Genomic DNA, 57,671 nt, shown 5'->3' on the forward strand with positions numbered 1-57,671 from the left:
CTAGATTTTTTCTGAATACTCATTTCTTCTGGTGTATTAGTATTTTCATTATTTGGTTTAGTCTCTTCTGTACTTGGCTGCTCAATACTTCCTGAATACTCTCTAGTTGGCTCTACTTTCTCTGGTTCTACTATCGCTCCAGCTTGTACTCCTCTATACTCCTCTGGGACTTCTACTTTCTCTGGTTCTACTATCGCTCCAGCTTGTACTCCTCTATACTCCTCTGGGAGTTCTACTTTCTCCGGCTCTACTATCGCTCCAGCTTGTACTCCTGTATATTCTCTTGGCAATTCCACTTTCTCTGGTTCTTCTATTGCTCCGGCTTGCACTCCTGTATATTCTCTTGGTGCTTCCACTTTCTCTGGTTCTACTACCGCTCCAGCTTGCACTCCTGTATATTCTCTTGGTGCTTCCACTTTCTCTGGTTCTTCTATTGCTCCAGCTTGCACTCCTGTATATTCTCTTGGTGCTTCCACTTTCTCTGGTTCTGCTATTGCTCCAGCTTGTACCCCTGTATATTCCTTTGGTGATTCTACTTTTTCTGGTTCTACTAAAGCTCCAGAAGTAACAATACCATATTCAGGTTCTATTTTTTCTGGCTCTACTATTGCTCCAGCTTGCACTCCTGTATATTCTCTTGGGGGTTCCACTTTCTCAGGTTCTACTAATGCTCCAGCCTGTACTCCTGTATATTCAGGTTTCTCCATTTTTGCCGCTTCTACTATTGCCCCGGCTTGCACTCCTGTATATTCGGGTTTCTCCTCCACTGCTGCTTTTACCAACTTAGCTCCAGTTGATTTAGGGTTATTGTTTACTTTTTTAGTACCCCTTTCAACTATTTCAGAAATAGGTTCTACTGTTTTAGATGATAGAATTTCTTTTGAAACTTCTTTCCCTTCAACAACAAATACTCTATATACATCAATCTTTTTCCCTAATCTTCCTTGTTGTTTTATTCTTGTAGTTCCTTCTGTTAATTCTGAATTATTTTCAATAACTCGATTATATGCTAAACTCGTTTCTACAGTTTTATCTTCATATAATAATTCAGGCTTAGTCAATTTTCCAGACATAACTTCATCTTCAGGATTAACAGTATTAACACCTTTAGGTTTAACCTGAACATCATTATTTTTTTTAACATTATCTAACTGCTTATCATTTTTAATATATTCTTCATTTTTCTTTTCTAAATCATTAAAATTTTTTAAAGAATCCAATTTTTTATCATTATTAACAATCTGCTGTTTATTTTGTTGTTTTTCTACTTTACTTATGCTATCTGCTTTTTCAGTTAAATTATTCTCTAATTCATTTTTTATAAATCCAACAAAATTATATCCTGGGATTGAAGAAATATTAGGAAGTTTATCTCCAACTTTCAAATTATAATCCATATTATATACAGATAATTCAAGATTTTCCATAGCACGAGCAGGTAATTCTATAGAAGTTACACCCATACTTGTCACTAATAATATTGAAAGTATCTTACTTTTTTTATTTCGACCCTTTGCGACTACCACTACAATAAGCCCCAAAAGTCCACCTAATAACATACTACCAACACCATAATTTAAACCAGTATTAGGTAATTTATTTAATTGTGCTGTTTTTTCTGGCTTAAATACTAAATAATATGTTTCTTCTGTACTACTAACCACATTAGGTACTTCTTTTTTTATTAATTCTTTTTCTTTGTCAGTTAAATTATTTTCACCAACATACTTGTAGTGAACTACTGCATTATCAGCGGCCTTTATTATATTACTGTCCACATTTACAGCAGGTAGCATGAAAAATGAACCTATTGTCATCGAACAAACACCAATAGTTAATTTTCTCAATGAAAATTTGTTATGTTTTTCCCCTAAAAATTTTCTCACCTTTTTTCGCCTTCTTTCATAAAAATACTTTCATAATCTTTTTCTTTTCAACATTGATATTCAATACATTAATTGTAACCTTTTTTAACTCGAAATTCAAGAAATATATACATTAACACTAACTAACAATACAATTACAGATTCACAATATCTCTAACATTAAAATAATAAAAGTTAACACCTTAATTTTACGTTAACCTTTATTGTATATAATTATATTTTTATAAAAATATAACGGAAGTGGCTCAAACATCGATATCTCAGAGAAATCGTTTTTTGAGTCACCTCCACTATTATTTATTTTTTATTTATTTATCATACCCGCTTGAAGCTGATACATTTTGTAATAATTACCTTTTCTATTTAATAATTCTTCATGCGTACCTGATTCAATTATTTCACCTTTATCCAATACATAGATACAATTTGAATCTTGAATAGTAGAAAGTCTGTGTGCTATTGCTATAGTAGTTCTACCTTCTCTCATTTTTTTTAGTGAATTTTGAATTATATCTTCAGTTTCAGAATCTATATTAGCCGTCGCTTCATCGAGAATAAGAATTTTCGGTTTGCTAGCTATTGTTCTAGCAAATGTAAGAAGTTGTCTCTCCCCACAAGAAAATGTCGAACCTCTTTCTGTTACTATACTATCATATTTATCTTCAAGTTTATCAATAAAATTATGTGCATCGACAAACTTCGCTGCTTCAATAACATCTTCTCTTGTCAAGTTTTCATTATACATTTTAATATTAGATTCTATCGTACCATGATATAAAAACGGATCTTGTAAAACTAGACCTGTACTGCTTCTTAATTGACTAGCACTATAGTCTTTTATATCAACTCCATCTATAAGAATTTGACCTCTATCAAAATCATAAAATCTTAAGAAAAGATTCATTATTGATGATTTTCCAGAACCAGTAGCACCGACAAACGCTATACTTTCACCATTTTTTACACTAAATGAAATATTCTTAAGAACATCACGTTTGCCATCATATGAAAAACTAACATTTTTAAACTCAATATCACCATTCGAAATAACAAAATCTTGATCTTTTTGCTCTGGCTCATATTCATCATTATCTATTAATGTAAACACTCGACCCGCAGAAATTATAGATGTTTGAAGAATTGAGAAGTTTTGCATTAACTCTATTAACGGATTGAAAAGCTGATTCGTATATTGAATAAATGCATAAATTATCCCAGCTGTAAATCCAGCACTTTCAAAACTTAGTCCAAAGTACATAACTATAACTCCATACGCTAATACTTTAAATAGCGCCATTGCAGGTCGCAGTAATAAACTATCAACTTTTAATGATTTAGTATAATAACGAAGATGCTCATTATTAACCTCACCGAATTCATCTATTAATCGCTGTTCCTGATTGAATGCTTGAATAATTTTCATACCTTCGATTGATTCAGATAACTTCGTATTCATCTCACTAATTTTCGCTCGTGAAATCTCTACAAGTTTACTAGATAACTTCTGATACATATATACCGAACCAACCATAACAGGAATGAATAAAATCATATAAATTGTCAGTTGCCAACTCAGAGCAATCATCGCAGAAAGTGTCACGATAAACATAAGAATAGTATTTAGGAAACTAGAGAAAATCGTCCCGAACATATCCGCAACTGCTTGAGTATCATTAGTTAATCTTGATACAACAGATCCTACAGGAGTTTTATCGAAATATGACATTCCTAATTTTTGCAAATTAATAAAGCTATCATTTCTCAAATCTCTAACTATACTATGAGCTACTCTTGCAAAGTAAAACTCTCCTAAAAATGTAAATACAACTCTCAGTATAAATAATCCAAAATAAATTATTAATATATATAAACCTGCTTTAGCTATATTTTTTGTAATAAAATTATCAATATAATATTGAGCTAATAGAGGAATCGCTGTCGCTACAATAGAAGTCAATAATATAAATATTAATGCTAATATCGATAAACCTTTATATCTAAACATATAGCGCATTAATCTAAAAAACGTCTTACTTTTCAACATCAACACTTCCCCCTTTCAAGCTTTCTTCCATTTGTTGGTTTTCATAAGTTTCCTTGTACCAACCATTATTAGCAATAAGTTCATCATGCGTACCTTTTTCAATAATCGTATCATCACCTAAAACAATTATTAAATCAGCTTCTACAACAGCAGAAAGTCTATGAGCTGTGATTATGTTAGTTTGGCCACTACGTTGCTCTTTTAAATTCTCTAAAATAATATGTTCTGTCTTAGCATCAACTGCAGATAATGAATCATCAAGAATTAAAATCTCTGGATCAATTATTAAAGCACGACTCATTGCTAGGCGTTGTTTTTGACCACCAGAAAGACTAACTCCTTTTTCTCCTACAATCGTATCGAATTTATCTGACATAGCCATAATATCATCGTACAGCCCACAGATTTTCGTAATTTCTTCTACCTTCTTATCATCGATAAATGGATTAGCAAAACGAATATTTTCTTTAATCGACATAGCGAATAGTACTTGATCTTGAGGAACATATCCTACAAGTTTTCTTAAATCACTCAAACTATATTCAGCAATATTTCTGTTATTAAGCATGATATTACCAGAATTAATGTTAAATTCCCTAAGCAACAATCTTAATAATGTAGTTTTACCTGCACCAGTAACACCTACAATACCAAGTGTTTGTCCTTTTTCAATAGCGAACTTAATATCTCTTAACACCGTCTTACCTTCTTCAAACTCGAAGTTTTCTATATTATATTCTAGTTTTCCATTTTCAGCTTTAACTTTACTGTCTAGGTTAGTATCTACTTCATTAACCTCAGCTAATAAACTCTCAATACGCTTATAAGATACTTCTCCACGTTGCGATATATTATATAACCAACCAATCGCCTGAAGTGGCCATACTAGCATATCTAAATACGTTACAAAAGTAACCAATTCACCAACTGATAAATCACCATTAGATATGAAAATCCCACCAAAAACAAGAGTCAGTGTATAAGATATTCCAACAAATATCAACACCATCGGGTCAAATAATGAATTATACTTGGCTGCAATAACATTCTTTTCAAATACTCTATTATTAACTTCTCTAAAATTTTTAATTTCATCATTACCATAACCAAATGATTTAGTAACCTTTATCCCAGAGGCGCTCTCTTGAACCTTATTATTTAAATCTGAAAAAGATTCTTGAGCCTCTTCAAAACTTTCATAGTTTTTATCTCCAATATAATTAGTAGCATAAGCTAAAAATGGCAATGGAATAATGGCTATTAGAGTTAACTTAAAATCAATTAAAAATATCATTGTAAACAATGTTACTAATGCTGTAATACTTGCATCAACCGCAGACATTACCCCTACACCAGCAACCATAGCAATCGAATTTATATCATTTGTCGCATGTGCCATTAAATCACCAGTACGATATTTTTGGAAAAATGATGGAGACATCTTAGTAAAATGTTCAAATAGTCTTGACCTTAAAATTCTTCCTAGGTTATATGCTGCACCAAAAATATAAACACGCCAAACATAACGAAGTGCGTACATTGCAAGTGCTGCTAATACAAGATAGCTAACATTTAAAAACAACTGAGCATTTGTTAAATTTCCAGCTTCGATTTTATCGATAACAGTTCCGATAACTTTTGGTGGAATCAAGTTAAAAATACTTACTAAGATAAGAGCAATTATCCCAATAGAATAACGTCTTTTTTCTAACTTCATAAACCAACCCAGTTTTCTAAATAAATACATCTACACATCACCTTCTCTTTCTTCTAATTTTGAGAAAACTTCTCCAATCTTACCATTAATAACCAGATTAGCCATATTGTCCTGAGATGTTGAAGTTTTATTAATTACTACTAGATGTTTCCCTCTAAAATAGTGTAAAAGATTTGCTGCAGGATACACACTTAAAGAAGTACCGCCTATAATTAATACATCAGCCTTTTCAATAAAATTAATCGCAGCATTAAATACCGTCATATCCAATTCTTCTTCATACAAAGTAACGTACGGTTTAATTACTCCACCACATTTATCACAGCTTGGTATTTCTTCATTTTTAGCCAAAAAATCTTCTAAATTATAAAACGACTTGCATTTCGTACAATAATTCGCATCAACACTCCCATGTAGTTTCAAAACATTTTTACTTCCTGCTTGTTCATGAAGTGTATCTATATTTTGTGTTATTACTGCTCTTAATTTTCCTTGTTCTTCTAATTTTGCTAAATAAAAGTGTGCTCTATTAGGTCTAGCTTCCGGGTACACTAAGTGTTTTTTATAAAAATCAAAGAAATCTACAGGATACTTCACAAACATTGTTCTAGAAACGAGTTGCTCAGGTGTAAAATGACGATTTAATTGCACATTAAATACACCGTTAGCACTTCTAAAATCAGGTATATTCGATTCAGTAGAAACACCAGCACCACCAAAAAAGACAATATTGTCATTAGACTTTATTATCTCTCTTAGATTTTCTATATACTTCATAATACTACCTCCTAAAATATATATTATAAGCCATTAAAAGAAGGAAACCTATTTTCAAGTCTCCTTCTTTTCCTAACTATTAATTAGTCTCTTTATCTTTTTGAGCTTTCAACTCTTTAATACGTTGTTTACGTTCTTCTATACGAGCTTTTTTCTCTTCACGAGTTGCACTCTTAATTGGACCACGAGCAATATGTTCTTTATGATCATTAGTAATAAGGTTCGTTGGTTCTTGTTTCATCTCAATTTCTTCATGACGTTCTACTCTAATACGCATTAGATTAGTAACAACCTCTACTTGAATATCATCAATCATGTATTCAAACATTTCATGTCCTTCTGTTTTGTACTCACGAAGTGGATCAATTTGTCCATATGAACGTAGGAAAATCCCTTTTCTAAGTTGATCCATTTGGTCGATATGATCAGTCCATCTGTCATCGATAGCATTAAGTAAGATATATTTTTCGAATGAATTCATAGTTTCATCACCTAGTAATTCACGTTTCTCAGCAAGTTCTAGGTTAATTCTGTGAATTACAAGCTCACGAATTTCATCATCACTCATTACATCAGCATACTCACTATCAGTAATAGGTTTTAGACCTAAGAATTTTTCATTAAGTGATTTAATAATTTCTTCTGTTTCTTCTTTTTCACTATGAACTTCAAGGTTTTCAGTAATGTAAGCAATAGTTTTATCTACTGCATCTCCAATCATTTCTTGAATAATTTCAGTAACTACTTCATTTTCTAGTACTTCATTTCTTTCCGCATACATAATTTCACGTTGTTTACGTAATACGTCATCATATTGAAGTACTTGTTTACGAGAATCATAGTTGTTACCTTCAACACGTTTTTGAGCACTTTCAACAGATCTACTTACCATTCTACTTTCAAGCGGTGTATCATCATCTTTCCCCATGATTTTTTGTAATCTATCAGCTCCAAAACGAACCATAAGCTCATCTTCAAGAGAAAGATAGAATCTACTGTAACCTGGGTCTCCTTGACGTCCAGAACGACCACGTAGCTGATTATCAATACGACGTGATTCGTGACGCTCTGTACCAATAACAGCAAGTCCACCTAATTCACGAACACCTTCTCCAAGTTTAATATCCGTACCACGACCAGCCATGTTAGTCGCGATAGTTATTGAACCGCGTTGTCCTGCTTGTTTGATAATTTCTGCTTCACTTTCATTTTGCTTAGCATTAAGAACTTTATGAGGTACTCCATATCTATATAATAGTTTAGATACTAATTCACTCGTTTCGATAGAAACAGTACCTAAAAGAACTGGTTGTCCTCTATCATAACATTCTTTAACTTCTTGTGCTACGGCATTAAATTTAGCTTCCATGTTTGAATAAATAAAGTCTGGAGCGTCAATCCTTTGGATAGGTCTGTTTGTAGGAATTGTCGTAACAAACATGTTATAAATGTTTCTAAATTCTTCTTCCTCTGTTTTACCAGTCCCCGTCATACCACTAAGTTTTTTATACATTCTAAAGAAGTTTTGGAATGTAATAGTTGCCATTGTTTTACTTTCTTTTTGAATTGGCACACCTTCTTTAGCCTCTATAGCTTGGTGTAATCCTTCAGAAAAACGACGTCCAGGCATAGTACGTCCTGTAAATTGGTCAACGATTAAAATCTCTCCATCTTCAGCAACAACATAGTCTACATCTAATGACATAGTATAGTTTGCTTTTAATGCTTGGTTAATATGGTGAGTTAAATCAACATTTTTTAATTCATATAGATTTTTTAATCCGAAGTAACTTTCGGCTTTATCGATACCATTTTCAGAAAGTTGGATAGCTTTAGTTTTAATATCTAAAGTATAATCTCCATCACTTCCATCTTCTTCCTCTGCTTTTTTCAAAGTTTTAACAAATGCATTTGCAACTTGGTATAGTGAAGTTGATTCTTGTCCTTCACCTGAGATAATAAGCGGTGTACGTGCTTCATCGATAAGAACTGAGTCAACCTCATCGATAACAGCATAGTTTAATGGACGTTGAACACGAGCTTCAACCGTTTTTACCATGTTATCTCTTAAATAGTCAAATCCCAACTCATTGTTTGTTGAGTATGTAATATCAGCGTTATAAGCCGCTCTTTTCTCTTCTGAGTTTAGAGAGTTTAAGTTAAGTCCTACTGAAAGTCCCATATAATTGTAGAAAACTCCCATTTCTTGAGCGTCACGTTGAGATAAGTATTCGTTAACTGTAACAACGTGCACACCTTCTCCTGCTAATGCATTTAAATAAACAGGCATTGTCGCAGTAAGTGTTTTACCTTCCCCAGTTCTCATCTCTGCGATATCTCCACGGTGTAGTGCGATACCACCCATAATTTGAACTTTATAAGGTTTCATACCTAATGAACGGAATGCTCCTTCACGAGCTGCAGCAAAAGCATCTACTAAAATTTTATCTAGTATATCAGCTGTTGATTTTCCTTTTTCTCTTTGTTCTTCAATATAAGCTTTAAATTCTTCAGTTTTATCTTGTAATTGTTCATCGCTAAGATTTGAATACTCTTCATCTTTAGCTAATACTTTTTCCGCTAATTTCGCTAAGTTTTTTACTTCTCTTTTGTTAGCATCAAATATTTTTCCTAAAATAGCCATTAACATTTTCCTTCCGACATATTTTCTTATTAATGATTTTATAATCTTATTATAATTCATCATTTAATTATAACATTCATTTTCTATTAAAGCAACCACATTACAACGATTTTAAGTTGATATTAAGTAGGCATCATATCTGACTAAGAAAGCTAAATGAATTTATATATTTTTTGATTTTATCATCAAAATAACCTCTAAATTATTTTCACTTTAACAATTTTAAAATCTATTACACTTCCGAAACTCAATATTGTGACTGTTATTTTTATTTAAAATTAATTATTCTCTTTATTTTCAATATAACATTCAATTAAACCATTTAAATCTTCAATGTTCCTCTTTATTTCTTCGGTTGTATATTTCTCCAATAATTCTGCACTTGCATGAGATAGTGGATTAGCATTCCTTATATTATGAGCTTTTTCTAACACATCTTTAGAACAATCTATACAATTATAAAATTTACAAAGTTCTTGTTCCTTATAAAACTTTCTGAAATTTGGATTTTTTAGTTTTTCAGAAGAATATTTAAATTCTAGATGTGCTGTGACTCTATCAAAATAATTTTTAAAAAAATTGAATTCTGATAATGTATTATTTTTTTCTTTTTCTGCTTTATACATTAAATATAAAAAATAAGTTTTCTTTTTTTCTTTTCCTGTTATTATTGGAATTAATTTATTAATAACTTTATTTAATTTATTTTCAAATATTTTCATGAAACTATTTTTACAAAAATAATCATAGAAGTTCTTTAAATCACTCTCATTCTCCCCTAAAATATTTATTAAATCAGAATGTTCAAAACCACGTTGTATCAAATAATGTACAGCTATTGATGTATCGTAAGTATTCCAGTGATTATTTCTGCTACGTTTAAAAAGTGAATTCAAAAGACTTCTTATAGCTCTCCCATTTTTTGTTTTTAAAACTAAAGTTGTAAGTCTTTTAGGATCAAGAGAGATGAAAGAAATATCTTTCTCTATAAGTTGGCAAATAGAATCAGATAATTTTTTATTTTTACCAATAATATCACTACCATAAATGAAATAATTGAAGATTTCAATGGGTGTATACTCAATATTTTCATCATAAAAATACTCGTTTATTAATTCACTATATTCTTCAATAGTAATATAGTCATTATCTAAAATACTAGCTAATTTAGTAATAAACTGATAAAATGACTCATCGGGAAAATTTTTAAAACTATTATCTTTTATATCTATATTTTCTGAATATAATGACTTCTTTAATTCATTTTCTATATTTTCAATTTTAGTAAAAGTAAACTTTTTATTATTTAATGCTAATCCATATTTTTTTAAAATTGACGAATATTGATTTCTTAATTCGTTACAAAAGTCCTTAGTATTTTTATTAATTTTATTTGAATTAAATAAAATATATAAGTCATCTACATAACGAATCATTTTAAAACTATCTTCATTTTTATTTTTACTTATATAGTCATAAATATAGTTATCTATCTCATCTAGATATACATTAGTTGCTAAAAACGAAGTAGCAACGCTATTTTCTATTGTTGGAAATTTTCCAAATCCAGCATACTCTAAGATATCTTTTAATACTTTCAATTCAGAAGAGTTGATAGTAATTTTATTGCCTTTCTTATTACAATTTTTATCAATTTTCTCCACTAAAATATTTACGTTTATGTTCGAAAAAAAATTAGATAAATCAGTTTTTAAATAATAGTCAAAATCGTTTTTCTTAGAATTAATACTATTGTAAAATTCATCATAACTCTTTTTATACATTACGTCCAATTCATTATAATTACCTGCATAATATACTTCTATATTTTCATTTCTTTCTTGTTCATATAAATTATAAATCTTATATCCTAGTGTCTGTAAAACTAAAAATAGAATTGGAGAAACTAATGAAGAATCTCTAAAACTACCATCACCTTTTTGTAAAAAGTTATTTGTTCTAAAGAAACATTCTTCAACTATTGCAAAAGTTAAATCTTTAATATAATTATTAAAAAAACTCTCACTTTTTAAATGTTCCTCTTCTATTTTTGAAATCTTAGTTAATGGAAAAAATTGTAAATATGCTTTTTTTGTATTTTCATTTAATTTAAAGTAAGCACTACATACATTTTCCCATGCCTCATATTCAATATTAAACATTTTTTGTATACCTCAATTTTTTAAAAAAGAGCATTAACTATAATAATATTATAGAAAATACTCTTCTCTTTATTCTATTATTTATTTAAGATGCTAGCACAACGTGGACATAATCCTTCTTCGTTCACTTCATCAACGATGTTCCAACAACGTTCACAACGGTGTCCTTCTGCTTTAGTTACTTTTACAGTAGCAAGATCATAAGTTACACCATCATTTTCTTTAACAGCTACTTTACTTACGATGAAGAATTGGTTTAGATTTGCTACAGAGTTTAATAACTCAACAACTTCTGCATCGTTACTGTATACTTCAACAGCTGCTTCAAGAGATTTACCGATAACTTTTTCATTACGGCTTTCTTCTAATGCTTTGTTTACATCATCACGAACTTCTAAAAGTTTATCCCATTTAGCTTCTAATGCTGCATCATCGATTAAGTTCTTAACTGGGAAGTCAGTTAAGTGAACTGATTCAGCATCTTCATATGGCATATTATCATAAACTTCTTCAGCAGTGAATGAAAGAATAGGTGCAAATAATCTAACAGATTTACTTAATACTGTGTAAAGAACTGTTAACATACTTTGACGTTTGTGAGAATCTTCACCTTCGATGTAAAGAATATCTTTACCGTAGTCAAGGTAGAATGAAGATAATTCTACGTTAAAGAAGTTAATTAATTCAGTAGTAATACTGTTGAATTGATAGTTTTCATAGTAATCTAATACTTTCGCAACAACTTTTTCAAACTTAAGAACCATGTATTTATCTAATTCTTCAAGGTCCTCATATGCAAGAAGATCTGTTTGGTTATTAAAGCTTCCGTTATATAAGTTTCCTAGTAAGAAACGGAAAGTATTTCTGATTTTTCTATATGTTTCAGAAACTTGTTTTAAGATATCTTTAGAGATACGTACGTCTTGAGTATAGTCAACACTTGCAGACCATAGACGGATAATCTCAGCACCTAGTTCTTTACCAACATCGTTAGGTGAAATAACGTTACCTAATGATTTACTCATCTTGTTACCATTACCATCCATAACGAATCCAGCAGATACTAACTCTTTATATGGAGCTACTCCCGATACTGCAACAGAAGTGATAAGTGAAGAGTTGAACCATCCACGGTATTGGTCACTTCCTTCTAGGTATAAGTCAGCTGGGTAAGTTAACTCTTTACGAATTGCACAACATCCTTGGTGAGATGTTCCAGAGTCGAACCATACGTCCATGATATCCATTTCTTTAGTGAATTCACCATTAGGACTTCCTGGGTGAGTATATCCTTCTGGTAATAATTCTTTAGCTTCTTTATAGAACCAAACTGTTGATCCTTCTTCTTCGAAGATTTTCGCTACGTGTTCGATTAAGTCGATATCAAGGATAGCTTCACCATTTTCAGCATAGAATACAGGAATTGGCACACCCCAAACACGTTGACGACTGATTACCCAGTCACCACGGTCACGAATCATGTTATATAATCTTGGTTTACCCCATTCACTGTAGAATTTAGTGTTATCCACAGCTTCTAATAATTCTGTACGGAATGCATCTACAGAACAGAACCATTGAGGCGTAGCTCTGAAGATAATTGGTTTTTTACTTCTCCAGTCATGTGGATATGAGTGAGTAATATCTTCTTGTTTTAATAATGCTCCAGTTTCAGCTAAGTGAGCGATAATGTCTTTGTTCGCATCAAATACGAATTTACCAGCGAATTGCCCCGCTTCTTCTGTAAGAACACCTTGGTTATCAACTGGTGATAATACTCCAAGTTTATATTGTAATTGACCAACAAGATAGTCATCAACCCCGTGTCCAGGTGCTGTATGAACTAGCCCAGTCCCTGAATCAAGTGTTACATAATCTGCTAAGATTAATGTAGATGTTCTATCTAAGAATGGGTGTTGACATAGTAAGTATTCTAAATCTTTTCCTACTAATACTTCACCAGTTTCGTAGTTTTCCCAACCAAATTTTTCAGTTAAGAATGCAACTCTTTCTTTAGCTACTAAGTAATTTTCTCCATTGTACTTAACTACTTGGTATTCAAAATCAGGATGAACAGCGATACCTAAGTTCGCAGGTAATGTCCAAGGAGTAGTTGTCCAGATAACAAACTTAGTTCCTTTTTCTACTACACCATTTTCACTAACTAAGTCAAATGCAACATAGATAGATGGTGAAGTGTGATCATGATACTCGATTTCAGCTTCCGCTAATGCAGATTCTGAAGATGGTGACCAGTAGATAGGTTTTAATCCTTTGTAGATATATCCTTTGTCTACCATTTTACCGAATACACGGATTTGTTCAGCTTCAAATTTTGGATCAAGTGTAACATATGGATTTTCCCAGTCACCAAGAACCCCAAGTTTTTTGAAGTCAGCACGTTGTTTATCAACTTGTTTTAAAGCATAATCTTTACATTTATTTCTAAATTTATTAGCTGGCATAGATTTTCTATCAACACCATTGTTTACTAATACTTGTTCGATTGGAAGACCATGAGTATCCCAACCAGGAACAAAAGGTGAAACAAAACCGTTCATGTTTTTATATTTAACGATAAAGTCTTTTAAAATTTTGTTTAATGCGTGCCCAATATGGATGTTACCATTCGCATATGGAGGTCCATCGTGAAGTACGTATGATGGTTTCCCAGCATTTTTTTCTAAAATTTTATTGTATAAATCCATTTCTTCCCAACGTTTTAGGAATTCAGGTTCTTTATTTGGAAGATTTCCACGCATTGGAAACTTTGTATTCGGCATTAATAATGTATCTTTTAATTCTACCATTTTTTCTCCTTTCAAAATAAAAAGCTCTTAGTAAAAGTTATAGAGGGCGAAATGTATCCACGGTACCACCTCTTTTAACTCTTACTAAGAGCGCTTGTTTGTTCTATTAAAATAATTACACAATAAAGTGATAACTTCCATGCTTCTATAAAACTTTCCACCAACCAGTTTCTCTCTAAAAACTCCACATAGATGTCTTGTCTTTATTTACGATAGATTTATTATATTACATAAATCATAAACTTTCAAGTATTTTATGTGAATTTAGATTAAAATTATCTGAAAACATAAGTGAAATATAAAAAAAGACTTTGAAAACAATGCAAATACTAAGGATTTACAAACTATCATAATTTCCTTAAATTCAACTGATTTCAAAATCTTGATTTATACTATGATCTACGATACGATTTTAACGCTTCTGATGTATATTCCAAAATTTGTTTTTGCGTTAGTGATGCTGTAACATTAATGTTCCCACCAGAAACATCAACTCCATCAACATTTACTGGTAAAGATAATGCTTTTATAGAAATTATATTTCCTTTAACTCCAACACCTGTTCCTGTCAATGCTTCTTTAAGATATTTTTCCAAAGCAAAATCAGGAATAGGCACTTTACCAATTTTAGCATCTTCTAGTACTAAATCTACACTATTATTTGCACCAACAACTCTAATATTAGCATTAATAATACTATCCCAAAGACCAAGCTTAACTGGAAGTTTCGCCTCAATATGATTACCTACAAGCTTATAACTTCCTTGAAGCAACTCTGAGTCCTTTTCCACCGAGTTCTTTAAAATCGATAAAAAAGTATCATTATCAAGTTTTAGAGAAGTCGATAATTTCGAATTTGAAAAAGAAACATTCGAAATAAAATTTTTATTTAAATCCGCCACACTAGTCGTTGCTTGAACATTAGCCAATCTCTCTGTGTTTTTTATAGTTTCACTTGGTGTTAATGCATAAGTTATGCCACCACCAAAAAGCGCTAATACTATCAATAATGATAGTAAGCTTCTTAGTACTTTCATTTTATATCTCCTTTTTTATAGCTTTTCTTATATTATTATACACTATACTCGCTAAAGTTTAAACAAAGTTAAATCTTTTCTATAGATTCAGTAAAAATGATACTATAATTAGTTACAAAACAAATCTTTTAATATACAACCCTTTCATTTTACGCTATAATAATTAATAATCTAAAAAGATTAAGTTTTAGTAAAGGAGATAGAACATATGAAAGAAAATATCACAATAAAAAATTTCACCATGAATGTACTTAATGGTATAGCGTTAGGAACTGTTCTTTGTCTAGTTCCAGGTGCATTACTAGGAGAACTATTAAAATATATAGGAAAACTTTACCCAGCACTTGCGTTTTTATCATTATCAATAACTATTTCTAATGCAATGATTGGACTAGCTTCAGGTATTATTATTGGATTATTATTTAAATTTACACCTGTTCAAAGTGTTTCTATTGGACTAGCTACATTATTCGCCGGTGGTTCAATCGTACCAACACCCGATAAAACAGGTTTAATGCTGAAAGGTTCAGGAGACATTGTAACGATGATATTCACAGCCGCTTTAGCAACAGCCTTTATTCTATTAATCGGAGATAAAGCTAAAAACTATGCGGTAATCATATTACCTCCATTAACACTCGTTATTATTGGAGGTATCGGTAGATATACACTACCATTCTTTTCAGGAGTAACTAAAATTCTAGGAGATGGAATTAAGCACCTACTTACACTTCAACCTATTATCCTAACAATACTTATAGCTGTGATTTTTGCTTGCCTAGTAGTTTCACCAGTTACATCAGTAGGAGTTGCTCTTGCTATTAATATCGATGGGATTGCTTCAGGAGCTGCAAATCTTGGAATCTGCGCTTGTGGATTTACCCTAGCAATTGCAGGATGGGCAGTAAACTCAAAAGGTGTTTGTTTCGCTCACTTTATTGGATCTCCAAAGATTTCAATGGCAAACATTTTTGCTAAACCAAAAATTATGCTTCCAGTTCTATGTAGCGCAGCTGTTTCGGGAGTATTCGCCGCAATACTAAACATTAAAGGTACATCGATGAGCGCAGGATTTGGATTCAGTGGTTTAGTTGGACCACTAGCACATCTTGCTACTACAGATGGTAGTGCTTTTGAACTACTAAAAGCTGCTCTAGTCTTCGCTTTAATACCTATAGTTTCAGGTTTCTTCTTCGTAAAACTATTTACAAAAATAATACCAATTATTAAACCAGAAGATTACAAACTTAACTTATAATATAATATACACAGATGTGACTCGACAAAATTTTTTTCTAAAATCACGATGTTCGAGTCACTTTTTTTATAATATGTAATTCATAAATACCTTGCATAAATTAGTCGCATAACTTATAATTATAAAGTATTAATTTTTAAGATTATAAAATATTATCGACATGTTAAAGGAGTAGCTATGCTAGATCTTATTCGAAATAAAAAATTCAATATTTATAAAACACTAAATATTGTTAATCCCCTAATACCTATCGCTACTGACGAAATGTTTTTACGCTCAGTCTCTGATAATAATGAATGCATATTACACATGTACACATTACCCAACTCTGCGATAATCGGAGCACCAGATACTCGTGTACCATTCTTTGATGAAGCTCTATTCGCATTTTATAGAAATAATATTATTCCAGCTGTTAGAAATATCGGAGGACTTGGAATAATATCAGACAAAGGAATATTAAACCTATCAATCATAATGAATAAACCGAAGGAAAACTTCTCAATCAATGAAGGATACGAGCTTATGACTGACTTTATAAAAGCTATTTTCCCTGAAGGTGCTAATAAAATAGATGCCATAGAAATTAGCAATTCATACTGTCCAGGTGATTATGATCTTAGTATTAATGGGAAAAAATTCGCAGGTATTGCTCAAAGAAAAATAAAAGACGCGGTGGTAGTATCTATTTATATTAGTGTCTTCGGTGATCAACAAAAACGTGCTAATATAATGAGAGAATTCTATGACATAGGAATTAAAGACCAACCTATAAACTACAAATATCCAAAAATCGATCCAAACTGCATGGAAACATTAGAAAAACTTCTACATAAGAACTTTACACTAGAAGATGTTTATGACAGAGTTGAAAAAGTACTATATTCACTAGATTGCGAACAAGTTGAAGGTGAATACACAGAAGAAATGATAGAAGAATACAACAGTATCTTCAAACAAGCAAAAGAAAGAAATGAGTACTTCTTAGAAGGAAGATAACTCAATAAAAAGAGTGAAAATAACTTTACAACGATTTTAAAATCTTGTTTTAAAGTATTCTCACTCTTATTTTTTCACTATAATATAGTTACTACCCCTTACTCTTTAAACTCTCTATCATAAATACACCAACATCGATAATGTGTAAATCGGTAATCTTTTCAAGTTCTTTTTTAATATAAGGAAAATGAGTACATCCAAGTACAACAGCTTCTACATTAGTCAATTCAAAATAATTGAATAACGTCTTGAAGTTAAAATCTTCAACTATTTGTTCAGGTTTATTCCCCTCTTCAATCGATTTAACAAGCTCCAACATAGATAAACCTAATACACGAAGACGCGGATTCGATACATATAAATTATTCTCAACACCTGTAAGACCGTGAGAGTTCGCCGCCATTACAGCAAGATACTTATACTCGAGACCTAAATTTCTATACATCTGCATAGGAGTAATAATAGAAATGTTCATTTTTTCTGCCAATCTATCAAAATCAACAACTGAACTAAGTGAGTTACAGTATACAAAAATCGCATCACAATCTTTTTCTTTTAGTTCTTCAATAATATTTATAATAATCTTTTCACATTCCTCATCTTCTAAAGCTTGAAACGTCGTTTGTTCTACTGGATTATTAGAAATCGGCACTAAAACTACTTCATCATAACCATATGAACCCAGTAGCTCCGCACCTAATTTCGAATCAATCGGTGTTCCAGCCATAACCGCTATTTTCATTAAAATTCCTCCTATAAACATATCTTGTCTGTCTATTTATTTTATCATTATACTACAAATTTCATTTATACAAAAGATACTAAATTTCCACACTTTAATCTTTTAAAATAATATAACCTTATACAAAAAAGACCTCAGGATTTCTCCTAAGATCTATAGTTATTTGGGAGTGACAAAAAAATCGTGATTTCTTAAGAATCAAGATTTTGTAAAGTTAACTCCGCACAGTTTATTAGATATATAAAAAGTTTTTATAAAACGACTTTAGATATCAATAAACCACTGCATCTATGAGTTATCATATACACTTATTAAAAATTTATGACTTTTGGGTCAACCACCATAGTAATCGAGAATAATTATCATATTGTATACTATAAGAGAAATCAACTAATTTTCAACTTACAATACTCTATAACCTTATACGCTAGAAGTAAACAGAAACTTTACAAAAATTCTCATAAACTAGAAGAAAACAATTGTTTCATTTTTGAACCTTGAATTCAAATAAAAATACGTAAGATTATAAAATTAAAATAATTAATTTTTCAGTATTTATTTACATATGTTAAAACATATGTTAAAATTAATATTGTTAGGAGGTAAACTCATGAGTTCGAAAGAATTAATAAAACAGCTTAATAAATTGGGTTGGCAAGAAGTCCGAATAAAAGGCAGTCATCATCAATTTAAGCACCCTAACAAAGATTATCTTATAACTGTACCGCACCCAAAAAGAGATTTACCAAAAGGGACGGCGCAAAAGATATTGAAACAAGCGGGCTTGAAATAAAGCCCCTTGATTTTAGGAGGTTAACCATATGAAATATATGTATTATGCAGTATTTACACAAGAAAAAGATTATATAGATATAACATTTCCAGATTTAAAAGGTTGTATTACTTTTGGTGATAATTTAGAAGAAGCGTTATACATGAGTAAAGATGCTCTAGAAGGGTATTTATTATCATTAGAAGACGAAAAAATGAGTATACCAAAACCAAGTACATATCAAGAGTTACAAGCTAAATTAAATAATAACCAGCAATTACAATTGATTAATGTTGACACTGATTTTATTAGACGCAGAGAAGAAAACAAAGCAGTAAATAAAATGGTTACTTTACCAAAATGGTTAGTAGATTTAGGTAAAGAGAAAAAAATTAACTTTTCACAAGTATTACAGCAAGCGTTAAAAAACGAATTAGGGGTATAACAAAGTTAAAGGTGGATAAAATAATCAATTTGCTTTTTTATCCACCTTTAATGTACGAGAAAAAGGAAGTGATTCTACTAATCGTGATTTCTTAAGAAACAAGATTTGTAGAGTCACTTCCTCAGTGGTTTATAGATATCTAAAAAGCTGTTATAAAGCGAATATAGATATCAATAAACCACTGCGTCTATGAGTTATCATATACACTTTTTCAAAATTTGTGACTTTTGAGTTAGCACCTTTAGTTATTTGGGAGTGACTCAAAAGTTTCGATTTCAGAAAATCGAATTTATTAAGTCAAACTTCTTTATGGGGCTAAATCAATATATTATTTAATATTAATTTTCAATTCATCATCAACATAGTCTAGGTGGATTTCCATTCCATCTTCGATACCATGACGGATTAATTCAACTGAAAGTTTGTTTTCAATTTGACTTTGGATGAATCGTTTAAGTGGACGAGCACCGAATTTCATATCGAATCCAGCAGTCGCAACCCAACTAGAAATATTATCAGTATAAGTTAGAGTAATATTTCTATTAGCGATACGCGCAACTAGTTCATTAAGAAGTTTATTAGCGATTCCTTTAATATTATCTTGTGTTAATGGTTTAAAGATAATTATATCATCCATACGGTTAAGGATTTCTGGTTTGAAGTATCCGTAAAGTTGGTTAGTAACATTTTTACGAGTTTCTTCAGAAATCACACCATCTTTCACTTCTTCTAATAGTTCTAATGAACCAATGTTAGAAGTCATGATAATTATTGTGTTTTTGAAATCTACTACTACACCTTTAGAATCAGTAAGTGTACCTTCATCAAGAAGTTGAAGTAAGATATTGAACACATCTGGATGAGCTTTTTCAATTTCGTCCATTAAGATAATGCTATATGGATTACGTCTTACACTTTCAGTAAGTTGACCACCTTCTTCATATCCAATGTATCCTGGAGGTGCTCCGATTAGACGGCTAACTGAGTGTTTTTCCATATATTCACTCATATCGATACGCAAGATGTTACGTTCATCATCGAATAAGTTAAGAGCTAATGCTTTAGCAAGCTCAGTTTTACCTACCCCAGTAGGACCTAAGAATAAGAAGCTACCGATTGGTCTATTAGGATCAGCGATACCAGCACGAGAACGCAAGATTGCATTAGTTACACTCTCTACAGCTTCATCTTGACCTATTACTTTCTCATGAATTGTATCAGCTAGATGTAATAATTTTTCTTTTTCAGTTTCCACTAGACGAGTTACTGGAATACCAGTCATTTGACTTACGATAAATCCAATCTCATCTTCAGTAACTTCTTGTTTTAGAAGTTTATACTCTTCGTGTTTAGATTTTTCTTCTAATTCTTCAAGCTCTTGAGTTAATTTTGGTAAAGTAGAATATTGTAACTCAGATGCTTTTTCTAAATCATAACTATTTTGAGCTTGTTCTAATTCAACTTTAACTCTGTCGATTTTTTCACGTAGATTTTTAACAGCTGATAATTTTTCTTTTTCACTATCAACTTGAAGTTGAAGTTTATTTTGTTCTTCTTTTAGATTAGCCAACTCTTCTTTTAAGTTTTCTAAACGTCTTTTAGACACATCATCATCTTCTCCACTTAGGGCTTTTTCTTCTATTTCAAGTTGCATAACTTTTCGATTAATCGTATCTAATTCAGCTGGATTAGAAGAGTTTTCAGTTTTAATAGTTGCACAAGCTTGGTCGATTAAATCGATAGCTTTATCAGGTAAAAATCTATCAGTAATATATCTATTAGACAATTCTGCAGCTTCTACAATCGCACGGTCAGAGATTTTCACACCGTGATAAACTTCGAATCTTTCTTTAAGACCACGTAGTATTGAGATTGTATCTTCTACTGTTGGTTCTTTAACAAGAACTTTTTGGAAACGACGTTCTAATGCAGAGTCTTTTTCAATATATTGACGATATTCATTAAGAGTTGTAGCACCGATACAGTGAAGTTCACCACGAGCAAGCATTGGTTTTAAGATATTACCAGCATCCATTGCTCCATCAGTTTTACCAGCACCAACAAGCATGTGAATTTCATCGATGAATAGAATAATTTTTCCATCTTGTTCTTTAACTTCTTTTAATACAGCTTTTAGTCGTTCTTCGAATTCCCCACGATATTTAGCTCCTGCAACTAAACTAGTAAGGTCAAGTTCGAATACAGTTTTGTCTTTAAGACTTTCAGGTACATCACCGCGTACAATACGTTGAGCCAGTGCTTCAACAATCGCAGTTTTACCTACTCCAGGTTCCCCTATCAACACTGGATTATTTTTTGTTTTTCTTGATAAAATTCTAATTACATTTCTTATTTCTTCATCACGTCCTATCACAGGATCAATTTTACCACTACGTGCAGCTTCTACAAGATCACGACCATATTTCTCTAAAACTTCATAGTTGTTTTCTGGATTTTCGTTCATAACTTTTTTACCTCCTCTGATATTATCAATAACAGCCACTAACTCTTTTAACGTAGTCACCTTATCGATATATTTTTTTACTATACTATTTTTCAAATAACTCGCAAGAACGATATGTTCACACGAAATAAATTTATCTTCATATTTCTCTTTATATTTATTAGCCTCTATTAATAAAGCATTTAAATCATTACTTAGATAACTAGCGTAGTTAATATTATCTCCTTCTACACTATTTACCTTCGCAATCTCGTTATCTAACTCATAAGTTAAATTCACCTTATCAACATTTACTCTTCCTAATATATCACTATATAAATTACTACCAGTAAGAGCCGCTTTTAAGAACATCTCACTCGTAATACTTTGACTTTTTTTCTCAGTTGCAAATTCGGAAGATTTCGCTAAGATTTCTTTCACACTGTTAGTAAAACTATTAATATCCATTGTAAATCTCCTTTGATTAAATTATTAGATCAAAAGGTACATTCATTGAACAGTATCTCTAATATAATTAAGATACTACCCTCAAAAGATACAACTAAATATTTAACAAACAAAAAGGGTTTATGGAATATATTTAAGTTGTAATTTTTTGACCTTCTTTGACCTTAAATAAATTATAGCATGTTTGACCTTTTTTGACAATAGTTTTTTTTGAAAAAATTTTATAAAATAAAAATAGCTCGCAAACCTTATGTTGACAAGCTTTATACTATATATTATACTTAATATTATCTTAGAGATATAAAAATATATGCTCTACTGGTAACTTTCTCAGAGAGATTAATTTCTGCTCTGCAAGACACTTATGAGATTTCATAGGTGTTTTTTTTTTTGAAAAATAAAAAAAGCGTGAAGTAAATCACGCAGAGATTATATATATAATTATAAAGTAAACAATCAATAATTTTACTATTTACTAGAACATAACTACAATTTTGCATTAGGATTCTCATTATTAAATATTTCTATTAAATTTTGCATATCCTCTTTCGTTGCATAATGTCTTACGAATGTTCTAGCCGCAGTTCTCCTATTATTCATTAAAGCACGTTCTTTATTTTTCTCATAATAAGCTTTACTCGCTTTCTTTTGTGCTTCAGACGTTTTTGATTCTGTCATTTTATTCTCCTCCATTATTATATACTTTTACTATTTATTAAAGAAAAAATAATAAATAGATACTCCTATAATACAAGTTCCCAAGATACTTTGTAAAAATTCTTTTTTTGTACTTCTGCGAATTTCTATTTCTAATTTTCTTTTACCTAATTTATATTCTTTTTTCATAAATAATTAGCTCAACGGTAGAATAAGAATGGTGCTCTCTTTATTATATATTCAAAATTATAATTATACTCAGTAAACATAAACAATTGATTAATACATACCATTATTTTACCACTTTGCGTTCTCCTTTCTTATCCTTTTCTTAAATATAATACATGTATCGAGTTTTGTCAATCAGATTTATAAAAAAAGAGTGGCTCAATAGTCGTAATTCTAAAAAATCAAATTTATCGAGCCATACTCAATGATAATTCATGCGTCTATTCAGCTAAACGCTATTTTCAAACTGAATTATTTTTATCCCATACCATCAGCAAACGGCACTATTTTCGAACTGAATTACTTCTATCCCGCTCCATCAGCAAGCGGCACTATTTTCAAATTAGTAGGCTAATGTTTTACATACAATTAAACATTTTTTTTGCATATGATTCTATATCATTAGGATTTATCATATTGTATTTTTCTTTAACATCTTTGAAATATTTTCCAATATACTCTTTTTTTATTATCTCAGTAGATAATTCTAATTCTGGAATTTCCCCTCTAGTTTCTAACCAAGGATATTCAGAATGTGTAAATTTTTCTAATACTTTTCCGCTATAGCAACAAAAATGTTTAACTACATTTTCCATAATTATCAATTCTGATGATGTAAATATAGTATCTGAAACTCCTTTTTTTGGTTTAATAGGATCAAATTTATAATATTTATATTTAAAATAAACATCGGGATATACCGGACCATGTGCCCACGCTTGGCAATCTTCTTCAAATAAGAATTCATTATTAAACGCATAATAAAATCCTTGTACATAATACAATGATTTTTGTAACGCTAATGGCGTAATATCTTCGCAACGATTTAAGATATAATTAATAACCCTATTTATTTTTGACTCTTCATTTAAATTCCCTTCAAGAATTTTATCAACTGCTTCTTTACTTTTTTTATACGCAATTTCTGAAGGTAATTTTTCTTTATTATTTTCTAAAAGTTCACTATAAAATACTGGACTTTCATAAATTTTATTTAGTATATCTGAATACTGTTTACTAGGAATATCACCATTACAATAACGAGAATAAGTTTGTTCACCCCATCCTAATAGCAATGACAACGGACGCTTAGATATATTGTACTTTTCACATATTTCTAATATTTTCTCTAAAGAGATGATACCATTCTTTTCTCTATATACATCATATAAAGCCTTTAGATTATAATCATTAATACTATTAACAAAGATATCAGATTTACATTCTTTACATTTAGCAACTTTACCTGTGTATGTATAAGTCTCACCTTTTATAGTTCCTATCATTTGTTCTTCAATTACATTATACTCAACATCATTTCTACAATTTTCACAAAAAACTTTATCCATATCAAAATTTCCTCACTAACTATTCATTCATTTCAAAATATACATCATCTTTATAATTAGATTACCTAAATGCATAATCTATTTCTTTATTGCATTTATGAAAGGAAATCACTATAGTTCGATTTGTCTCTCCATAATCAATTATATTAAACTTTGTATAAATATCTACGACTTCTTCTACATCATCTATATTAAATAAACTTACTTGTGGTACAAAAACATACAACACTTCATGTTCATATCCAGCATTCATATTTTGTAGAGAGTGACAAAAATCATCAACTTTAATATTTAATAAAATTCTTTTTTGCTTATCACTCCTAATATTATAATCGTTAACAAATACGATATTTTCTCGCCTATTTTGATTAAATGAAATCGTGTATTTATTGGATTTTATACACTCTTTTATTACATATAGAATATTTTCTATATCTTCTTTTATATAATTTTGATTATAATTAGGGTTCATAAAATCACCTATTTATACTATCATCATAACTAAAACTATGACTTTTGTCAATTGAAAATGTATCAATTAGTGCACTTTTTTCAGGAAAAATCATCCTTATTAGTTTCTCATTATAAAAAACCGCTTATCTAGCATAAAACTATATAAGCGATTCTCTAATTTAATCTTATTCTTTATTCCTTCTCACTCACAAAACCATTTTTTCTAATAGTTCTTTAGTTACTTTTTCTATTCCTGAAGGATGTGCATAAAAATCAGCGAATTTCTTAGTCCATGTTTTTGTCTCACGTCCTTCAGCGAAGTCTACCATAGTTTGACGGTATTCTTTTAATACTTCTACGTTTGATTTAGGGAATTCATTGTATCCTACATTAGCCGCGTCTGGTAATCTAGGTTTAACTTTTTCCGTAGATAACTCTTCATCTTTAACACCAATACTTAGTCCACATAAGAACAAAGCAGTCTTAGGAATATTCAGTAATTCAGAAATCTTGTCGCCAAAACCTCTTACTCCACCACAATAAACAATTCCGTATCCTAAAGACTCAGCTGCTAAAGTAGCATTTTGCATTGCAATACCAACATCTAAAGTACCGATAATTAATGGTTCATATTGATTAGAAATATCAAACACTCCACCCTCAATATCAAACGCTAGTTTGATATTAGTATAATCTAAACAATATAGTAAGAATGCAGTAGAATTCTCAATATGAGCCGCATTACCAGGTGATATATCACGGATTAAATCAGCAATTTGTTGTTTAGTTTCACCTGTAGTTACGATAATACTATAGTGTTGACCATTCATCCAACTAGATCCTTGTTTAGAACCAGCGATGATTTGCTCAAGATGTTCTTTAGGAAGTTCTTTCCCTTTTACAAAACTACGAGTCGTACGATGTTCTAGCATCGTTTTAATTACTTCATTCATATGTTACCTCCGAAAATTTCTAGTAATAGTAACTTAATTATAACGCGAAAAAGAATAGAATGAAAGAAAATAGGCTGATAAGATTCAACATTTTTAATCTTTATGAAAATACACTATATCCATTCCATCTTTTATATTTTCTATCTCACCTGTCCTCTTATAACCTAACTTCTCATATAGATATATATTACCTTGTTCTTGTAATATTGTATCCAGTTGCCAATGATGTGAACCATATAGCTTTTCAACTTCTCTCATAGCAAGTTGAGCAAGTCCTTGATTCCTAAATGCAGGCATAATCCAGATAGGGGCTATACGTTTTCTACTGCCATCTTTTTTATCTATGACTCTAACCACTCCAACTTTTTCATTATTTCTTATAATAAAAAAGTAGCTAGTCCAAGGTTGTTTATATTTATTCAAAACATTCTCATAACTTTCTGTCGCTGGACTCATATCATAATCCTGATACTTCTCTAATAGACTCTTAAACGCTTCTACCTGCATTTCCCATATTTCTTTAATATCAGATTCTGTTGCTTTTACTAATGTAATACTCATTTATTATTCCCTCGATTTCCTTATTATTAACTAAAGTAATTTTTACACAAATTTTTAAGACGCCACGTGAAAACTATTAATAATATGCACCAATCTCATACTTCACTTCGATTTTACTTCAATTCATTTTTTCAAAAATTGTTATTTTATTTTTCCTCTTTATCTTTTATTTTTTCGTTGTAGTAATTTATACTACAATGATAATATTTATGCGTTGTAGTGTCAATAGCTGCAACGTATCCTTTAAAAAATAATGCGAAAAGCCTTTAGAATCACTATTCCAAAGACTTTCGATTATTATTTTGTATAAAAACTGCTAATAATACATACTATTTTTTTCTTATATATACACGTCATGTCATAATTTTTATATTGAGATACTTGTATGTATTATTAAACTAATTTTTCGTAACCTTCTTTAATCTTATTTAATAAGGTTGTATCTGTTAATTCTGTTACTTCACTTAAAGCTTCGATAACACCTTTTTCTTTAATTAGTTGTTCAAGTTTTACTGATTGTTCATCTTCTTCAGATTTAAAAGTAAGAATATATGAACAAGTTTTTAGTAAAGCACTATTTGATAATCCTAGTTCTTCTGTTTCTCTAATAGGTTTAATAAATCTCTCATTATAACCTAATTTTCTTATAGGAGTACGACAAATTCTAGAGACATTATCTACTATACGTGGATTTTCGAAACGTTTGATAGTTTTATTTCTATAAGCTTCCATCTCAGCTTTATTGAATCCCCATTTTTTCTCAAGTAATGTACTAGTTTCTTCTAATACAGCGATGAAATCTTTTCTTACATCAGCATGTTTAGCACCATCTGAAACTAACTCAATACCTAAGTAATTCGCAATATAGCTTAGTGCTGCATGCCCTGTATTTACCGTAAATAGTTTTCTTTCAATAAACGGGTTAAGATCTTCTACGTAGTGTACTTGTTCAATATTTCTATTACTTTCTACTTTGATTTTATCCGCTTCTATTACCCATTCACAGAATTTCTCCACTTCAACTAGAAGAACATCATCATGTTTTTGAGCTGGTACGATTCTATCTACTGCCGAATTTGGGAATCCTACATATTTATTAACAAACTCTTGTTCTTGTTCTGAAAGATGTTTAAATACTTCTGTTTTTAAAAAATCAGATCCAGAAATCATATTTTCACAAGCGATAACATCTAATAATTTAGTATTATTATTCTCTACTTTTAATTTTAATCCTTCTGCGATGTCTTTAGCTATGATAGGCAGAACATTCGGACCTATAGAAGTAGTAATTAATTCTACCTCACCGATCGCTGTATAAAGTTGTTCTTTTTCTTCTGCGATGTTTAAAGCATCAAAGTTATTAAGTTCAACTTCTTCGATATTTTCATCTAATATTCTAATAGTGTATGTATCTCGGCGTTTTAAATCATTAACCACATCTTTATTAATATCTACAAAAGTAATATGATATCCAGATTTATTTAATAATTCTCCTATGAATCCACGTCCGATATTTCCTGCACCAAAGTGTAAATTTTTCATTGTAATACCTTCTTATTAATTTTATTTTTAATTATTCAACTTCTGATAATAAAGTAATAACTTCCTCTTCAGTAGCTGCATTTACTAATTTTATAACATTTTCTTGTTCTGAACAGAAGATTGCTATTTTTGATAATAATTCTAAATGCTCACCGTCTTTACTAGCTATACCAAATACTATGAATACCATCTTATCTTCAGTATCTTCAGGATTCGCAAAAGAAACTCCTCCAGGTATTTGAATAATAGAAATTCCTGTACTTTTAATTGATTTTTTAGCTTCATCTGTTCCGTGAGGAATCGCAATAAAGTTCCCCATGTAAGTTGATACGATTTCTTCCCTTTCTAACATCGCAGGGATGTAATCACTATCTACATATCCATTTTCTACTAAGATTTCTCCTGCTTTTCTAATCGCTTCTTCTTTATTATTAATTTCTTGTCCTAATCTAATATCATTTTTTGTTAAATTCATCTTCATTTCTCCTTCTAGTTTTCTTGTTCTATCTCTTATAAGTTAATTATACCTTTAGTTATCCTTCTAAACAATATCAAAGTCGGCGAAACACTTTTTGCCAAAATAGAGTTATAAATACTGACAAAAAATAATTTTTCAGTAAATCACTTTAGAATATAGCTATATATCTACTCTCTTAACAACAAAATAACGACCTGAAATTAACTTTCAAGTCGCTACAATAACTATAACTGTAAAATATAATTTTTCAAGATTAGTTCAATTTTTGTTAGGATAAACTCTTTATTCCTACTAACCAATGCTTTAGTAAATACCTCATCATCTAATATTGCAATACTAATCTGACTAAGTAAATCTGTGCATTCTTGTTGATTTTGACTAACCATCACTATAAAATTATCAACATTCTGATCATTCCCCATTGAATCCTTCATAATAATACTATCATTTAACAAACTAATAATAACAAACGGTTCTTTGATATCATTATTCAACGTATGGAAAAGAGCTATGTTAGTATTAGGAATAACTACAGAACTCTTAGTATGTCTTTCTAACAAGCTATTAAAGACTTCATCTTTGTTAGTAATATTTAGTGTTGAATCCTTTAAAATAACATTTAATATTTCTTTATAATTAGCTACGCTAGCTGTTTCAACATACTCCGTATTTCTCAAAATAATTCGACACGCACGACTAAATCTATCAATATTGACAATATTTTCTCTTTTAACAGTATTATTTCTTTTGAAACTTCTACTAGATAATATTTTTTCGCGAATTAAGTTTATATCTTTTTCTTTTAGTATAGTTGGGATTAATAAGTAATCGACATCTTGTTCCAATTCGATTGAAGATATTACTACGTCATAATTATTTACTAAAGATTTAGTTACCTTACTAGGAATTGTATACTCTAGATTTTTTATTTCAGGAATATTCTTTCTAATCTGACTACCTAAAATTTTTGAACTTCCTATACCGCTAGCACATATTACTAGAGCACGAATAAAATTCTTTCTATAAATTTGTTCATAACTAGAAGCAAAATGTATAACAATATAACTTAACTCCGTAGAATTAAACATTATTTCATCAAACACAACTAACAGTTCTGATTTAATTACAAGATATAGCTCGTTGTAATTTTTCAATACAAAATCTTGTAATTCATCATTTTCCTCTATTAAATTCATCTGATGTCTTTTTATAGCTGATTCAACATGTGCAATAAGACCACTAGAAAGATTCGTATCTTGTGTAAAATCTACATTCATTTTTTCAGAAACATATTTTATCAATAGGCTTATTTTATATACTAATGTATATGAATACTTATCATTTAAATATGAAAGTTGTTCGATTAGACGACAAGTTTTTAATATTTTGATAAGGAATTGAATTATATCATCTGTAATATCAAATTCAATAATATCTTTAGAAGCAATTAGTAATGATTTTATACTATCATATTCTTGGTTCGTAATATTTTCTTTAATATCAGTTGGATATGACATTCTAAGAAACACCACATTTAAACTTATAAGAATTTTCTTAATACTAGAATCAGTATATATTTTAAACACATCAAGATGTTTATTTTGATAAAATACCTTTTTTATAAAGTCAAAATTCAAGAATTTTGTAAATGGATTGCTTGATAAAATACTACGGTCATTTAGTCTAGTGAAAAATTCCTCATCACTAATCTCATTACACAGCAATGAAATAAGAAGTACTCTTCGATCTATTTCACTACCTTCTATTTCAATACCATGCCCTTTTTTTCTAATCAATGTCAACTTGTAATCAGATAAAATCTTTTCGATAGTGCCTATTGCAGTCGCAACAGTATTATAACTCAACATCAGTTTCTCAGAGATATCTTTAATCGAAGTATCTTCACTTAAAATTAAAAAGCATAATATTAAATTCAATCTAGTTTCAGTTGAATATGCATAATCTTGAAAACTAGCTTCAAATAATGAAGAATCCAACTCGGATAAATCACCTTTTAGTACATACTTAGACTTTTCTTTCGTTAAATCTATTCCAAGTTGATTTAATGAACTCTCTAAGTTTTTAATTTCTCTATAGAGTGTTCGTTCTTTAATTTTTGTAGCCTTAGCAATCTCTTTTATACTAAGTGCTTCATCAGTATTTTTTAACAAAACTTGTAATATTAATTTTTCACGTTCGTTAAACATATAACCTCCATTCAAAAAATATCCAAAACTTCCTTTTATAATAAAATATGACTTCCTCTTAGTAATACATATCGCCTTATCTAAGAAGAAGTCATAAACACTACCGTATCTATTCACAAAATATTATATAGTTATTTATCTATTTTTGCAAATTCTCAACGATTTCATCGTATTTTGGACTGTTTAGGAAATTATCTACAGATACGTGTAGAGCTTTTCCATTCATTTGTTTCGCTCTTGGCGTTAATTCGTTTTGAGTTACGATTAATAATCCACTTTCTTCATTTAGATTTCTAATCGCTACATTTGTTACTTCATAATCAAGTCCAGCTTTTTTCACTTTGTTTCGTAGGATAGAAGCACCCATTGCTGAGCTTCCCATTCCTGCATCACAAGCGAAGATAATTCTTTTAACATCAGCATAAGAAGTTTCACTTGCAGTATCAGCTGCTACGTCTTGACCTTTTGATTCAGCTTTCATATTGCTTACTTTGCTTTGAGCTGACTCTAAATCTCCATCCCCTTTATCACGTTTTAAGATGATACTTGCGATTACGAATGTTACTAAAGTAGATACTACTACCCCAGCTACTACAGCAAAGTAACTTCCAGTTGCTGTTTGAGCAAGTACTGCTAAAATACTACCTGGTGATGCTGGAGCACGAAGACCTGCACCTAATAGTTGGAATGTTGCTGTACCACTTACTCCTCCTGCCATAGCTGCGAAGATTAATGCAGGTTTCATTAAGATATATGGGAAGTAGATTTCATGGATACCACCGATGAAGTGGATGATTGCTGCACCTGGAGCAGAAGCTTTAGCAGAACCTTTTCCAAAGAACATGTATGCTAGTAAGATACCAAATCCAACACCTGGGTTAGCTTCTAGTAAGTATAGAACTGATTTACCAGCATTTAATGATTGTTCAGTTGCGATTGGTGTTAAGATACCATGGTTAATCGCATTGTTTAAGAATAAGATTTTTGCTGGTTCGATAAACACGTTAGCAAGTGGTAATAAATGTGCATTAATAATCACATCTACTCCAGCACTAAGTGCATTAGTAATAACTTTAACAATAGGTCCAATTCCAAAGAATCCTAAAATAGCTAAGATAAATCCAAGAATACCAGCTGAGAAGTTGTTTACTAACATCTCTAATCCAGTTTTAATTTTTGGTTGAACTGCTTTGTCAAATTTTTTCATTAGGTGAGCTGCGATAGGTCCCATAACCATAGCTCCTAGGAACATTGGTGTTCCATTTAAACCTTTTTCAGTGATTGTCACCGTTCCAACAATAACACCCATAGTAGCAATCGCTGCTACAACTCCTCCACGTTCATCATGAACGTTTTTACCAGCTGAATAAGAAATTAATAGTGGTAATAGGAAGAATATCATTGGTGCAACTAATGCCGCAAGTTTTGCGTTTGGCATCCATCCTGTTGGTATAAATAATGCAGTAATTAATCCCCAAGCTATGAATGCTCCAATGTTAGGCATTACCATACTTGAAAGAGCAGTACCGACTTTTTGAACTAAGACTTTTAAACTACTTTTATTTTCGCTCATAAGTATAAATCTCCTTTTGTGTTTTACTTTTATCTTATGAACTCATTATACATTCTGCCTAGTCAACTAACAATATCAAAGTAGGCAAAATGAATTTCGCCAAATTGAAAACGCACCACAAATACTTTAATACCGGTATTTTAGGAAATAATTTCAGATTGGCAAAAAATTAAAAATAATTATTATTGAGTGTTAACAGTGTTATAAAAAATTAAAATTTCATCAAAAAATTCGGACTGATATAATATCAATCCGAATAAAATTTATTCTATTTCACAGCAAATTCTTGGCTACCTAATTCAATTCCACCTACACCTTTATATGCTGTAAGTTTTACAGGTGTAGTTAAGTCTGTAAGTTCATAAGCTACAGCTCCAGAAACTGTTCCATCTTTTTTAATTGTAACTAACTGATCATTAAGTAAAGACTTATCAGGATGTGATGCTGGCTGAAGCTTATTAACTTTGTTTTTATCATTATCTTGAATGGCTCCATTTGGAAAAGCTGCAAACCATGCACTCATTGGATTAATTATGTCTTTTCAACTTTTATTTGTTTTATCCATACTGTAACTAAATATCACCAAATTTATTAAGCATATAATAAAGATCCGACTGACAAAGCCTTTGCTGGTGAACATAAGGTAGAAATTTTTTTGTACGAAAAAGCCCTTGTCAACCTTAAAAAATCGTACTCTAAAATACCTAATTTCAAGCAGTTTTTTAACGTTCTTAAAAACTGAACGAAAAAAGAATACCCTTATGAAAGAGTATTCTTCATCAAAATCTGAGATGACCGAATTGCATCAAATCAGGAAAAACTATGAGAAATATATGGGGAAAGAGATGGAGAGGTGATTAAAAGTACCTCTCTTTTCTACAATAGATGTGTATCAACAGTAGTATTTCTCAATCGTTTTGGGAGCATAATTCGTTGACCATCTTTGTCTTTGCGTGGTCTAACATAACCTAATTTTATTAACACTTGCCCGACTCTCTCTTTATAAGCATTATCTAATAGCGGTTGTCTCCTATCCCAAACACTTGATAAATCGGAAATTTCCAAAACTGAAGATATATACTGTTTCAAAGTATTAATATCAGAATGATTATTTATCTTTGTTTCAATCAATGATACCTTCGTGTCTGTTTTTATGTTTGATAATTTTAAGATATACTTCATAAAATCTTCATTAAGATTTTCGTCTTCCAATTCCTCCAATTTATCTTCATTATCTAATGACTCTATAAACTCATCTTTTAACTCAAATATCTTAAAGGACTTGCATATATAGTTAATATTTACCGAAGATAAATATTCCTTTATAATGGCTTCTATGATAGATTTTTTAGTCGAATTTATCCTTTCTACTAAAACGCTGTCCTTTATTGAATTTATTAAATTCAAAGAATTTTCATCTGAAAGTCCACTATTAACTAAACTATATATTAAATCGTCGGAAAGTTCATGTTTTAATAGCGTATCAATAACAATGTCTTCTACCTCTTCATCACAATTTGCCAACAAAGTCAATTCGTCATTATATGAGTTATTCCATAACACCTCTATATTCTTTTCCGTAACTTCAATCAATCTCCGACGAATTAAAATATTAGCTCTATCTTGTGGAAGTTTAGGATTAATATCACTTATTACCTCATCTGCGTAATTTATGACAAATGCAAAAATTTTATCACTTATTAATGGACTATTTATAAAGGTATTACAAATCGATACATTATTTCTTAGTATATCTTCATAATTGGTTTCATCCAAGTTGTTATCGAGGTATTCAATGAAATCATTACTGTATTCTTCAACCATATTCCAATATGCAGCTATGTTATCTGAGCAAAACTTAATCTTATTTTTATGCAATAAGCAATCCAGTATTTTTGTTGTTACAGAGCTGTTCTGTAGATCAGCTAACTTTGAAATTACTGTTTCGTTCTTCTCTACATACTTAAATTTATGTTCATCTGAAATATCTGAATTAAGAATTTTAAGCAGTATCTCTCCGGTGTTGGTATAGTTTTTTTCACTCTTGTTTTCATCTATATAATTAGATACAATGCTCGAAAAATTATTCTCTATATACTCTTTACTTGACGATAATTGCAAAGATTTATAGATCTCATTCAAGAAACTTCCATAGTTTATCGTCTTTTCCAATATTGCTTCAGTTATAAATATCAGATTTCCAACATTCAGCTTATATGCCTGAATTTTCTCAACAGCCATCAATCTTGCTTTATCACAATTTGCTTCTGACACATCTTCAAACCTGATACCCGCAGAACGAATGTTATCAATGAAAACATCAAATTGTCCCTCGGGTATTAAAGAAATTATGTTCTCGTTTTGTTCTATATATTCCTTAAATACAACTAAGTTATCTAAAGCTATAGTTTTATTTGTTGCAACTGAAATCAGTATGTTTTTAAATGTTTCAACACTTTCACCTTCACAATATTCCAAAGTGTTAACAAGTCTGTCTGACTTATCATTAATCAGTATATTAGAATATGTTCTTATTAACTCTAAATCAAACTCATCTAAAATCTTAACTAAATCCTCATACTTATCATTGACATCAACTGCGTCTGCTATAGCTATTATGCATTTAATATTATTTTTTTCTATGCATGTTTTTAACACTTTCTTATTGAGTATATTATCACGGCTAAAATCAGTTAATTTCAAACGATTTATAATCTGCTCAGGTGTTTCTACATCTAAAAAGATATCAAGTTCTTTTCCTTCTTTTAAACCCTTTACATAGATTGTGTCATTACGCTTTAATGTATTTGATCTATCTACATTAAAGTTCCCTTTATAATACCAGTATGTTTCATCCAATAAACCATCTAAAATTAAAACTCTGATTAAAGGGAAGTAATGGCTTTCTACAATATCATAACCATCAATTGAAAACAACTCATCTTTTTGCTCAGCACTCATACTAGATATCAACTCTTTATAGCTATATATCTCAATATCTCTGATTTGTTTTTTTATTTTTTCTCTATCCGAATTAAGTTTATTTACTTCCAGCGAATAATTTTCTGGTAATTTCTCAACTAACACCTTTTTTTCATCGGTGTTCAAAATAAAGCTATTGATAAATTCATTATATGAAAAATATGAATTGCTCCCAGAATACCTAATAAAAGCCTGCTCATCAGGCTTTTTACTCCATTCTTTTAGATACTCAGCCCAAGTTCTTGTTTCCTGATAATAATGTCCGACATCCGATTGAATCATCAATGCCATTGCTTTGAATTTATCATTCTCAACTCTATCCCTAATAAATGCAAGATTATCATCAACTTTTATCAATTCCTGATTAAGATTATCAACAACTTTTTTCTTATTAGTTTCTAATTTATCAAATACAGTTCTTATAAATCCTTTATCTTCCTGCAAAAGATCAAATTCATTGGGGAATATATTCTTTAAGGTGATTAGAGCAAATAGCTTGTTGCTCTCCAAATCAATCTGTCCTAATGGTATAATTTTAGAGTACACAATATATTCATTAACTATATTTTTAAGAAGCCTCATATCATCTACATATAAAGAAATATCCGCTAATACGCTCCTATCTGGTGCATTTTCGACAGCTTTGAAAAGTTCGATAAGCTCATTTTCTGATGTCTTTGAATCCACAATAGGAACAATAGGTAGAATAAAGTCAAAGAATTTAGTTCTGTTTTTAGAGAAAAACAGACTATCTTTGAGCATGTATATAAACCGCACAGGCTTATTATCTCCACTTATTTTTACAAAGTGATTTAAGAGAAAATTTAGTTCTCGCAACTTTGTATAAATAGATGTGTTATTATATCTATCTAAATCTTCAAAAACAACAATTTTTGTACCAGAGCTTCTTAGTAAATAAACTAACTCCTTTATATCTCTATCTAACACCGACTCATCGTTCTTATCATCATTTACATTTGCTTCTGCACCTTTGAATGTTATTTTAGAAATTCTAAATTTATTCCCTCTATAGAATATATACAAATAATAAAACAATGGTACAAACAACAATAGAGAACATAAAAGTATTAAAGAGGTTCCATCGGAATTTTTATGCAACTCATTAACAAAAGGTAAAAAAGTATCTCTCGTTATCCAAAGAAGTATTGAACATATTATTGATATAAACGCCAATGACTGTATGCATATATTAGGAAAGCTTTTATTTGATTTAAACCCATATTTACTAAGTGGTATTTTCTTTGATGCTATCTGAGATAAAATCTGATTAATGAGCTGTCTTTCCACTCTGTTGTCATCATCTATATCCACTGTTTTTTGATTTTCATTTCTGAGCTTATCTTTAACACCATCAGTTTCTGAAGTGGCAAGCTTAGTCATCGATACTTCTTTTAGACTATCGTCATCACTAATATTATTTTTATATTTGCCCAAAGAAACAGTAATTACATTATTTAATCCCTTTTGACGGACATAAGTGTTCCATACGGTACTTTTCCCTGCACCATATATACCAGTAATAGCGATATTTTTTATATCGCTATTACCAAAAGCATAATCAAGTGCTTCTGTATATATTTGCTTGTTTTCAGTCAGCACTTCTGGAGTAAGAGCATTAAACTTATTTTTTTCTTTTCCCATAAATTACACCGTCTCCATCCATGTGTTAATTGCTTTCTCAAATTCTTCCATTCTATTATCATTATTAAAAAATGGAAATCCGATTATTTTATAATCATCCGCAAATAATCCTTTAACTGAATGCTCTTTTTCAATCTGCATTGCAAATACTTCTTTCCAAACATCATCATCCAAGAGTTGATTGCCTTTAGGTTCAACATATCCCTGATAAATGAGACTGCCTTCACTTCTTTTCTTTCTTATAAACAGCAAAAAGTCAGGTTCAAATCGCTCTCCAGCTTCAAAAGAATATATAGCCAATTCAGGAATTCTTTCATTTCTAACAACATAGTATTCTAAATTCTTTTCCTTCAGTTTTGGCTCTATATTGGTTTTGAAATACTTTACAAAAAGCTTTTCTTCGCTCGTTCCGTAGTTGTCATTAAATACATACCAACTCTCATTTGTTAAATCTAATCTGTATTGTTCATTTGAGCAGTTATTTTGAGAATTTCCTTTTCCACCGTTCCCCTCAATCGATCCTAAACTGATTTTCTTGTCTTTCAAAATCATCTTAAGCTGCTTAGGTTCAAATTCTTTAGAACCTACATATTCAGGTTTGATAGCCATAACATGCGATACAACTTTTACTAAGGCGTGCTTCACAGCTGAAAATAAAATCTTTCCATTAACTTCATCTTGAGAATATGTTATTTCCACATTAGAGTTTCCGAGAAACTCATCTGAAGTTAAAAACTCCCTCATTGATTTTAAAGATGGATATTTCTCTTTAAGTATGTCAAAACGAAGTTCTTCAAAACATTCTATAGCCCCAAGCAAGATATTATAATCTATATCCTTGAATTTAATCCTCTTCAGATTTTTCTTAATGCTACTTGCGTTTGCAGTGTTATCGCCTATAAGATTTACAATATTACCTTTGCCGGAAAGAGCTGTGTAGTAATATGTTTTCATTCTCATACTCGGCTCAATGGAACGCACTTCTTCTCGTCCTTTAATCAATCTCTTATTAGAAAATACATAACTTTTCTTATAGAAATCACTGTCTTTAAACTCACCTTTAAGTCTGTATTCCAAAATGATTGGATTCGGTGCCTGCAATCCTGTTTCTATAAGGGCATTCTTCAATTCTGATATATATTTTGAATCGTTTTTACTGTGAAAATACATTGTTTCCAAAATGCGATTAGGATTCGATATATCGCCATCAAATTTTCTTTTAAATTTAAATTCCTCATCATCCACAATAAATGGACAATATCTCGCACCTCTTCCAATAAGCTGTGCTTCTTTAATTGTATAGGAACCAACTTTACCAGCCTTACCGCTTGCCTGTCTTGTATCATATAGACGGACTATATCAAATAGGTTGAGCACATCCCAGCCTTCACTAAGCATATCTACCGCAAAGATAAGTCTAATCGGATTATCAAGATCTTCCAGAGAATTGACTAACAACTGATTTTTCTTGTTATTATCCGAAGAACCATTCATTATTAGCGAAGTATTTTCAGTAAATGCGGTCTTAATTGACTGCTCCAAAAGCTCCAGAGTGTCATCCTTTTCTTTGAAATAATTTATCGCTTCCGTCAATTTTTCAATTCCAACTAATTCTAAGTTCTGAATTTCATAACTTGTCAACTCCTTTACTTTCTTAAAAAATTTATCATAAAAACTTTTTGACTCATCTATTTTTTGTGATTTAAGCATAACCACAGGCTTAATATTGAGTTTTAAGTCAGCAAACAAAAACCTCCTGTACTCACTCATTACGAGAGCCATAAGCGTTCTTTCCCACAAGTTAGTATCTGTTGCAAAATTCTGAAAGTCTTTTGTGTATCCGCTCTCTCTAAAAGAAATAAGAGGATAGTTAAAGATGATTTTGTCTTTATACTTTTGTAAGACATTTGGATCTTTTAAGTCACAAGTAGCCGTAAATTCAAGCATAATACTATCCCTATTTCGTGACAAAGCATTAGTAACAGAATATTCCCAGCTTTTAGCAGCCTCTTCTTCGTCTTTAGTAGGTTTCTTAGTTAGTGAATTGATATGATGGCTTTCATCAGAAATAAAAACCACTTTATTATTCTCAAAGTCATCATAAGTCAGCGAATTTTCTTTCGCTTCAAATAAATCCATGTGAAGCTTTTGCGTAGTAGTAAACAATATTTTGATGTCATCATCTAAAACAGTACCACTAAAATTTTCAACCCTTTTTATCTTGACCTTTTTCCCTAAGTACTCTACAACATCATTGAATAGATACTTATTTGAAAGCGGATTAATAAAATTATCAATCGTCTTTTCAAGAACATTGGTCTGATTTACGAAGAATAAAAACTTTCTATACCCCTTTGTATACAAGTACAATATCAGACCTGCCATAATGACAGTTTTACCGCTGCCTGTCGCCATATGAAAAAGAGTATGGACTTGCTTATTTTTTCTTAATCCATCATTGTCAAAGTACAAGGCAAAATTTGTAAAAGCATCAATTTGATACTCTCTTAGAGAGATTTTCTTTGAAAGTCCACTTTTAATAATTTCAGGGAAGTCTACATTCATACCAACTTCTTTTGCGACATCTAATTTTTCATATAAAAACTGTTTCGACATATTAGACCTCCGCATAGAAAGATTTTGTGAACGCCTTATCCGACTCACTTATATCATAACTTTCATCATCCATATCCGAGTAATTGACATATAGCTTATTTTTATCAACTAAGCTAATAAGAGCCTTTTTCTTCTCTTCCAATTCCAATGAAGCAAATTCTTCATCAGCTTTCTCTAACTCTTCCCTTGTGATATATGGAATAATACGCTCATCAACATATATTTCATTTTTTATTTCAGAGATTGTTTCTTCTGAAGCTGCCTGAATCTTTTTAATGAGTGTACTTGCATTTTCAAGAAGCTCGCAATAGACAAATGAGCCTCCACCTTGCCAATTGACAGATTTTGATATACCTCCTTGTTCTCCATCTATCACTTTTTTCATTCTTTCAACAGTAATATCTTCGATATAATCCATTTGCTCAACACCTATATATCTACGACCCATTTTATGAGCAACTGCACAAGTTGTTCCAGAACCAGAAAAATAATCCAAAATTAAATCGTTTTCTTTTGTAGTTGCCTGCAATAGAAATGAAATAACACTCTCTGGTTTTGAATACGGAAACTTTAACGACATACTCTTTAAATGAGAAGTTGCATCTTCATTTGTTCCTACGCCTATTGCTTTCGATAAATATTGTTCGTCAATATATTTTTCTGGAGCCATTAAAGTTCCTTCCACACGTTGAAATCTAATCGAAAATTTAGAAGATTTAACCAAAAAGTATGTTCCTTTGGCAATTTCTTCATCCAACATTTGTTGTCCCCATTTAAATTCTCCTGCTAAAGTTACCTGCTCAACATTTGTGCCACTTTTTACTTTGCATTCTCCAATTATTTCAACTCTATCTGGTTTCCCACTATACACCCCATCCTCTAAATTAAATCTAATTGTATTTGCAGGAAAGGTTAATGGATGGTAAGAATTGCCTGTATTTAAAAGTGGTGCATCTCCATTCTCGGTTTTTTTGCCTAAATAGCTTATTGAGTTGTCTTTATTCTTCTCATAACAAACAACATATTCGACCGATGATCTTGATTTAGGGGAAAGTGAATCCGCATTATCTGTATTTTTCCATATGAAAGTTTCAACAAAGTCATTCTGTCCAAATACTTCTTCCATTAAAACCTTAATCCAATGCACACCATCTTCACCTATATGGCAGAAAAGTACTCCCTGATCCTCTAGCAATCTATATGAAACTTCCAAGCGGTTCTTCATAAATGCAAGCCAACTACTTAGTTTGAAATTAGAATTATATTTAAATGCATCCGCTGGTTTTGTTTTATAAAAGTAATAAGGTGGATCAATATAAATGCACTTAACTTTGCCCTCATATCGTTTTAGTAAGCTTGAAAGTGCAATCAAGTTATTTCCTTTGATAATCAAATTATCATTCTCATCAAAAGTAATATTTTCTTCAACTCCATCTTTCGTATATCTTTTTGCGTTCGTAAAAACTTTTGGAGCAAGCATTTTGCTAATCTCATCACTTGCAATAGTCTCGTTGTAGAAAATCTCTTTACGCTTCTGATCTTCCTTATCCTGACCTCCTTCAAGTACACAATCTTTATACGGAAAGTCTAATACCACATCATTCGACTTTGAGATGAAATCTCCGCCATTAGTTAATCCGATTTTATTTGTATATCTCGTATATGACTCCGGCAAGAATTCCTTAGACTCAATAAACCAAGCAAAACCTTGTTTATCGAAAATAAGTGTTCCATTTATATCCTTAAAAAATCTTTCTTTAATTTTTTCATTCGATAAAAGTAAACACAACAATTCTTTATCCATTGTCATTACATCGCTATAAACCATCGCCTTAAGCAATTTACCATCATCAGAAATATATTTTAAATTTGTCTTTAATACTTCCTCGACTATTTCAAAAATATTTTTATACATTTATTTATCCTCCAAGCTATTTTTTTCAATACAGATTAAATCTCCAATATCTGTTCCAAGTTCTTCGCAAATTTTTCCGATAATCGTAAGCGATACGGCATCTCCCCTAACCATTTTTGAGATTGTAGTAGGCGATACCCCCGTTTTATCAATTAGGTTTTTTTTCTTCATATTCTTTAGAGTCTTCCAAAGTCCATTGTAGTTGAATTTCATTTTTCTTTTTCCTCACTCCATATATGTGGATTTTTTATCCACTATATTATAGCATAAATCTATATTTTATTCCTCGTTCACAGCCTAAATCAATAGTAGTAAATCCATTAATATTAGTATAAACAGAATTTAAATTTTCTTTCTCAATTACAATAAATCTATCCATTTGATCTTTTGTTACATTAGATTTGAATATTACTTTATTTCTTATCCATTCTGCACATTCTTTTGCAATTGCTTTTTGAGTTAATTCATTTCTTAATTTAACCTCAAATTCTAAACCATATATAACATTCTCTCTATCTAATTTAGGTATATAAAACTCTCTTTTCTGTTTTTCAGGAGTATCCTTAACAAATGTAGGAGATGTAAATATAAATCTACATTCTTCCACATCTTGTAATTGTTCTTTCAACTCATTATACGCATACATTGAAAAGCAGGCAGCAGCAATTGATATTTTATTACTTTTTTCTATAGTTTTTACCAAATCATCTTTTAAAAAACTTGTCTTATTATCAATTAATACCACTCTTCATTCCCTCTCTTTTTAATGGATTTTCCTCTTGGATAATTTTTCTTTATTTCTTAGATATCATTTTTTTATAGAAGCATCTTTTTTTATTTCAAGTGGGAATGGAATGCCATTATGTATTATAATTTGTCTATAAAATAAATCTATCGCTGTTGCCCTCGTTAAACCTAATTTTTTTAGTATTGCTTCCGCTTCTACTTTAACATTTTCTTGTATCCTTACATTTACAGTTGCTGTCTTTATACTCGTCATAATCAACACCTCCGCGCGTCTCTTTTTATTATACACTTATGTATCTCTATTAGCAATACAAATGAGGTACAATTTAATTTTTATTAACCATTATATAAAAGTTGAACTGATACTTACAAAACAACTTTTTAATAGAATATAACTAATAATTTACTTAATATAAATAAAATACTTATTCATTATTTCCTTTATTTTTTAATATTTCTTTACTATATATTTCTGAACTATTTCCTAAATTTTTAATTAATTCATTAATATGATTAGTTGGAATATTTAATTTAGGTTTGGCATTTTTCAAAATCTCAGATATATCTCCTAAGTTAGCAATAATTTTGCTAATATTACTACTAAAATTATAATTACTTGTATAATCATTTATTATATTTTTTATAATTTGATTCTGTTGTTTAATTATTTCTTCTTGATATTTACGAAGACTTATTAATTCTTTTTGATTCTCTGATAATACTACTTCTCTTAATCCTAAATTAATATTATTTATGTTCTCAGATAATCTATTAAATATATCACTTGTTTCTATGGCATTTAATAGTGCATCTCTGAATGAAGTATAAACAGCTGTTACATTTGTATTTTCTTTATATTTCTCTTCGTTTATATTTATAATTTCTTTCTCTAATGCCTTAGTCAGTTTTTTTAATAGTATTTTGATTGAGTTAAACTCACTACTCGAAAAATCTTTATTATGCATTACTTTGTTTCTACTTAATCGAATTATTTCTAAATCCTCTTTCTCAAGTTTAATATTATAATTATAAAATAGCCTATCCCACAAAGATCTTTTAACAGATTTTTCTAAGATTTCTTTTATACGATTAATATTTGGATTTTGTTTTTTTATTTCAACTTTACATGCTTCTATTACTTCTTCATTACTCCATTCTTCACTTTCATTAAATAAATAATTAATATAATCAAAGAATGAGAATTCTTCTAATGCATTCTCTATATAATGTTTTTGATTAATACCTTTCTCTTTATGTGATTTTTCAATTTCTTTACTTATGGTTTTCTCAACCCACTTTCCTTCATACGCTTGAATAACTGTCAAATATATAAACTGACGAAGAACCCTTTCAAACTTAGAAATAATTATAGTTGCTTTATCACAAAAATATCTTGATGAATCATCATATATTGTTATAATTCGATAATTTTTTCTATGTTTTCCTTTTTTTACAGCATTTTTAATATCTTCAATTAGTATTGCGTTTTCTAGATTATTTCCACTTTTAGTAGTAGATATACTAATAATAATATTATTACTTTCTTGAGATTTTCCTACATTTAATTTATAATTTATATCCTTATAAAAAATTTCATCATTTTTCATTTCAAACACGCTACTAAAATCACTCTTTAATTCTTCAATATTTATACTTTTATTTTTATGTAAAAATAATAATTTTAAAATCATTTTATCCCTCTTTTAATATTTCTATTAACTATATCAACGATATAATTATTATATTTAAATTAATTCATTATAATAATAAAATATAAATTGTACAATTTTTTGTAATCAATATTTTCGAGTTTCCGTTATAAAATCGGAGCCCTCTTTTAAATGATTAAGTTATTGATTTCTAGTCTACAAGATAACTCAGCATCCCCATCATTTTCTCTACCTCATAAACTTCGTTATCTTTCCTTCTTTTTTGTATGTTTCTGCTGCTTTCGCTACTTTCTCAAAGTCACGTTTTAAGCTGTATGAATAGATGTCTCTAAATAATCTATAGCCTAGTTTTTCATTTACTTCGAATGCTAGTGTATATAGTTCATATGTTTCCATTGAATCGAAGTTCTCGTGTGCTTTTACTACATCTTGTAATATGTCATCACTATGCTCTATTAATGCTTTTTCTAGCCTATCATTTAAGAATTTCGACTTTTCTAGAGTATGTTTATATACTTCTTTTGATGTAGTTGAAAAGTCCGTTATTAAGTTTTCTTTATCTAGTTTATCATATAGTTCATATCCTAACTGTTGATTTACATCTTTTGCAATTTCTACCAATCTTTCTTCTGACACTGGCTCCAAGCTATATGCTGCATTATTAACTTCTGAAAATACATTTTTCTCTTCTTCTATCACTTTTTGTAATAATTCTAATTTCATAAAAATCCTCTCAATACTATTTATCAAGTTTGTTTACATGTATTATTATACCATACTTAATATGAATTCTTCTGATACTATATTCAATTCTGATTGAATTTTATTGTTGTTTCAATTTTCTTTATCATTTCCCTCTTGTAAAATAACTTATTCTACGATAAAATAAACTTAAAAATGAGGAGTGTTTATAAATGAGTGAATCAAAAATTGTTTTAACTATTGACAATAATATAAAAAAAGAGGCTGAAGCTGTATTCTCTAGCCTTGGATTAAATATGGAAACTGCAATTAATATATTTTTAGCAAAAGCTGTTAATGAAGGTGGTCTACCTTTTGATGTGAAACAAAAGAAATATTCTGAAGATCCTGCTTTCCTTTCTAGTCACTTTATTATGAAATCAGCTTTATATGAAGTGAATGAATATTTAAAAGATAGATTTAATGAAGAACCTTCATTTCATTTAGTATGTGATACAAAAGGTGTAGAACATGAGGAAATCGGTAAATTATTCGTTCTATTCTCACATAATACTGAGAATATTAACCAAGAAGACTTTACGGAAAAACATATTGATAATTTAGTAGAGCTAGCCACTATTGCTGTTCCATCTATAAAAAGACTATCATCAGATCAGCTTCGTGACATAGTGAATGCTTTTATCAATAATTACTATTTAATTAAATAATAATAAGTGATTAGTAAATTTTTTAAAAATATATCCAAAATAAAAACTCAAAATTCAGTTGTGGATTTTTGAGTTTTTATTTTTGGTTCTTTGTCAAATTCGGTTGATTTTGAAAATTAGGAGGAAGCTATGCTATATTAAGTGGTATAGCTTTTTTCCTATTTTTTCGTTTTAATCTTATTTCCTTCTTTTTAGCGAGAATATCCTGACGCTCTTCTATAGAATACCTAGGTTTCTTCTTAGTCTCTGAAGGTGTAAACAGGCTAAAAACAAGAAGTATTTTAGCTTTAAAATTACTAAAGGTTCTATAACCATACGAAATACGCTTGATAACTTTAATTTTGTTGTTAATTCCTTCTAAAGGACCGTTAGAAAGCCCATTGTAGTACATAGTATTCTTAATCTGTCTTTTATATTTTCTAAGTGTTTTAATAGCTGTAAACATATATCTAGGTAGAGTAGATTTATCATTGATTAAAGCTTTAAATCTATCGAAATTATCTTTTTCAAGAGCTTCTCTAAGGTCTTGGATAAGCCAATAACACTTATATAGTTGAGGATCTTGCTTAATTAGGTAGTCGACAATATTTTGTTCGGTAGTGATGTACTTAAAGTATTTAAATTTCTTGTGGGTACCATTATCTAATTCATCATAGCTTGTAAGGAGATTCTTCCAATAACATTTCAATTGTCTGTATAACTCTTTATTTTTATCTTTAATACTGTTCATAAATGAAACTCTATATTTATTAAAAGCTCTATTAACTAACTGAACAATATGGAATCTATCGATTACTATCTTCGCATTAGGGAAAAGTTCTCTAATGATACTTTTATAACCTGAATTCATATCAATAACTACTGCCTTAACCTTACAACGTTCTTGATAAGAATAGTATAAGAAGTAGTCTTTTATAATTTTATTAGTTCTTCCCTGAAGTATATTTTGTATTTTATGAGTTAATGCATCTGCATACACGAAGCTCATTTTGCTTATACTATCAGAAGTAGAAGAAAGTTCATCAAAACACATATAATAAGGTAAACTTTTAGGTCTTTCTAAAGTTTTAGATAGATCAGACTGTATTCTTAATACAGTGTTAGTAGAAACAGCACAAGATTCAGCTATTTCCTTTGAAGTATTCTCTTTAGATAACCTTTTAATAATTCCAGCTCGTAGATTTTTAGAAGTATTAGAATACTTCCTAACTTCAGTAGTTTCAGCTGTAAAGGATTTACGACAACCTTTGCATATGAAGCGATGTTTATTTAAGTATAAGATGACTGGTTTATCAGAAATAGTGGGCATTTTAACCTTTACTTTTCTATAACCATTATTTGTTATCTCACATTTTCCGCAATGAGGGCAAGAGCTAGATGAAGCTTCCAATACCCCGTAATAAACTAGATGTATACAACCATTTATTTCAATTTTCTCTGTTTTATCTAGAATTTTTATATTTTCGTCAGTTATTTGTAGCGTTATTTTAAGAGATTTGCTATAATTACACATATGAATGTAAATTTCCTTTCTTGATTTTTTGCTCATACTTAAATTATAAAGGAATTTTACATTCTTTTCTATTTTTTTATAAATTTAAATACGGCTGATATTTATTATCAACCGTATTTATTATAGACCCTTATTTTTTATTTACACTTTAATTAAAAAATTTTAGATATTATTCTTCCTCAATTAACCAATCGACAATATATTTGATTTCTATACCATCAATATAGTCTATTCCTTCATATCGACCTGTAATTACTATTTTTTTATAGTTATCTTTTATCATTAATAAATTATCAGTTTCATGTGAGTTATTTGGAATTTGATATGCTACTTGATAGTATTCAATTATCCCATCTCTTTTAGCAATAAAGTCTATTTCTTTGTCATCTAATCTAACTATATCTACTTTATATCCTCGTCTCAGAAGTTCTAAGTATACTATATTTTCTAATCGATTTCCTAAATTACCATCTTTATGACTAACAGCGTGGTTTCTAAGTCCATTATCCGCTATAAAATATTTTGAGTTTTGTTTTAAATATCCTTTACCTCTTATATCATATGGCTTAGCTTCATAAAATAGATAAGCATCTTGTAATAATTCTAAATATCTATTTACTGTATGATTAGATATTGTTAATTTCTCTTGTTTTAACATATTTGATATTTTTGTAGGATTTATTAATTGTCCTACATTATCAGCTAAAAATGCAACCACCCTCTTTAAAACTAACGTGTCTTTCACAGATCCTCTTATTGCTATATCGTTTAATAATATCGAATCATAAATTCCTGATAAAATAGTTGTCTTAATTTCTTCAGGTGATAATACAACTCCTGGGAATCCTCCATATTTTTCATAATCTTTATACGCAGAATCTACAGATCTAGAATTAACGTCAATGTTATTTACTTCTAAATACTCTCTAAATGAAAATGGATATATTTCTATTTCCACATATCTTCCACTAAGTAAGGTAGCTAATTCACCCGACAACAATTTTGCATTTGATCCAGTTATTACTATATCTATATCAAAACTGACTCTTAATCCATTAATTACTTTTTGCCAACCATCAACAAATTGAACTTCATCTATTAATAAATATACTTTTTTTCCATTATTTGGCAATAACTCTTTTAGAAGCTCTGAGAATTCTTCAGAATTTTTTATATGTTGATACTCAAATGCTTCTAGATTTATATAAATTACATTTTCTTTATTTATTCCTTGTTCATATAAATAATTACTATATTGTTTTAATAAGACCGATTTCCCAGAACGCCTAACTCCAGTGATTACTTTTATAAAATCTGTATCTTTGAACGAAATTAGTCTACTTAAATAATTATCTCTAATATACATTTTATTCTCCTTTCATTAACTTTATTATCATATTACTATTATTATACCATATTTCTTCATTAATTGGAAGTAGACTTCCAACTTTTGTATTTTTTACTATGAATTAGAAGTTCACTTCCAACTTTCTTCATTTTTATCCTAATTTGGAAGTATACTTCTAACTTTTGTTTTTTTCCTCAGAATTGGAAGTAGATTTCCAACTCCTTTTATTTTTTTCTTATTCCTTTTATACAGATTTATATTTTTACAATCACTTTATTTTCTGATAAACTATAATTGTAAATAAATAAAACACTTACATTTATGTAAATAAGAGGAGATTAAAATGGGAAAATTTAATAAAAAAGTTGTTTCAGTAGCTTCAATTGCCGCAACATTACCTGCCCTAATCGGTAGCTATGCAGGATATCAAAAATTACGTTATAAACGTAGTGCTAAAGCTGGTCTAATCGAGTTATACCTTGGTAATAAATATAAGAAGCTAAGAGATATAGATGAAACTAAAAGATTAGAACAACAAAAAGCAGATAAGATCGAAGAATCTGTAAATGTATATGAATTCGATACTAAGTCAAAATTCTATACTAGGATTGTTTCTGATAGACAAGTTTGGTATTTAAATAGTGTAAATACTTCTAACTCTACTATTTTCTATATTCATGGTGGTTCTTACGTTCACGAATTCGTAGATATTCAATGGGAGATGGCTGATAAGATAGCCCAAGAAGCTGACGCAGAAGTTATTATTCCTGATTACGGATTAGCTCCATTCTATACATATAAAAATAGTTATGAACTTCTAACAAAATTATATACAGACTATATTGCTAAAAATCCAGATAAAAATGTCTATATTATGGGAGATAGTGCTGGTGGTGGCTTAGCTCTAGGATTAGTTCAAGAGTTTGTCCAAAATAATATTACTCTACCTAAAGGTCTTATCCTACTAAGTCCGTGGGTTGATTTAACTATGTCGAATCCTGATATTAAAAAATATGTCAAAAAAGATCCTCTACTACATGTCGATACTTTACTAGCTGATGCTAAATCTTGGGCTGGTGATGCAGACTTATCAGATTGGAAGGTTTCTCCATTGTATGGTGATATGAGAGGTTTACCTCAGGTACTTCTATTCTCTGGTACACGTGAACTTCTATATCCTGATGCAGGACTTTTAGCAAATAAACTAAAAGAAGCAAGTGTAGAAACCACTTTTGTTGTCGGGGAAAATTTAAACCACGTATACCCTGCTTTCCCTATACCAGAAGCAACGAAGGCTATTTCTAAAATTGTTGAGTTTGTGAAGAGTAAATAATTAAAATTAAATATAAAAAAGATGTACTCAAAATTTGATTAAATAATCTATTTTTGGGTACATCTTTATTTAGTATTATAATTTAGTATTATAATTTACTACGCACGTATCAAAGTCCACTTTTATTCCTCATTTAACCATGAAAGTCCAGTTATACTCTCCATTGTCCGCTATTTTCATCTGTGAATATCCAGTCTTACTCACCAATGTCCACTTTTTTTCATCTACGAATGTCCAGTTTTATTCCTTAATGTCCACTTTTTAATGACGAATGTCCAGTTTCATAAATTAATATAAAAACTCAAAACAAAGATTTCCCCTTATTTCGAGTTCGTATATTTTTATCATTTTGTGAGTTCTATAAATTTGGCTCTATTCTAAATTTATATTTTCCTTTTCCATACCCCTCTACTTTTTCAATAAGTTCGTGTACTAGCATCTCTTTTATTATTTCTGATGCTCTTGATGTTTTTAGTTTTGTAACTTCCATCACTTCTTTTCTTCCAAATACAGAATCAAAATTGAATTTATCATAAAGGTTCTTAATATATTCCTTATTTTTATCAGAGAAGTTTTCTAGTTTATCGTTATAATTATATGTTGAAATCTCTCTATCTTCTTTTATCCAATTGATATGTAATTCTCTATTTTTTAATGGTGTACTTTCATCTAGTAGTAAATTTCTTAAAAATAACTCTACAAATTCAAATGTTGAATAGATTTCTTTCTTTAAATTTCTGTAGTTTGCTCTAACTAATGCATTTCTAAAATACCAAGAGTTAGCAGCGAATATATCATTTGTTACATCAAAACCTAATGTTCTTAGATATTTGATAAAAAATACAGCTGTTGTTCTTGTATTCCCTTCTTCAAAAACATGGATTTGCCATAGTCTTGAGATAAATTCTGATAAGTGTTTTATTATTTCATTCGTTGATAAACCATTATACTGGAATTTTTTCTCTTGCTCAAGATCATACTCTAGAGTTCTAACTAATTCACTTGCACTTCCGTATATTACTGTTTCTCCGTCTAAGACCCATTCTTTTTTTGTAATATTATAAGTTCTGATTATCCCTGCGTGTTTATATATTCCTTCAAATAACTTCCTATGAATAGCTAAATATTCCGTTGGGGAAAAAGTAAAAGCTTCTTCCGATAAAATTCTTGCTATTCGAACAGATACTTTATCAGCTTCTTCTACGCGACTTTCTTTATTTAGTTCTGGATTTTCTTCATAATATGAATGAAGCAGTATATCGGCTTCTTCTAGTGTTATTTCACCTTCTATGTTTCGCAATGCTGTATTAATTAAATATTGAGATGGAGTTAAACCATCAACTTCCTGCAAACCTATTGCTGTCTGCCATGCATAACCTTTTTCTCTCTTAGAAGGTTCTGATTGTATTAAATATTCTTTAAACGGATCTTCAGTCATTTCATTTTCCTCCCATAAGTTATTTTTCAATAATTACACGTTAACAGATTTAATTTTAACATTATATAGTAAATGTATATTGTTTAACTCAAAAAATTATATTTCTTGTTTTATTTCCGTATTATTTATTATATATAACAATTATGTTCTTTGCAATACATAAGAAACTTTTCTACGTTTTAAACACTAAAAAACTCGAAACAAAGATTTCTCCTTGCTTCGAGTTCTTTTATTATTTTCGTTATTATCGTTTTGCGATTTCTTCTAATAACATCTTGTTGATCATTTGTGGGTTGGCTTGTCCTTTTGAGGCTTTCATGATTTGACCTACTAAGAAACCAATCGCACGGTCACGACCGTTTTTGTAGTCTTCGATAGATTTTGGATTATTATCTAATGCTTCATTTACCCATGTTAATAATTGTCCACTATCTGATACTTGTACAAGACCTTTTTCTTTAACGATTTGTGCAGCATCTCCACCATGTTCGATAAGTTCTGCGAATACTTTTTTAGCGATTTTACTTGAGATTGTTCCGTCAGTGATTAATTTAATCATTCCTGCTAAACCTTCTGCAGTTAATGCTGTATCTTTAAGTTCTTGTTGAACTTTGTTTAAGTATGCATTCACATCTACCATTAGGTAGTTAGAAGCTAGTTTTGGATCTGCTCCTAAAGCTACAGTTTGCTCGAACATGTCTGACATTTCTTTAGTTAATGTAAGTACGTGTGCATCGTATGCTGGTAATCCAAGTTCCTCTTGGTATCTTCTTTGACGAGCGTCTGGAAGTTCTGGAATAGTTTTTCTTACTTCTTCCATCCATTCATCAGAGATGATCATAGGCACGATATCTGGCTCAGGGAAGTAACGATAATCGTCTGAACCTTCTTTAACACGCATAAGTTTTGTTGTTCCTGTTGTTTCATCAAAACGACGAGTTTCTTGGTTGATTACTCCACCAGAAAGAATAACTTGTTCTTGACGTTTTTCTTCGTACTCTAAACCTTTTTTAACGAAAGTGAATGAGTTTAAGTTTTTAAGCTCAGTTTTTGTACCAAATTCATCTTGACCATAAGGGCGGATTGAGATATTCGCGTCACAACGCATTGATCCTTCTTCCATCTTAACGTCAGATACTTCGATGTATTGAATGATTGAACGTAATTTTTCTAAATAAGCATATGCTTCTTCTGGAGTTCTGATATCTGGCTCAGATACGATCTCGATAAGTGGTGTCCCTTGACGGTTAAGGTCGACTAGTGAATAACCATTTTTGTGAGTTAATTTACCAGCATCTTCTTCAAGGTGAGCACGTGTAATACCGATACGTTTTGTTTCTCCGTTTACTTCGATATCAATCCATCCATTTTCTCCGATTGGTTGATCAAATTGTGAGATTTGGTATGCTTTCGGGTTATCTGGATAGAAGTAGTTTTTTCTATCAAATTTTGACTCACGAGCTACTGTCATGTTAAGCGCCATTGCTGCTTTCATTCCCCATTCTACCGCTCTTTTGTTTACTACTGGAAGTACCCCTGGGTATCCTAAGTCGATAACGTTTGTGTTAGTGTTTGGTTCTGCACCAAAGTGAGCTGGAGATGGTGAGAATATTTTTGAATCTGTTTTTAATTCTACATGGACTTCTAGTCCAATTACTGTTTCAAAATGCATCTTGTTTCTCCTATTATAATTCTATTTTTTTATCGTGTAAGTTGTAGTGTTGTTCGAAGTTGTACGCTACATCGTATAGTGTAGATTCTGCGAATGGTTTAGCAATAATTTGCATACCAATTGGACGGTTACCTTTGAATCCACATGGAATACTGATACCTGGTAATCCAGCCATGTTTACTGGGATTGTTAAGATATCGTTAGCGTAGATTTTAATTGGATCTCCTACTTCTTCTCCTATGTTGAATGCTACTGTTGGAGCAGTTGGTCCAATGATTACATCGTATTCTTCGAATACTCTATCAAAGTCTTGTTTAATTAATGTACGAACTTGTTGTGCTTTTTTGTAGTATGCATCGTAGTATCCTGAAGATAGTACGTATGTTCCTAACATGATACGGCGTTTAACCTCAGCTCCAAATCCTTCTCCACGTGTTTTTTTGTAGATTTCTTCCAGGTTTGTTGCGTTTGGACTTCTAAATCCGTAACGAATACCATCAAAACGAGAAAGGTTTGAACTTGCTTCAGCAGATGCGATAATGTAGTAAGTTGAGATAGCGTAGTCTGTGTTTGGAAGACTTACTTCTTCTACTATAGCTCCTTGACTTTCTAAGTATTTAACACCTTCAAGTACTGCTTGTTTAACTTCTTCATCAATTCCAGCACCGAAGTATTCTTTAGGAAGAGCGATTTTCTTACCTTTGATGTCTCCAGTGATGATTTTACTGAATTCTGGTACTTCTACAGGTGCACTAGTCATGTCGTTGGCATCTAATCCTGAGATGATTTCTAATACACGAGCGTTATCTTTAACTGTACGAGTCATTGGTCCAATTTGGTCTAATGATGAAGCGAATGCTACTAATCCAAAACGCGATACACGTCCGTATGTTGGTTTTAATCCAACCACACCACAGTATGAAGCTGGTTGACGTACAGAACCACCTGTGTCACTACCTAGAGTGAAGCTAACTTGTCCTGCTGCTACTGCTGTAGCTGAACCACCACTTGATCCTCCTGGCACCGCATCTAAGTCATGAGGGTTACGAGTTAATTTGTAGTAAGATGTTTCTGTAGAACCACCCATTGCGAACTCGTCCATATTTAATTTCCCTAAAAGGATTGGGTTTTCTTTGTTAAGTTTATTCATTACTGTTGCATCGTAAATTGGATTGAATCCTTCTAAGATTTTTGATGCACAAGTAGTTTGAATGTCTTTTGTAACGATGTTATCTTTGATTCCCATTGGGATACCGAATAATTTACCTTCAGCGCGTCCTTCTTCTTGAGCACGGTCTAAAGCTTCAGCTTGTTTTAATGCTACTTCTTCAGTTACTGTAATGAATGAACCTACTTTTTCATCAGTAGCTTTAATTCTGTCTAGTGATTCTTTTACTAAATCACTTGGTTTAATTTCTTTATTTTTAAGTTTAAGTTCTAAACTTTCAATTGATTCATGTAATAAACTCATTAAATTATCTCCTTATTTTATTCAATAATAGTAGGTACTTTGAATTGTCCTGCTTCTGTTTCTTTAGAGTTTTTAAGAACTTCTTCTCTATCTATTCCATCATGAGCTACGTCTTCTCTAAATACATTAACTAAGTCTAGAACGTGATAAGTTGGTTTTACATTTTCTGTTGGTGCACTGTTGATTGTATTGAATAAATCTACAACTTTCTCTAATTTTTCGATGTATCCATCTACTTCATTTTCTTGAATTTCTAATCTAGAAAGATGAGCGATGTGAGCTACTTGTTCTTTTGTAATTGTTGTCATAAGTTCCTCCATATTTTTGTCTATTTTAACTACTAATATTAGTTATAACCTCTTATATTTTGAAATAAAAAAACGCCCCCTATAGTTATTTAACTACATGGGACGATTACTAGTTTCGTGGTGCCACCCGAATTCATATCAGTTTCCTGATACCTTTCAATATATATTCGGTTTTATAAAAAGTGTTGCTTATTTCAATCATTATTATTTAATCTTTCAGCCTGGGGATTAAACTCTCTTTTAAAAAAACATGAAATAAAAGTCTCTTTACTAATATTTTATATTACAGTTTACTTAGTCTATATTATACTAAACTACCGTCATTGTCAAGGATTTTGCAAAAAATGTTAGAGTGAGTGAAGAATTATTGCTTTTTATAATTGAATTTTCTAATCGCTCTAGGTTGGATATATATTTTTTTATATGACATGATTGTCTCCTAACTTTATTTTGTTTGTTGATATTTTGAAATAAAAAGAACGACTATGAAAAATTGATTACTAAGAAACCATAATTTTCTAGTCGCATCCTTCTCTTGTTATTTATACATTTTTATATTATTTAAAACTTAAAACTGTTTTACCTCTTGAACGTCCATTCGCTACTTTATCTAATGCTTTATTTACTTCTTTAAAGTCAAATACTGTTTCTATTGATGGTTTAATTTCTAATTTTGTGAAAATGTCAACTACTTCTTGAAGTTGCTTCCCATTTGATTCTACGAAGATGAAATCATACGATACTCCATATTTATTCGCCATTTTATCAAATTTTCTTCCAGCTAATCCTAGGATAAATTGTTTCCACCAAGCTAAATTCATACGTTTAGCGAAACTTCCATTTGGCATCGCTCTTAGTGACACTAATTTACCTCCAGATTTCATAATAGTCATTTGTTTTTCTGTTTCTGCTCCACCTAAAGTATCAAGGACATAATCAACGTCTCTTAATACTTTAGTGTAATCTGTTGTTTTATAGTCGATGAATTGATCAACACCTAATTTTTCAACACGTTCTTTGTTTTCTACACTACCATTAGTGATTACTGTCAGACCTTTTGCTTTAGCGATTGGAATAGCCATACCTCCTACTCCACCTGTTCCACCTGAGATGAAGATTGTTTTTCCTGATTCTGCTCCCATAAGTTCTAAAGCTTGCATAATTGTTAATGCTGTTAATGGAACGGCTGCTGCTTCTTCATCAGTTAGATAATCTGGTACTTTAGCGATTGCATCTTGGTTAATAGCTACATACTCTGCAAAAGCTCCGATTTTCTCTAATGGTAATCTAGAGAATACTCTATCTCCAATTTCAAAATTAGCTACATTACTTCCTTTTTGTTCGATAATACCTACTACTTCATTCCCAGCAACTTGTGGAAGTGTATAAGGTACGATAATCTTCACTTCACCTCGCGAAATCATATTATCTAGTGGATTTACTCCTACTGCTGTAACTTTTACCAACACTTCATTTTCATTTATTGTAGGTACTGCTACATCTCTAATTTCAAGTTCTATATTATTTTTATTATATTTTGTATGTACTGCTGCTTTCATTGTTTATTTTTCTCCAATTATGTATAATTCTTTAATTAATTTTTCTAATGTTTTACTTTCAAGTTTTTTATAAAAAGCTTCTTGTGCTTCATTAAATACTGGCTGTAATAAATTTTCGATATTAAAACCAATTGGGCATTCTTTATTGGCTCCTTCATGGATATTTACTAAATATTTTTCAGGATAAATGATTTGATAAATTTCTGATAATGTAATGTCTTTAGGCTCTTTTGCCAATTTTATTCCAGTTTTTCCCTGTTGGCTTTCTATTAAACCGCCTTTTTTTAGAAGCGCTATAATTTTTCTTATGTGGCTGCTATTAGTATTAACACTTTGTGCTAGTAGCTCCGAAGAAACTACTTTATCTGTTTCTGAAATATATATTAGTATGTGTAATGCTACTGAAAATTTTGTATCCATATTTTCTCCTTTAATCTCTTTTTTTAAATCATCCAATTATAATCTTTTAACTTGTTCTCGTATCAGGTACAAGTATAAGTTTAACATTGAATTTAGCTTATGTCAACTACTTTTTAATTTTTTTAAAAACTATTTATAAAAGTGACTTTATACCTCAACTATAGAGATAAGCCACTTCATACTTATCGTACATATTTTCTAATTTCTTATTTCATTACAAATTTTTAGTTTCTTTTTCTTGGAAAATATTTCTTCATGTATTCTACACTCGAAATATTAGCAACTACTCCACCTTTTCAGTTGCTTAAATATAGAAAATAGTATAATATGTGTAGGTATGTAGATTACTAGAATACTCTAGTTAATATGTAAAAATAAAACATTTGTGAGGTATATAATGGAAAATTGGGTTGAAATTACAATTCATACTACTAATGAAGCTAGTGAAATAGTTGAGTCTATTCTTCTTGATTATGGTTCAACTGGAGTTGCCATCGAAGATCCTACTACTCTTGAGGAGAACTTACATGATGATTTCGGTACTATCGTTGAGCTTAGTCCTGCCGATTATCCAGAAGTCGGAGTTATCGTTAAAGGATACATTAATGAGCTAAATTTTGATGAAGAAACTTTCAAGCGTTTTGAAGCTGAGCTTCTTGCTTTAGGTGAAAATATCAACATTGGAGATTTCTTCAAAATTGAGACTACTATTATTCAAGATAGCGATTGGGAAAATTCTTGGAAAGATTATTTCGATATTCTTAATATCGGTGAAAAATTCGTTATTGTACCTACATGGCGTGAATATGAAAATACTGAAGATAAATATATTATAAACATTGATCCTGGTATGGCTTTTGGTACTGGTGGTCATGAAACTACTTCTTTATGTATTAAAAATCTTGAAAAATATGTACAAAGAAATGATAATGTTATAGATGTGGGTTGCGGTAGTGGTATTTTAAGTATCGCAGCTAGTTATTTAACTGACGGTAATATTAAAGCTGTTGACTTAGATAAACTTGCTGTTGATGTTTCTTTTGAGAACTTCGCGTTAAATAATCTTGAGAAAAGAATCGAGGTTGATCAAGCTAGCCTTCTTACAAAAGAAACTAAAAAATACAACATTATTGTAGCGAACATTCTTGCTCATATCATCGAACTTATGCTTGATGATGCGTATAACTTATTAGAAAATGGTGGTTACTACATCACTTCTGGTATTATCGAAGATAAAAAAGATGAGCTTCTTGAAAAAATGTTAGAACGCGGCTTTAAACTTGTTGAAGAAACTTCTGATAACGGATGGTATTCTTTCGTAGTAACTAAATAATATTTAAAAACTCTTGGTTTTATATAAAGTAAATATATAATCAAGAGTTTTTCTTGTTATACTTTAAAAT

At 30.3% G+C, this 57,671-nt stretch carries 44 protein-coding genes and 1 pseudogene; 8 read left to right on the plus strand and 37 right to left on the minus strand.

The window, feature by feature from the left end; all coding sequences use genetic code 11:
• From RWL85_RS01075 to RWL85_RS01110, 8 genes are all read right to left on the minus strand, one after another.
• Positions 1–1,886, minus strand: a 1,886-nt coding sequence (locus RWL85_RS01075) for a G5 domain-containing protein (protein WP_314083981.1), incomplete at its 3' end; no start/stop codon positions are given.
• A gap of 304 nt (positions 1,887–2,190) precedes the next feature.
• Positions 2,191–3,930, minus strand: a complete 1,740-nt coding sequence (locus RWL85_RS01080; RefSeq protein WP_314083983.1) for an ABC transporter ATP-binding protein — start codon at positions 3,928–3,930, stop codon at positions 2,191–2,193.
• Positions 3,917–5,677 carry an ABC transporter transmembrane domain-containing protein gene (locus tag RWL85_RS01085; RefSeq protein ID WP_314083985.1) on the minus strand — a complete coding sequence of 587 codons (1,761 nt, stop codon included), beginning with the start codon at positions 5,675–5,677 and terminating at the stop codon, positions 3,917–3,919. The genes RWL85_RS01080 and RWL85_RS01085 overlap by 14 nt, the downstream gene beginning before the upstream one ends.
• A complete protein-coding gene (locus RWL85_RS01090; RefSeq protein WP_314083986.1) occupies positions 5,678–6,424 on the minus strand; it encodes an NAD-dependent protein deacylase in 747 nt (248 codons plus the stop codon).
• Between the two features lie 79 nt (positions 6,425–6,503).
• Positions 6,504–9,068, minus strand: coding sequence for a preprotein translocase subunit SecA (secA, locus tag RWL85_RS01095; RefSeq protein ID WP_314083987.1), 2,565 nt, complete (start codon positions 9,066–9,068; stop codon positions 6,504–6,506).
• Positions 9,069–9,346: 278 nt separating this feature from the next.
• Entirely contained in the window at positions 9,347–11,230 is a 1,884-nt protein-coding gene (locus RWL85_RS01100) for an AbiA family abortive infection protein (RefSeq protein ID WP_314083989.1), read from the minus strand.
• Positions 11,231–11,307: 77 nt separating this feature from the next.
• A complete protein-coding gene (gene ileS / locus RWL85_RS01105) occupies positions 11,308–14,040 on the minus strand; it encodes an isoleucine--tRNA ligase (protein WP_314083991.1) in 2,733 nt (910 codons plus the stop codon).
• Positions 14,041–14,432: 392 nt separating this feature from the next.
• A complete protein-coding gene (locus RWL85_RS01110; RefSeq protein ID WP_314083993.1) occupies positions 14,433–15,077 on the minus strand; it encodes a hypothetical protein in 645 nt (214 codons plus the stop codon).
• Between the two features lie 208 nt (positions 15,078–15,285).
• Between RWL85_RS01110 and RWL85_RS01115 the strand changes: the two genes are divergently transcribed.
• Positions 15,286–16,335, plus strand: a complete 1,050-nt coding sequence (locus RWL85_RS01115; RefSeq protein WP_314083994.1) for a PTS sugar transporter subunit IIC — start codon at positions 15,286–15,288, stop codon at positions 16,333–16,335.
• A 177-nt stretch (positions 16,336–16,512) separates the two neighbouring features.
• Entirely contained in the window at positions 16,513–17,334 is an 822-nt protein-coding gene (locus RWL85_RS01120; RefSeq protein ID WP_314083996.1) for a lipoate--protein ligase family protein, read from the plus strand.
• A 91-nt stretch (positions 17,335–17,425) separates the two neighbouring features.
• Here the strand turns inward: RWL85_RS01120 and RWL85_RS01125 are convergent, their stop codons facing one another.
• Positions 17,426–18,076 carry a glutamate racemase gene (locus RWL85_RS01125; RefSeq protein WP_314083998.1) on the minus strand — a complete coding sequence of 217 codons (651 nt, stop codon included), beginning with the start codon at positions 18,074–18,076 and terminating at the stop codon, positions 17,426–17,428.
• Between the two features lie 610 nt (positions 18,077–18,686).
• Between RWL85_RS01125 and RWL85_RS01130 the strand changes: the two genes are divergently transcribed.
• Together RWL85_RS01130 and RWL85_RS01135 are read left to right on the plus strand one after the other, a co-directional pair.
• Positions 18,687–18,869: a type II toxin-antitoxin system HicA family toxin gene (locus RWL85_RS01130; protein ID WP_271965256.1), complete on the plus strand. Its 183-nt coding sequence runs from the start codon at positions 18,687–18,689 to the stop codon at positions 18,867–18,869.
• 28 nt (positions 18,870–18,897) lie between these two features.
• Positions 18,898–19,293, plus strand: coding sequence for a type II toxin-antitoxin system HicB family antitoxin (locus RWL85_RS01135; RefSeq protein WP_314084002.1), 396 nt, complete (start codon positions 18,898–18,900; stop codon positions 19,291–19,293).
• Positions 19,294–19,621: 328 nt separating this feature from the next.
• Here the strand turns inward: RWL85_RS01135 and clpB are convergent, their stop codons facing one another.
• The 12 genes from clpB to RWL85_RS01195 form a co-directional block, all read right to left on the minus strand.
• Entirely contained in the window at positions 19,622–22,204 is a 2,583-nt protein-coding gene (gene clpB / locus RWL85_RS01140) for an ATP-dependent chaperone ClpB (RefSeq protein ID WP_314084004.1), read from the minus strand.
• Positions 22,205–22,690: 486 nt separating this feature from the next.
• On the minus strand, positions 22,691–22,882 hold the full coding sequence (locus RWL85_RS01145) for a hypothetical protein (protein ID WP_314084006.1): 192 nt from the start codon (positions 22,880–22,882) through the stop codon (positions 22,691–22,693).
• A 30-nt stretch (positions 22,883–22,912) separates the two neighbouring features.
• A complete protein-coding gene (locus RWL85_RS01150) occupies positions 22,913–23,050 on the minus strand; it encodes a hypothetical protein (protein ID WP_314084008.1) in 138 nt (45 codons plus the stop codon).
• Between the two features lie 398 nt (positions 23,051–23,448).
• Positions 23,449–24,438 carry a type II TA system antitoxin MqsA family protein gene (locus RWL85_RS01155; protein WP_314084010.1) on the minus strand — a complete coding sequence of 330 codons (990 nt, stop codon included), beginning with the start codon at positions 24,436–24,438 and terminating at the stop codon, positions 23,449–23,451.
• 61 nt (positions 24,439–24,499) lie between these two features.
• Positions 24,500–24,910 carry a hypothetical protein gene (locus tag RWL85_RS01160; RefSeq protein WP_314084013.1) on the minus strand — a complete coding sequence of 137 codons (411 nt, stop codon included), beginning with the start codon at positions 24,908–24,910 and terminating at the stop codon, positions 24,500–24,502.
• Between the two features lie 187 nt (positions 24,911–25,097).
• Positions 25,098–25,844 carry a nitroreductase family protein gene (locus RWL85_RS01165; protein WP_314084015.1) on the minus strand — a complete coding sequence of 249 codons (747 nt, stop codon included), beginning with the start codon at positions 25,842–25,844 and terminating at the stop codon, positions 25,098–25,100.
• 93 nt (positions 25,845–25,937) lie between these two features.
• Complete coding sequence (locus RWL85_RS01170) at positions 25,938–26,405, minus strand: GNAT family N-acetyltransferase (RefSeq protein WP_314084017.1); 468 nt, start codon at positions 26,403–26,405, stop codon at positions 25,938–25,940.
• A 393-nt stretch (positions 26,406–26,798) separates the two neighbouring features.
• A complete protein-coding gene (locus tag RWL85_RS01175) occupies positions 26,799–27,947 on the minus strand; it encodes a mannitol-1-phosphate 5-dehydrogenase (RefSeq protein ID WP_314084019.1) in 1,149 nt (382 codons plus the stop codon).
• Between the two features lie 31 nt (positions 27,948–27,978).
• Entirely contained in the window at positions 27,979–28,422 is a 444-nt protein-coding gene (locus tag RWL85_RS01180; RefSeq protein WP_314084021.1) for a PTS sugar transporter subunit IIA, read from the minus strand.
• 227 nt (positions 28,423–28,649) lie between these two features.
• Positions 28,650–30,632, minus strand: a complete 1,983-nt coding sequence (locus RWL85_RS01185) for a PTS sugar transporter subunit IIA (protein ID WP_314084023.1) — start codon at positions 30,630–30,632, stop codon at positions 28,650–28,652.
• Between the two features lie 139 nt (positions 30,633–30,771).
• Positions 30,772–32,205 carry a PTS mannitol transporter subunit IICB gene (locus tag RWL85_RS01190; protein ID WP_314084025.1) on the minus strand — a complete coding sequence of 478 codons (1,434 nt, stop codon included), beginning with the start codon at positions 32,203–32,205 and terminating at the stop codon, positions 30,772–30,774.
• 268 nt (positions 32,206–32,473) lie between these two features.
• On the minus strand, positions 32,474–32,728 hold the full coding sequence (locus tag RWL85_RS01195; RefSeq protein ID WP_314084027.1) for a DUF5067 domain-containing protein: 255 nt from the start codon (positions 32,726–32,728) through the stop codon (positions 32,474–32,476).
• A 36-nt stretch (positions 32,729–32,764) separates the two neighbouring features.
• On the opposite strand from RWL85_RS01195, the pseudogene RWL85_RS01200 reads away from it, so the two are divergent.
• Positions 32,765–33,062 (plus strand): annotated as a pseudogene (locus RWL85_RS01200) (endonuclease); the annotation flags it as partial.
• Positions 33,063–33,081: 19 nt separating this feature from the next.
• Here the strand turns inward: RWL85_RS01200 and RWL85_RS01205 are convergent.
• The 8 genes from RWL85_RS01205 to RWL85_RS01240 all read right to left on the minus strand — a co-directional run bounded on the left by RWL85_RS01205 (position 33,082) and on the right by RWL85_RS01240 (position 44,520).
• Positions 33,082–36,849, minus strand: coding sequence for a hypothetical protein (locus RWL85_RS01205; RefSeq protein ID WP_314084029.1), 3,768 nt, complete (start codon positions 36,847–36,849; stop codon positions 33,082–33,084).
• Positions 36,850–36,852: 3 nt separating this feature from the next.
• Entirely contained in the window at positions 36,853–39,465 is a 2,613-nt protein-coding gene (locus tag RWL85_RS01210; RefSeq protein ID WP_314084031.1) for a DEAD/DEAH box helicase family protein, read from the minus strand.
• A gap of 1 nt (position 39,466) precedes the next feature.
• On the minus strand, positions 39,467–41,380 hold the full coding sequence (locus tag RWL85_RS01215) for a site-specific DNA-methyltransferase (protein ID WP_314084033.1): 1,914 nt from the start codon (positions 41,378–41,380) through the stop codon (positions 39,467–39,469).
• The gene (locus tag RWL85_RS01220) at positions 41,381–41,593 is read right to left on the minus strand and encodes a helix-turn-helix transcriptional regulator (protein ID WP_314084035.1); all 213 of its coding nucleotides are present in this window, start codon (positions 41,591–41,593) and stop codon (positions 41,381–41,383) included.
• A 46-nt stretch (positions 41,594–41,639) separates the two neighbouring features.
• Positions 41,640–42,125: a hypothetical protein gene (locus RWL85_RS01225; RefSeq protein ID WP_314084037.1), complete on the minus strand. Its 486-nt coding sequence runs from the start codon at positions 42,123–42,125 to the stop codon at positions 41,640–41,642.
• Between the two features lie 63 nt (positions 42,126–42,188).
• Entirely contained in the window at positions 42,189–42,380 is a 192-nt protein-coding gene (locus RWL85_RS01230) for a type II toxin-antitoxin system RelB/DinJ family antitoxin (RefSeq protein ID WP_314084039.1), read from the minus strand.
• Between the two features lie 172 nt (positions 42,381–42,552).
• Positions 42,553–43,818: a hypothetical protein gene (locus RWL85_RS01235; RefSeq protein ID WP_314084041.1), complete on the minus strand. Its 1,266-nt coding sequence runs from the start codon at positions 43,816–43,818 to the stop codon at positions 42,553–42,555.
• 207 nt (positions 43,819–44,025) lie between these two features.
• The gene (locus tag RWL85_RS01240; RefSeq protein WP_314084043.1) at positions 44,026–44,520 is read right to left on the minus strand and encodes a hypothetical protein; all 495 of its coding nucleotides are present in this window, start codon (positions 44,518–44,520) and stop codon (positions 44,026–44,028) included.
• Between the two features lie 191 nt (positions 44,521–44,711).
• Between RWL85_RS01240 and RWL85_RS01245 the strand changes: the two genes are divergently transcribed.
• Positions 44,712–45,206 carry a type II toxin-antitoxin system RelB/DinJ family antitoxin gene (locus RWL85_RS01245; RefSeq protein WP_314084044.1) on the plus strand — a complete coding sequence of 165 codons (495 nt, stop codon included), beginning with the start codon at positions 44,712–44,714 and terminating at the stop codon, positions 45,204–45,206.
• Between the two features lie 127 nt (positions 45,207–45,333).
• Here RWL85_RS01245 and RWL85_RS01250 read toward each other — a convergent pair whose 3' ends face one another.
• Positions 45,334–46,719, minus strand: coding sequence for an ISL3 family transposase (locus RWL85_RS01250; RefSeq protein WP_314084046.1), 1,386 nt, complete (start codon positions 46,717–46,719; stop codon positions 45,334–45,336).
• A gap of 169 nt (positions 46,720–46,888) precedes the next feature.
• A complete protein-coding gene (locus RWL85_RS01255) occupies positions 46,889–48,085 on the minus strand; it encodes an ATP-binding protein (RefSeq protein WP_314084047.1) in 1,197 nt (398 codons plus the stop codon).
• A 325-nt stretch (positions 48,086–48,410) separates the two neighbouring features.
• Between RWL85_RS01255 and RWL85_RS01260 the strand changes: the two genes are divergently transcribed.
• On the plus strand, positions 48,411–49,400 hold the full coding sequence (locus RWL85_RS01260; RefSeq protein ID WP_314084049.1) for an alpha/beta hydrolase: 990 nt from the start codon (positions 48,411–48,413) through the stop codon (positions 49,398–49,400).
• A gap of 358 nt (positions 49,401–49,758) precedes the next feature.
• On the opposite strand, the gene RWL85_RS01265 is transcribed toward RWL85_RS01260, so the two are convergent.
• From RWL85_RS01265 to RWL85_RS01290, 6 genes are all read right to left on the minus strand, one after another.
• Entirely contained in the window at positions 49,759–50,838 is a 1,080-nt protein-coding gene (locus RWL85_RS01265) for a Fic family protein (RefSeq protein WP_314084050.1), read from the minus strand.
• Positions 50,839–51,082: 244 nt separating this feature from the next.
• Complete coding sequence (gene gatB / locus RWL85_RS01270; RefSeq protein ID WP_314084052.1) at positions 51,083–52,510, minus strand: Asp-tRNA(Asn)/Glu-tRNA(Gln) amidotransferase subunit GatB; 1,428 nt, start codon at positions 52,508–52,510, stop codon at positions 51,083–51,085.
• 13 nt (positions 52,511–52,523) lie between these two features.
• Entirely contained in the window at positions 52,524–53,981 is a 1,458-nt protein-coding gene (gatA, locus tag RWL85_RS01275) for an Asp-tRNA(Asn)/Glu-tRNA(Gln) amidotransferase subunit GatA (protein WP_314084054.1), read from the minus strand.
• Between the two features lie 17 nt (positions 53,982–53,998).
• Positions 53,999–54,289: an Asp-tRNA(Asn)/Glu-tRNA(Gln) amidotransferase subunit GatC gene (gene gatC / locus RWL85_RS01280; RefSeq protein ID WP_314084057.1), complete on the minus strand. Its 291-nt coding sequence runs from the start codon at positions 54,287–54,289 to the stop codon at positions 53,999–54,001.
• A gap of 557 nt (positions 54,290–54,846) precedes the next feature.
• A complete protein-coding gene (locus RWL85_RS01285; protein ID WP_314084059.1) occupies positions 54,847–55,848 on the minus strand; it encodes an NADP-dependent oxidoreductase in 1,002 nt (333 codons plus the stop codon).
• A 3-nt stretch (positions 55,849–55,851) separates the two neighbouring features.
• Positions 55,852–56,268: an Rrf2 family transcriptional regulator gene (locus RWL85_RS01290; RefSeq protein WP_314084062.1), complete on the minus strand. Its 417-nt coding sequence runs from the start codon at positions 56,266–56,268 to the stop codon at positions 55,852–55,854.
• A gap of 397 nt (positions 56,269–56,665) precedes the next feature.
• Between RWL85_RS01290 and prmA the strand changes: the two genes are divergently transcribed.
• The gene (gene prmA, locus RWL85_RS01295) at positions 56,666–57,601 is read left to right on the plus strand and encodes a 50S ribosomal protein L11 methyltransferase (protein ID WP_314084063.1); all 936 of its coding nucleotides are present in this window, start codon (positions 56,666–56,668) and stop codon (positions 57,599–57,601) included.
• Positions 57,602–57,671 lie beyond the last annotated feature (70 nt).

The sequence above is a fragment of the uncultured Gemella sp. genome (genome assembly GCF_963515875.1).
Classification (GTDB): domain Bacteria; phylum Bacillota; class Bacilli; order Staphylococcales; family Gemellaceae; genus Gemella.

What these genes read in the sequence shown, in the direction of transcription:
- RWL85_RS01080 (WP_314083983.1), bottom strand. Translation starts at nt 3,930, where the DNA reads ATGTTGAAAAGTAAGACGTTTTTTAGATTAATGCGCTATATGTTTAGA.
- RWL85_RS01085 (WP_314083985.1), bottom strand. Translation starts at nt 5,677, where the DNA reads ATGTATTTATTTAGAAAACTGGGTTGGTTTATGAAGTTAGAAAAAAGA.
- RWL85_RS01090 (WP_314083986.1), bottom strand. Translation starts at nt 6,424, where the DNA reads ATGAAGTATATAGAAAATCTAAGAGAGATAATAAAGTCTAATGACAAT.
- secA (WP_314083987.1), bottom strand. Translation starts at nt 9,068, where the DNA reads ATGGCTATTTTAGGAAAAATATTTGATGCTAACAAAAGAGAAGTAAAA.
- RWL85_RS01100 (WP_314083989.1), bottom strand. Translation starts at nt 11,230, where the DNA reads ATGTTTAATATTGAATATGAGGCATGGGAAAATGTATGTAGTGCTTAC.
- ileS (WP_314083991.1), bottom strand. Translation starts at nt 14,040, where the DNA reads ATGGTAGAATTAAAAGATACATTATTAATGCCGAATACAAAGTTTCCA.
- RWL85_RS01110 (WP_314083993.1), bottom strand. Translation starts at nt 15,077, where the DNA reads ATGAAAGTACTAAGAAGCTTACTATCATTATTGATAGTATTAGCGCTT.
- RWL85_RS01115 (WP_314083994.1), top strand. Translation starts at nt 15,286, where the DNA reads ATGAAAGAAAATATCACAATAAAAAATTTCACCATGAATGTACTTAAT.
- RWL85_RS01120 (WP_314083996.1), top strand. Translation starts at nt 16,513, where the DNA reads ATGCTAGATCTTATTCGAAATAAAAAATTCAATATTTATAAAACACTA.
- RWL85_RS01125 (WP_314083998.1), bottom strand. Translation starts at nt 18,076, where the DNA reads ATGAAAATAGCGGTTATGGCTGGAACACCGATTGATTCGAAATTAGGT.
- RWL85_RS01130 (WP_271965256.1), top strand. Translation starts at nt 18,687, where the DNA reads ATGAGTTCGAAAGAATTAATAAAACAGCTTAATAAATTGGGTTGGCAA.
- RWL85_RS01135 (WP_314084002.1), top strand. Translation starts at nt 18,898, where the DNA reads ATGAAATATATGTATTATGCAGTATTTACACAAGAAAAAGATTATATA.
- clpB (WP_314084004.1), bottom strand. Translation starts at nt 22,204, where the DNA reads ATGGATATTAATAGTTTTACTAACAGTGTGAAAGAAATCTTAGCGAAA.
- RWL85_RS01145 (WP_314084006.1), bottom strand. Translation starts at nt 22,882, where the DNA reads ATGACAGAATCAAAAACGTCTGAAGCACAAAAGAAAGCGAGTAAAGCT.
- RWL85_RS01150 (WP_314084008.1), bottom strand. Translation starts at nt 23,050, where the DNA reads ATGAAAAAAGAATATAAATTAGGTAAAAGAAAATTAGAAATAGAAATT.
- RWL85_RS01155 (WP_314084010.1), bottom strand. Translation starts at nt 24,438, where the DNA reads ATGGATAAAGTTTTTTGTGAAAATTGTAGAAATGATGTTGAGTATAAT.
- RWL85_RS01160 (WP_314084013.1), bottom strand. Translation starts at nt 24,910, where the DNA reads ATGAACCCTAATTATAATCAAAATTATATAAAAGAAGATATAGAAAAT.
- RWL85_RS01165 (WP_314084015.1), bottom strand. Translation starts at nt 25,844, where the DNA reads ATGAATGAAGTAATTAAAACGATGCTAGAACATCGTACGACTCGTAGT.
- RWL85_RS01170 (WP_314084017.1), bottom strand. Translation starts at nt 26,405, where the DNA reads ATGAGTATTACATTAGTAAAAGCAACAGAATCTGATATTAAAGAAATA.
- RWL85_RS01175 (WP_314084019.1), bottom strand. Translation starts at nt 27,947, where the DNA reads ATGAAAAATTTACACTTTGGTGCAGGAAATATCGGACGTGGATTCATA.
- RWL85_RS01180 (WP_314084021.1), bottom strand. Translation starts at nt 28,422, where the DNA reads ATGAATTTAACAAAAAATGATATTAGATTAGGACAAGAAATTAATAAT.
- RWL85_RS01185 (WP_314084023.1), bottom strand. Translation starts at nt 30,632, where the DNA reads ATGTTTAACGAACGTGAAAAATTAATATTACAAGTTTTGTTAAAAAAT.
- RWL85_RS01190 (WP_314084025.1), bottom strand. Translation starts at nt 32,205, where the DNA reads ATGAGCGAAAATAAAAGTAGTTTAAAAGTCTTAGTTCAAAAAGTCGGT.
- RWL85_RS01195 (WP_314084027.1), bottom strand. Translation starts at nt 32,728, where the DNA reads ATGAGTGCATGGTTTGCAGCTTTTCCAAATGGAGCCATTCAAGATAAT.
- RWL85_RS01205 (WP_314084029.1), bottom strand. Translation starts at nt 36,849, where the DNA reads ATGGGAAAAGAAAAAAATAAGTTTAATGCTCTTACTCCAGAAGTGCTG.
- RWL85_RS01210 (WP_314084031.1), bottom strand. Translation starts at nt 39,465, where the DNA reads ATGTCGAAACAGTTTTTATATGAAAAATTAGATGTCGCAAAAGAAGTT.
- RWL85_RS01215 (WP_314084033.1), bottom strand. Translation starts at nt 41,380, where the DNA reads ATGTATAAAAATATTTTTGAAATAGTCGAGGAAGTATTAAAGACAAAT.
- RWL85_RS01220 (WP_314084035.1), bottom strand. Translation starts at nt 41,593, where the DNA reads ATGAAATTCAACTACAATGGACTTTGGAAGACTCTAAAGAATATGAAG.
- RWL85_RS01230 (WP_314084039.1), bottom strand. Translation starts at nt 42,380, where the DNA reads ATGACGAGTATAAAGACAGCAACTGTAAATGTAAGGATACAAGAAAAT.
- RWL85_RS01235 (WP_314084041.1), bottom strand. Translation starts at nt 43,818, where the DNA reads ATGATTTTAAAATTATTATTTTTACATAAAAATAAAAGTATAAATATT.
- RWL85_RS01240 (WP_314084043.1), bottom strand. Translation starts at nt 44,520, where the DNA reads ATGAAATTAGAATTATTACAAAAAGTGATAGAAGAAGAGAAAAATGTA.
- RWL85_RS01245 (WP_314084044.1), top strand. Translation starts at nt 44,712, where the DNA reads ATGAGTGAATCAAAAATTGTTTTAACTATTGACAATAATATAAAAAAA.
- RWL85_RS01250 (WP_314084046.1), bottom strand. Translation starts at nt 46,719, where the DNA reads ATGTGTAATTATAGCAAATCTCTTAAAATAACGCTACAAATAACTGAC.
- RWL85_RS01255 (WP_314084047.1), bottom strand. Translation starts at nt 48,085, where the DNA reads ATGTATATTAGAGATAATTATTTAAGTAGACTAATTTCGTTCAAAGAT.
- RWL85_RS01260 (WP_314084049.1), top strand. Translation starts at nt 48,411, where the DNA reads ATGGGAAAATTTAATAAAAAAGTTGTTTCAGTAGCTTCAATTGCCGCA.
- RWL85_RS01265 (WP_314084050.1), bottom strand. Translation starts at nt 50,838, where the DNA reads ATGACTGAAGATCCGTTTAAAGAATATTTAATACAATCAGAACCTTCT.
- gatB (WP_314084052.1), bottom strand. Translation starts at nt 52,510, where the DNA reads ATGCATTTTGAAACAGTAATTGGACTAGAAGTCCATGTAGAATTAAAA.
- gatA (WP_314084054.1), bottom strand. Translation starts at nt 53,981, where the DNA reads ATGAGTTTATTACATGAATCAATTGAAAGTTTAGAACTTAAACTTAAA.
- gatC (WP_314084057.1), bottom strand. Translation starts at nt 54,289, where the DNA reads ATGACAACAATTACAAAAGAACAAGTAGCTCACATCGCTCATCTTTCT.
- RWL85_RS01285 (WP_314084059.1), bottom strand. Translation starts at nt 55,848, where the DNA reads ATGAAAGCAGCAGTACATACAAAATATAATAAAAATAATATAGAACTT.
- RWL85_RS01290 (WP_314084062.1), bottom strand. Translation starts at nt 56,268, where the DNA reads ATGGATACAAAATTTTCAGTAGCATTACACATACTAATATATATTTCA.
- prmA (WP_314084063.1), top strand. Translation starts at nt 56,666, where the DNA reads ATGGAAAATTGGGTTGAAATTACAATTCATACTACTAATGAAGCTAGT.